Source organism: Leptospira wolbachii serovar Codice str. CDC (assembly GCF_000332515.2).
Taxonomy (GTDB): Bacteria; Spirochaetota; Leptospiria; order Leptospirales; family Leptospiraceae; genus Leptospira_A; species Leptospira_A wolbachii.
On sequence record NZ_AOGZ02000014.1, the window covers coordinates 287663 to 345333 of the forward strand.

Genomic DNA, 57671 nt, shown 5'->3' on the forward strand with positions numbered 1-57671 from the left:
GGCCCGAACAAAAAGAGAAGTCAAAACATAGATGGCTATACATATAAATAATGCCATTAATCCAATGGTAAGACCTGCATTCTGCAACTGAATGATTCCAGTCACTTGGGTTCCCAATAAATATCCAAGTGTTGTCATACTCATACTAAAAACTGCAAACATAGTAAAAAACACTCTGGGAAAAATTCCAATTTTCGGAATTTTTTCTAGAGCCAAAGGAAGATTTTTTAAATCAGGTAAAGATAATACAGGCGCTAACCTTAGTTCCGTCAGAAAAAAATGTGAAACACCTAATACCGGATAAATGATTATGGGCAACACAGCATAAGGGATGATCTCAACAAGAGTCGGGGTAAAGAAAAAAAACGTAACGAAGGCCGCAAACGGAATTCCGAGTGACCATTGCACTAAAAAATAGCCAAGATTGTTTCTAGGGAACTTTAGAAGTTTAATCTTGATTTCTTGTTTTTCTTCCAATGTTTTTGTAATATAATTTTCTGATTTCGTTTCCAAAATTAAATTCCGCAAACGGAAAAACCGAACCGTTGGAATGATGTAGGAAATTGTAAGCGAAATGCTAGCGCCAAGGACTACATAAACCGCCTTTTCGAAGTTATACTCTCCGCCAGATATAATAAACAAAACGGCGATTGGTACAGCAAGAATTGATGTCAACAATTCTAAGCCTAAAGTTAACTTCCAACAAATCGAATTTGTTTCCTTTTCTTCCATACTTTCATTTTCCTTTTCAAATCTAGTTCTTTTCTTTTTATATTTATCTATTTTTTTATATGACTATTTTGATGTTCTCGTAAAAACACCATCCCAACCAGAAGTTGGTGGATTCTTAAAAAGAGACTTACAACGATCGATGAGGAGTTTACTTGTCACATCTTCGTATCCATAAATCTCCGATACCTTCTCGAAAGAATCTATGGCTTTCTCCCAATTTCTATTTAGGTAAAATTGGAAACCTTCTTCATACATTCTTTCCGCATCTATTACTTGCACAGACAACTCTGAAACTAAACAAACCAAACTATAAATTTTAACAGGAGCTTCTTTACCTTTAACGCGAATCCAATCTAAAAATCGAAAGTGAAATTCCTTTTTACAAACAGATTCAATACTTTCTGAAACAAGGATAGAAACACCATAATCCTTAGCTGCAGCTTCCAATCGTGCTGCCAAGTTGACTGTGTCTCCCATCATTGTGTAGGATGCCAAACTATCTGTTCCCATAAAACCAACCTTAGCTGGTCCGCAGTTGAGTCCAATACGAAAGGCCATATTTCTGGCGGTTTCCGTATAATCCTTTTTTTCTATCCATTGGGCTCTAAGAACTTCCAACTCAGCAAGCATCTCTAAAGCCGTTTTGCAGGCAAGCCTAGGGTGCTCATGATTTTGAATGGGCGCACCAAAAATTCCCACAATAGCATCTCCAATATATTTATCCAAAGTGCCTGAATTGGATTTGAGAATTTTTGTCATTGCAGAAAGGTATTCGTTCAGTAACCGCGCAAGATCACTTGCACTAAGTTCTTCACTGATGGAAGAAAACCCAGCTACGTCGGAAAAGAAGGCTGTGATCTCCCACTCTCCCCCTTTTTTTAAGGATTCCATATCCTCGAGAGCTTCACTCACGACACCTGGATCAACTAGATTGCGTAAGATACTATTGAACTTTCTTTTTTCTTTTCCTTCTGTATAAGTAAGATAGGCAAATCCCAATAAATAAGAAATAGGGAAGGCTACCACGAATGAAGAACTTGCTAATACCACATCCATTCGATAGAGAGAATAAAACAGGCCAACGAACAGAGATATGGCGAGAATTGGATACAGATTTTTCAAAAGATGCCACTGGTTGATAAAGAGGACAAGGACTCCAATGACAAGAATCACTAAAGTAAAGCCTATTCCATAGATTTCGGGGAGTTCGCGTAACAAATGTCCTTCAATCAAATTCGAAGCAAACACTGCCTGCCCTATGACTCCAGGAAAAAGCCCATGCGGTGTAACCACATCATCATGAGTGGCTGCAGCAGAAGTTCCTATTAAAACAATTTTATTTTCGAAAATGGAAGGTGGTACTAGAAGTTTTTCCGGATCTTCTACTTCACTTGAATTCAACTGATTTAAAGATTCAATGATACCAGCTGCTGAATAACGAGGAATGTTTCGTAATTCTTTTTCTGTATAAAAATAGGCACGAACGAGACCATCTTTACCTAAGGGAACTTCCCTTTTTACTTCGTTATTTTGAATCCAAAATCTACTATCTTTCCATTCTGTTTGATATTCTCCACCCAAAACAAACGCTTGTACGGCGAGCGTAGGAAAATGTTTATTTTTCCAACGAATGAATGGTGCAAAACGACGAAGGATTCCGTCATTATCTGGAATGACATTGACTACATGGATCATGGGAGCAGTTTTCCCTACTTCGCCAATAGGAAAGGAAGCATTTTCATATCGAGGGAAAGGTATATCCGCAGGTAAAGGAACATTGAACTTTTGGCTCAGGTCTTCCTCATCCTTTCTTTCTATGACTATCCCTCCATCTCGAAAATTTGCCGCATGAGAGATTTCACCTAAGTTAATATTAGCAGCTACTAAAGCCTCATCATAATCAGATCTTTCCGTGAACAAAATATCAATAATAGTAATTTTCGGAGTTGTGATGAGTTTGGTATAACTGATGAGTGTGGGATAAATGTTTCGTTTCCAAGGCCACTGACCAAGCTCTGGATGATCTGCGTATTTTGCGATACTCTGTTCATCAATATCAATGATGACAATGTCTTTGGAAAAGGTATGATGGGAGGGAAGCAAATGGAAAAAAGAGTCGGATAATTTTCGATTTAGTGTTTGAGAAAAACCGAATATAGATAACAAACCTAAAAGTAGTCCAGGTACGAGAACCATTAGAAAAAAAGGGAAAAGTAATTTTCGTTGTTTCATGGTTTTAACTTGGCTTTGAATTCACTCCAACGTTCTTTTGCGTTGGATGAATTGTCAGACGAAATAGAAGTCTCAAAAAATACCAATTTAGCGATGCGAATGGTTGTATCTGGATGCGTTTTTTTGAATGAATCTGTATTTTCAGATTTGGACAATGTGTTTAAATAACTAGAAAGACCCACAGGGGAATATCCAACTTGGCTTGTTAAGGCGACAGCTGCTTCATCAGCTTCCAATTCTAATTTCATATCTCGCCCTGTTTCAAATAATTGTTTTTCCATTTCATCTAAAATGGTAGAGGTAGCTGCATTCACAACCTCTGTGCCAGGTGGTGCTAAAAGACTAGATAGAATATCTAAGAATTCATTTGATTGTTTGAATTCTCCATTGTGAAAGAGTACAATGTGTCCCATTTCATGTCCAATAATTCCGGCAAGTTCTGATTCCGATTGGATTTTCTTAAGACTTCCTGTGGTTAAAAATATATACCCTCCAGGACAAGCAAATGCGTTGATTTCTGGTGATTCGATGATACCGACACGAAAACTTAAATCTTTTCTAGAAGAGACAGATGCCATTCTCGAAGCGACTCCATTTAAATACCCCGTAAACTCGGAATCCTTAACTAAATTGTATTTTTTTAACAATCTGGCTGCGAGAGATCGGCCCAGTTTTACTTCTGCTTTAGTTTCTTTCAAAACCTCAAATTCAGATTTCTTAAATAAGAAATTCAGAATATTCGAACTTTCTTCTTTTTCAACAACCACATTTTGAATTACAGGTTGTGTATCATAAGGAACCGACTCAAGCCAACGAAGAGATTCGAAGTCATACAACTCACCTTCGCCACGAACTCGCATTTTTTGTGTTTCTGAAAGCCCCCTGGCGGCGGCTGTTTTTGTAAAATCGGAGGCTCTTTGTCTCGCCACTACTGCTTCCGACGAATTGGATGTAACACCTAGTTTGATTTGGTTTCCAGGCGGGAGAGGAGATACAAATAGTTTGGAGACCCAACCCATTTTTCCCTCTGCTCTTACCTGAACAAAGAGTCCCTGTTCACTGACAGGAGATAGTACTTCTCCTATTTGCAGGGGAAAACCATCGGCACTGAGTTTGGGTTGGGAAAGAAGTTTTGCCTTTGTGCTTTGTACGTATACATTGCCCTTGGCCACAACTGATTGTGCTAAAAAAAGAAACAAAAGGATGTGAGATAGTGCTCTCATTCAAGAAATTATGTTTTTTAGTACCTGCTTGGAAACTCTTTTTTTACTGAAAGACTTTAGAATTGACATTTCCTTTCACAATCATGAAATGAACGCTTGATGAATCATCTATTCCTAATTTTCTTTATCGTTTTTTTTACTTTAGTTGGTTGCAAAAAGGAAAAAGATGAAAGTAATTCCTTAGAAGCATTAATCACTCGCTTTCTTATACGAAGTTTATTAAATTCCAATATCAATTCAGAACTCCCTTCGAATCTCAGTGTCGCAGTACCTCGTTCCATTCGAAAGCCTGCTTCTGGCCTTGGTGCTTCTCTTCGGAAAGTTCCTAAATCCCTGAAAACCATTTCGGTATCCAAAGGAATTGCACAAGACACATTTGACTATGGATTTACAGGACAAGCTTTCCTTACGGAAGGAACATCTCTTGTATCCGAGATATTACGTGATTCCAAACGGGACTTAGTTCTCATTAGTGGCGCATACAATACAGCCAAAGCAAATCCTGGTGTTTGTATCCCTGGAGGGAAGTCCACAGTTCGAGTCACTCAATCCATGGAAGATGAGTTTCTAGAGGGAATGGAACGATTAGGTCTAAGTGAAGAGGAAGCAAGAGGGGAACTAATCAGTTTACAAAATGAAGGGATTCTTCCTGTCATCGGACAAGCTGTCCCCACACCAGCCATGGTATATCGAAAACTTTCCAATAATGAATATGATATCCAGATTGATTATTCTTTTGCAGATTCTATTGGAACTCCACAACCTTGTCCCTCTAACAATAAATTTCAAAAAAGTCTCAAATTCAAATCAGACAAAACAAAAATATTTAGTTCCATCACTCGTTCCTTGAAAGTTTTTGGAATTTCTTTGAGCGTGGATGCATCTATCACATACATCACTCAAGATGGCAAAAAAGACAAAGCCATCTTAAACATCAAACAAGTCACTTCCGGTTCAGGTAATGTTGATAAATCCACAACTAGGTTTACTTTTGAAGAATGTGATAATGATACCAATGCCAATACAAATAAATGTGTGACACTAAGTTATAGCAATGTGTATGATACAAGTTCTGGAGACAAAATCACAACCTCAGTCAAAGGAAAAACCAGCGATTTTGGTGGTTATGTAACTACCGAATACATAGACAACGCGAATGGAGAAGAATACTACTTAGAAGAAACCTATGATGAAAATGGAGAGACTGGTTATTTTGCAGTAGATTATTATGATATTGCCACTCCGGCAAATAATGAATATGAAGAATTAGGATATTATGATTCCGATCTTTATGGTCAGTTTTATGAAAGCGGAACCAACGCTTATCAATTTGAATGGGATGCATTTGTAGATTTCTCAAGTGCTATTCCAGGAGCTAGTGGTATCGGGTTTGATCCAGGTTTTACCGAATATGATGCTTTTGTGATTATGCCTGCCGGAGTGAGTCCCGTTAACTTCCCTGACGAATACATTGGCTGGGGAGAGTTTTTTGAAAATGACACGACACCTGGAGCTGATTATTATGTAGACTTTTATGGCACTGCTGACCAAATTCCCACTGCAGAAGTTTGGCGGTATACTATCGACGCCAATGGAAACGAACAATACACCTTAGTCGGAAACACAATCGTACAAATTTAAAAACTCAAATTGAAACCAAACATGCCAGAAAATAAACAAATTAGAAATTCATTTCTCCTTCTTATCTCATTCCTTTTTCCAAGTATTTCTTTTGCTTCGGAGCCATTCCATAACATCCAAGGATTTTATGGAGAAAGGGCAGCTGGTCTCGGTGGTGCCTTTACTGCGATTGCTGATGACCCGTCAGGCGCTTATTACAATCCGGCAGGACTTGGATTTACTTATAACGATAGAATTTCCATCTCTGCTAGCAACTTCAAAGATGTAAAACGTAGTTATATCAATATAGACACACCAGGTCAAATTTATAGCCAAACACACCAAGGGTTTGATCCCAACTTTATCGGTTTGTTAAAAAACTTTGATCGTTGGAAATTTGCCTTCTCCATCGTAAACACATACAATTACTCTTATAACCGAGTGGACCAAGTCAATTATCCTTTGATATCTCCCACGATCAACTCCACAAGAAATTACACAAAAGAAAGATACAACCAACTCCTAGTGGGACCGAGCGCCGCCTACCTACTCTCTGACAAACTATCAATCGGAGCCACTCTCTATTATATGAATGATACAAAGGAAGTATCAAGAACCCAGTTTCAACAGTTCTCTGACCTAAGTTATGTAATGCGCTCCTATGTAGACAACCGTAAAACCTCTGGGATCATGCCAGTAATCGGGATCCAATACCAACCTATCCAAAAAGTTTCCCTCGGAATGAGTTACAGGCGAATCTTTGTTATGGGTGGAAATAGGCTTTATAACGAAGTGTATGCGGACTCTACAAGAAGATCAGGAACTTCTGCCATTGACTTTATTGAAGGGACGGGTGATAGTGCATCTGCTATTGAAGCGGGAGTCCTAACACATAGGCCTAAATTAACCACCTCCATTCCTCAAACATCAGAGTTAAGGTTTGGCATTGCCTTCTTTCCGACTTCGAGATTTTTAGCATCTTTTGATATGATCCATACAACTGGATACAAATCGAAAAGGAACCAAGATGAATTCAGCTCCTTTGGACGAAAAGTCACATATACTATCAATGACACCGAAGTCAGAGAACTAACAAGAGCTTCAACAACCAATTTTGCTGCAGGAATGGAATATTACCTTGCCGACACATTCTCAGTGTTAGCCGGTATATACACAAACGAACCGAATACAAAACCAATTTCATGGACCGAATCAGCTGTAGATTTATATCTACAAAACACATACGGAAACCAAGTGCAGGCAAATTCAGGTGATACAAGTTTGATTTACAAAGTAGCAAGGTCTGGAACCAATCCAAGAAATGAATATTCGAGAAATAAAGGATTAAGTTTAGGTTTTTCTTGGGTCACATCCAAATCGTCTATTTCTGTTACTTATATTCGAGAAGTGGGATACGGAAACTCACGTATCGACCCAAACTCTTTGGCTCAATCCTTTGAATATAGTGCGCACTCTATTTATCTAATGGTCAGTTCCAGAAATTAATTTTTTATATTTTACTTGTCCATAAGAATCCATCTCCCATCTTTATAGAGATGGGATTGGAACTTACAGACCAAAGACTGATCAATACAATTTTGAATCAGTCTCTAAATGCCATTGCCATCTCCGATTTAGAGGGGAACCTACAATATGTAAATTCAGCCTTTGTCTCTTTGTGGGGTTATCATCATCCTGATGAAATTCTCGGCAAAAATGCTTTCGAATTCACAGAAGATAAAGAAAAAACAAAACTCATCTTATCCGAGGTTCTTTCCAAATCCGAATGGAAAGGAGAATTGTCTGCAAAAAGAAAAGATGGGTCTACATTCGATATCGCAGTTACTGCTTATAGCTCTAAAGATAAACAAGGAAATACCACCCACCTACTCGCTAATTTTTCAGATCAAACCAAAACCAAAGAACTGGAACAATATGCAAAAGACAGAGAGATTTATTTTTCGCAAATTTTAGATTCTATTACCGATTTAGTCTTTTGTAAGGATAAAAATTTCCGAGTTACCTATGTAAACAAAGCTTGTGCTGATTTTTACGGAGTCACCAAACAAAAATTAATCGGAATTCAAGACGTTACTTACAACGAAGAAGAATATACAAAGGCATATCATTCAGAAGACAGAAAGGTTTTTGAAACTGGGGACACCAGTTATGTAAGAAAAGAGCCAAACCTTGGTCCTGATGGCGTCACGAGGATCCTAGAAACTGTAAAAAATCCAATCCATGATACAAATGGGAACGTCAAAGAAATTGTAGGTGTATCTAGAGACATTACGGAAACTCAAATTTTAGAAGATCGTTTGCAGTTAATCACTGAAATGACATCGGATTATATTTATACAGCTAAGATAGTAAATGGTGAAATTATTGCTGAGTGGAGTTCCAAAGAATTAAATACAACCTCAGGGTATTCAATTGAGGAAATTGGAAAGTTAGGTGGTTGGTTCAACGTAATTCTCAAAGAAGACCTTACAAATCTGGCAGAACGAATGACAAAAATTTTGAAGGGTGAAACGGGAGTGGTTGAATACCGCATTCGGACAAAATCTGGAAAAATCAAATGGTTACGTGACTACACTCGCCCCATTTTGGATGAAACAGGAAATCTCATTTCGATCATCGGTGCGGCCAAGGACATCACTACCGAAAAAGAAACCGAATTAAAATACCTATTGAGTAGCCAAAGGTACCAAGCTGCAATGAATTCTGCTTTGGAAGCCATTTACTTTTTGGAAACATCAAAAAGTAAAGATGGAGAGATTATAGACTTTATCATTTCCGATGTGAACAAAAAAGCAGAAGAACAACTGGGAATGAAAAAAGAAGAACTATTAGGAAAGGGAATTTGCCAACTTTTTCCTATCAATCGGGAAAATGGTTTCTTCGAAGATTATAAAAAAGTCGTAGAATCAAAAATTCCCATCGAGCAGGAATTTCAAGTCCCTGGTAATTTTGTAGCACCAGGTTACTATTTCCACCAAGTCATACCCACTAACGATGGAATTGTGATCCAAACAAGAGACATCTCCGACAGAAAAAGAATGGAAGAGCTCTTACTTCGCACAAACCGCCTCGCAAAAGTGGGGAGTTTTGATTACGACTTAAGTCAAAAAAAAATCACACTTTCTCTCGTCGCTACAGAAATCTTAGTCCAAACTTCCAAAGATATCGATCATGTGGATTTGCGTTTTTTTGGTACGGAAGAATTCGGTCCCATCCTCAAACAAAAAGAAATCCATTCTATCGAAACAAAAGAAACTTTTGATTTAGAGTGTCTTGTCTGTGCTGGATCTGGACATGAGTTTTGGATTCGTATCATTGCCACTCCTAAATTTTCAGAAACCAGATGCGTTGGTTTTTATGGAGCCATCCAAAACATCCATGATGAAAAACTCGTCCAAGATTCATTACTTGATAAAGAAACCTTACTTCTCGCAAAAAATCGCGAACTGGAATCTCTTTTCCAGGTAACGAATAAACAAAATGAAAGACTAAAAGAATATACTTATATTACTTCCCACAACTTACGAGCACCTATTGCCAATCTAATTAGCTTAACAGCAATGTTAAAGGAAAACCCATCCAATACAGAATTACTCGGGCTTATTGAATCCTCTTCTTTCCAACTAGATCAAATCATTCGCAACCTTAACGAACTATTAAATATTGAGAAAGACACAAAAGAACTTCCCAAATCAAAAATTTCTATTAAAGAAAGTATCGATGCACAAATTTTACTCTTAAAAAACGGGTCCAATCGAGAGATAGAATTCACGAACAATCTACCAGAAGGAATGAATCTCTTAGGATTCCAAGCTTACTTTGATAGCATCATAAATAACATTCTTACCAATGCTATCAAATATTCAAACGCAGATAAAATCTGCAAAATTACCATAACCTATGAGGAAACCAAAGAATCCTTAAAGATTGCAATTCAAGACAATGGCCCGGGCATTGACATTGGTCGGCATGGGCATAAATTATTCAAAATGAACTTCCGATTACGCCAAGATATCGAAGGAAAAGGCATGGGATTATTCCTTGCCAAACACCAAATTGAATCCATGAAAGGATCAATTGAAGTTTCGAGCGAACTTGGGAAAGGTTCTATTTTCTTTTTAACCTTTCCCAAAGAATTATTTTGAACTAGGGTTTAAATTAAAAAATTCCTTAGCATCTTCATAACCATGCCGCAAAAGAATTTCTGCTTGTTCCTTTTTGAAATTGAGGATACTTACAAGACCTAACATTCGTTTGGGAGCAATGACTGAAATTTTTGCATTTTTAAACTGAGTTCTAAGACCGAGTAAAAAATTTTCAATAGGTGTAAGACCTTTCATTACTGCCTTTCTATATTCTAAACCTTGTTCCACACTTCTGTAGGAGCCAAGAAGGTATAATTCAAACAATCGTTCCAAGGCTTCGTCTTTTGTTTCTGGCACTTCCATCATCTGCACTCCCCCAACAGGCGAAAGTAGAACGACTACAATTTCTGAGGCTTCATGAGTGAGTGCTGGAAGGATTGGCGTGTTTGCCATCACTCCTCCATCCCAATAAGGTTCACCATCTATGATCTGCCAAGGAAAGATCATAGGGATGGCAGACGATGCTAAGAGATGTTCGATTCGAAGATTAGGATTTTCGAAAAACTTTAGCTCCGATGTTAAAATGTTCACTGCAGAAATAATGACTTTTGTTTTCGATTCATTGAGGGTTGTAAAATCTAAGTTCTCATGGATGAATTTTTTTAATGGATAGGTTTCAACAAGTGGATAGTATTTCCTTCGGAAAAGTCCCTTTAACATATTCCAGACCGAATAACGCATGATATTTTTTTGATTGAGCCTAAGCCATAATTCCGATAACCGGCTCGAATTCATTCCCGAACCAATGGCACAGGCATTGATCGCACCAACCGATGTTCCACAAATGATGTCCGGTTTCCAATGGATCTCTTCTAAATACCGCAAAACACCTGCTTGGTAGGCGCCTCTAGCTCCACCTCCAGATAAAACCAGTGCTCTTTTTTTTGCCATACTATCTCCCTCCCGAAAAAATATCCCGACCCGTCACATACCTTTCCTTCCACCACTTTTCATTTAAGGATTGGATCACAACTCCACGGCTAGTCGATGCATGGATAAAATTTCCATTCTCTAATATCATTCCCACATGTGTAATTTTACTTGTGTTTGGTGAGGCAGAGAAGAATACCAAATTTCCAATTTGTTGTTTATCACGAGTTACAGATTTACCAATTTGTGATTGGTCTCTGGCAGATCTTGGGATCATCCGTTCGCTCATTCCAATTTTTTGATCCGTCAGAATTGATTTGGTAAGGCCAGAACAATCCACTCCACGCCTAGAATAACCGCCATAAAGATAGGGAGTTCCTATCCACTGACGACCTACAGGATCCACTAACTTTCGTTTATCCTTTTCTCCATTACTTGTAGGAGCTGATATATTTTGTTCTTCTAAAAAAATCAAGTTAGGGTCCAATTTGGGTCTTTCTTTCGTAATCCAGTCTCCTTGTTCATTCCACACAATTTCGGTGCGTCTTTCGGATTTTTGAAAGTTCTCCTTGGATGTGGCAAGAGACAACAAAGGAATGGTATCGGATTTCACTGTTTCCCAATGTTTTTCGTCAATTTTTGCTTTTTCACTGGAAAACCAATCAGCGAAAAACTTAGTCCGTTTTTCTTCTGTTAGGTTTTGGATTTGTTTGGGTAAAATAGATTCTAAACGTTTGATTGTTACATTCGGATCCTCTTCTTTTTTTCTAGATAAAACAACCAACCGTCCAGCAACAAGAACAGAAGCACCACTCCATTGTTTGGTTTTTGCAATTCGTAAAATATCAGAAACCGTTTCGTCTGGTAATTTGGATAGAGCCATTTCCTTAAAGAACTTACCTAAATAGGGGATGTCCTTTTTGTTAGGTTTTGTCGTGATAAAATAAGGAATTAATTCTTCCGTTTCTTCCCATCTGAATCCATAATCTGAGAGGATCACAAATCTTTCGACCTCCTCTGCAAACTCAGGAGCCGGCATAGACTCAAAAGCAGCCCAAACACGAAGTGACTGCACAATCTCTTTGACCGAACTTTCATTGGCCCGATCCCCCAAACGTTTTCGAATTTCATTTCGGATAAGAAGTGTTTCTTGTTTATTATAAACAGAAGCAACTAACGAATCTAAGTTTTGCGCAGAAACAGAATTTTTGACAAACAATAAGAGAGAAAAAACTAAAAATGGCAGTGAAATTTTACGAAAGGCAAACATACTTTGTATGATAGCCAATTGTTTCTATTGTAAAGTAGGATTTATAAATTTCTCTCGGTTGCGAATGATTTTATCTATGGAAGAAACATAACCCAATTCAATCAGTCGTTCATAGGCAAACCAATCCAAAAGTCCAAAGTTATTGGTGGGAATTTGCAAAAATAAATCTGAGATCTTTTCTGTTTGTCGAATTCGGTCTCTACTAGAGGAAAGGATCGAACGAATGATAATGTCACCGATCGGAGGAAACTTTGGTCTGAGAATTTCATTAAAATTGATTAGGTTAGTAATCTGTGTCAAAGGATGGGTCATCACCCCTGGATTTGTTTTATCAAAGTATGCACCTAGTTCCTTATCCTGATCAGGATAAATGTCGCCAAATACATCTACAGAAATTACTTTTCCAACCCCTCGTTCCTTTAAGGTGATTCCAGGAACATTGTCTAAAACTCCCCCATCTACATAAACAACTCCTTCGTCAATTAAGGGAGGAACAATTCCCGGAATGGAGGTACTTGCCCGAATCGCTTTCCACAAATCTCCTCGATCATGAACATGTATTTCAGAATGAGAAAGGTCTGTAGAAATTGCATAAAAAGGAATCCATAAATCTTCGATTTGGATCGAACCAAAAAATTGACGAATGGCCTCTGTATATTTTTTTCCTGTAGTGAGAGACAAAACAGGAACTGTATATTCGTTTAATAAGTCTTTGGAGACCCAGAAGGCTTTTGCTTTTTCTTTGCTTCCGCTACTTGATTCCCCCATTGCAATGAGAGCCGCAAAGATAGAACCTGCACTCGTTCCAGAAACCATATCAATCGGAATTTGGTTTTCCTCTAAGGCAGAAAGAACACCGAGATGGGCAAAACCCTTTGCTCCACCACCACCGAGGGCAAGTCCAATCGACTTACCAAGCAACCCGCGACCCAATCTTTCCCAAGTATCTAACCTATCAAAATGGACATGGAAGTGGCGACTGAACTTTCTTTTCTGCAAATGCCGAATGGTTCCCGGAACCACCTGTTCTGCGTTAGGTTGAATAAGAACTAAAATTTGCGTTCTGTCCTTAAATTGTTTTTTATCCAAAAGGGATTCCAAATGGATAGAATTGGGCTCATCATTAGCATCTTTGATAAACAAAACAGAATCGGATTGGCGCAAAGCCCTTTCCGTCCAAGCAGTAACATCTTTCCCATCCTCTAATACATAAAAAACAAAATCAAACTCCGATTCCAATTGAGAAAAAAAACGAATGATCCAAGGTTCCCGATCTTTCTCATCCAACGACAGTAACTCGTTTGTTCTCTCAAGAAAGACCTTTTCATCAACGACACAAAAAGATCCATACCGAAGGAAGATAAGACCTATTTTATGAATGATTTCCTCCAGACTTTCTTTGGATAGAGAACTTAAAATGGAAAAAGTTTTGGAAACAGGAATAAAACCTTTACTATCCGTTTTCGCATGTGCCAAACGTTCGGCGATGATTTTTGTAATTTGTAAAAGGCTATCTGGGTATTTAAGGAGGATGGAGAGAGCCACATCCCTCGGAACACGAATGAGTTCGGAATCTCGAATGGCCTTTACTGTGGCAGAACGTTTTTCTCCTGTGAATAAACTTAGTTCTCCAATGATATCAAGTCTTTTGAATTCACCAACATCGCGGATTGTCCCATCAGGGGAACGTTTTTCATAACGAAGTTTACCTGCGGCAAGAATGTATAAATCACTTCCCTCTGAGTTTTCCTCAAATAGTATCTCGCCTCCAGGCAAAAATTCCCGGACGGTATTTTCTTTCATTTCGCGAAGCACAGTATGAGGTAAGTTTTTAAAAAGGTCTGCCAAAGTAAGATATTGTGTCAGAGCAGAATGTTTCGATTTTCGAATTTGTTTCACTTACTTGGTTTTATGAAATAGATGCAAAAACACAACCTCCTTTTCAGTTTCAAGATACAAAAGAGTTCTCGCCATCCAGATGGGATCCTAAACATTGGAAGCGGGAAGAAATAGGATGATTGCAAGTTTACGCGGGAAATTGATTCAATTGGAAATGGATCATCTGATCATAGATGTGGCTGGTGTTGGTTATGAAGTCCATATCCCCTTTCCTTTACATTTAGAATGTAAGGAGAAAATGAAAGAAGAGATTTTTTTACATATCTTTCATTCCATCACTGACAGAGGAGAACGTCTATTTGGATTTTCCACAAGAAAAGATAGAGAACTTTTCCAACTCATTAAATCTTTACATGGAATTGGAGAACTCACTGCACTGAAAATCTTATCATTTTTTCACGCAGATGATTTGTACAAAATTGCAAAAGAAGATGATAGAAAGACTTTGGAAAAAATTCCTAAAGTCAAAGGCAAAACTTCCGAAAAAATCCTTTTTGAAATCAAACAAAACTTAAAAAAACTAGAAATGTTTCTAAACGACGAATCCACAAAAACAGATTCGGAAGATAGAGAAACGGATCTGGCAACCCTTGCCCTTATTCAACTAGGTTTTGATGAGAAGTCTGCCACCAAACAAGTAGCAGATGCAAAAAAACTAAATCCTGGTTATACGGCTTCAGAAATAGTAAAACAAGTGATTACAGGAACTCGGTAGGAAACTCAAAACATGCGGAGGAGATACCACTTCCCCTCCCATTTAACAAAACTTGGATTGATCAAATACCTTTCTAGTTTGGGATTTTCTGCAAACCGAAATCGAACCTCCACCTCTTCGCTAGAACCCACATAAAAATCCGCTGCCACTTCTTTTGCCGAGAGGAAGACGTCTCGAACGGTGAGATTGCCTACACTCCCTTTCTTTTGGTCCAACTTTTTGGAATCAAAGTAATAAACTTGGAAGTATCCCTTGGGATCAGCGAGGTCTTTCTCCACTTCTGAGTAAGTCCAATACCCTTTGGCATCCACATACAGACCTTTTTCCGGATGAATGAGACTAGGAAGGTGCGCAAAGGAACCGGCACAAAGATCCCCGAGTAAAACTTTGATTACACTCAAAAGATAAGTCTGATCAAATTTGGAAAGATCTGTTCCATAAACAGTTCCTTGTGATAAAGGGATGGGACATCCGATTTCTTTGGCAGTTACGCCAGAAGAATCGGCCTCTGCAGATTGTTTTTTCTGTTTGGTGAATTGGCAACTAAGACTAAAACTGAAACAGATAATTAAAATACAAAAGAACTTCCGAGGAATGAACATCACATCGTTTTGTTGAGAAGGTCCTCAAACAAATCTCCGCTGTACATTTCGAGTGCTCCGTTACTTGCAGCGATGATTTTTTTCCCACCTTCGGTTACGTCAAAATTACCAATCACATAACCTCTAGTCGCACCTAACTCTTCCATTTGGTTTGTCATCTCCCGAAGGAATACATCGGATACTTTGGCATCCTTCCATTTGCGAACACGGAATAGTGCCCTTTTATTGACATCTTCTTTAGAAGATGCAAGTAAATTCACACCATCCCCTTCTGGATTGGAAATCTCCTTGGTGACACGATACCCCATACTCATCACCATACGAGTGGCTTGATTTTTAAAATTAGTTCCAGGAAGGCTGATAAACTTCTCAAATTTATCCAACCCCAACATATCTAATTTGGAAGTTAGTTTTTTTCCGCCATCATCCACCATACCTTTGATATTAAAGGGTTTGGAAGAACGCATCCCACTCAGTTCAAAGTATCTAGAGTTTGGAAATAAATTGACAGAAAGTAAATTGAGTTCGCGGGAAAGATCATATTCATGTGTTAAAGATTCAACGGTTCCTGTTCCCCGTTCTAATCTATATTTTAAATTGGCAAGGGCCACCACATCGGGATCATCTAACCGTTCTACTTCGGCCTCAATTAAATATTCGGAAGCATCGTCCAAACGACCCATGTAAATGGTAATCATTGCAAAGTGAATGCTGCTTTCTATGATTTCACTATGCCAAGCATTGAGCCTTGCCATCTCCATACATAGTCGCCCATACTTCAATGCTTCTGGAAAATTTTGCATCAAGATAGCTTCTGTCATTAAAAATTGAAACAAGGTGAACCGAACAAATTCGTCTTCGATCTGTTCGCTGATAGCCACTGCAATTTTAACAGCATCTTTGTGTTTGTTTTCACGCGACAAAGAGAGTGCGTATAAAAAACCAGAGACAGGTGACTTTTCTAGTTTGTAGGCCTTTTCGAAGTAATCTTTTTCCTTTCCGCCTCCTGTCACTCCAGAGATCACACCTCGGGCGATGAAGTAGGAAGAGAGATTTATTTTCTCTTCTGGGATACGCGAAAAGAAATGGTCAGCAATTTTAAATTCTTTTTGTCCTAGAGCCATAAATCCCAACCGAAGGCATGCAATGGGATTGGATCTATCGGCTTGGAGGGTATCTAAATAATGGAAAAACGCTTCTTCAAAAAAATCTTTGTTATAATAGATATCCGCAACACGGTTAGAAACCGTTACGGAATCGATTTCTTTTGTATACCGGTTGTTCTTTTTAATGATTTCTAGGTGTTTGGCTTCGTTTAAGGGGTCATTCTCCATGGCATAGATTTTTGCCATAACGTAGTGCCCATAAGGGTTTTGGTGGTCTTCTTCTAGTTTTTCACGAACAAGGGCCCTTGCATCCAAAAAGTTCCCCAAAGTGGCGAGGCTTAGTGCCTTAGCATAACTATCCCGTCTCTGCCCGACAATGAAGGTCAAGAGAAACCCGAGCATAATGACTGCTGCTCCCACAAAGATAAAAAATGCCAAATTCGATTACTTCCTATTTTCCTATTTTGGTTGGTAAAAAAGAGTCTTACGTCAATTCTGTCCTGGAAGTGATACAACTCACCTACATTTCGTTTGCTCTTCGCCTTCTCTTCCGGGATCGACTCTATTCGGTGGCCTATGGCCTCGTCGGAGCCCTGGTTTTTACATTCTTCTTACTCGCCATAAGGATCCACTTCCATTTGTACTCAGGAGTGTCCCTTACTAGTATCGTTTCCTTTGACCAATCTCCGCAGATTCTTTTTTATTCTACAAGTTTTGCACTCATGACTCTCTTTTTCTTCCATTGCCTCCACGGACTCGGAGACATCGGGGTCATGATGGCCATCGGGGGAAACCGATTGGGTTGTATTTGGCTACATTCCTTGTCCTTATTTTTCCTATTTCTACCCAGTTTCCTTTTGGCAATCATGATCAATATAGGATACCTAAATCCACCTACAGATTTCGGTATCGGTAATGAATTAAAATCCATTTTTACTTGTTTGGTTCTCTTTATTGCCCTTGGTCTATTGGTATCCGTCCCCACAATTGGAATCAGTTCCTACATCGATCCTTACAAATCGATCCGGAGACAAAAGTAATGTTACTACGTGTCCACAACCTAACCAAACGATTTGGCAAAGACGAGGCAGTGAGTTCCGTAAGCTTCGATGTAAACCAAGGGGATTACGTTGCCATCATTGGCCCATCGGGATCGGGCAAAACCACCTTACTCTCCATGCTCACAGGTATGCTCTCTCCCACAGAAGGTGACATTCTCTATGACCAAATCAAACTTTCGCAAATTTCCAAACAAGAACTGGCAGAAATTCGTGCAAGGGACTTAGGGCTCGTATTCCAGTTTTCTGAACTTGTCGGAAATCTTACCATCAAAGAAAACATTCTTTTACCGGCTCTTTTTACTCGTAAGTTTTCCAATTCTGACTACATTCGTAAATGCGATTATTTGATCGAACATCTAAAGTTAGGTGATATCCAAAATGCAATTCCCCGAACTTTGTCTGGGGGACAAATCCAAAAAGCAGCGATTGCCCGGTCACTGATCAACGATCCAGCTATCTTATTCGCAGATGAGCCATCGGGAGATTTGGATCCTGAAAATAGTTATCTTGTCCAACTCCTCCTTGCAGAATATAACAAAAGAAACCATTCGATTATTCTTGTCACACATGATATGAAACTTGCCTTTGATGCACAAACCGTTTACGAAATGAAAAACGGAAAGTTCGCCCAGGTAATTAAGGGAGAATGAGTTTGCGAAATGCCATCGGAGTGGATGTCGGAGGGGGAAGCATTCGTGCAAGCCTATTCGATGAAAGTGGAAACGAAATTAAGTCCCAAGTTTCCCCCACACCGGATCACTTAGAGAACGACCATTTCCTGAAAATTTTAAAAGATACAATTCGTCCCCTCGTCAAAGATGGGATAGGAATTGGTGTGGGTTCCCCTGGCCCATTGGATAACGAACGTGGGGTGATGATCTCGAGTGCCAATATGTTAGGACTAAAAAACCTTCCCATCAAAGAATCACTCAAACAAGAATTCTCCCTTCCCGTTTGGTATGAAAACGATGCCAACTGTGCTGCATTAGGTGAAGCTTACTTTGGAGCTTATAAAAATACCGAATCACAACTCATACTCACCTTGGGAACGGGTGTCGGTGGAGGATTTGTGAACAAAGGTATTTTGTATTCTGGATACCTCGGTAATGGAATTGAAATTGGCCATACCACTTCTGTGATTGGTGGGGCCCTTTGTGGCTGTGGGGTTCGAGGTTGTGTGGAAAGTTACTTTTCCACGCGGGGTTTACTCAGTCGGTATAAAGAGAAGTCGAACCAAACTTTGGAAAATGCTGAAGAATTTTTTCAATTGGTTCGAAACAACGATCCTCTTGCCAAAGAAATCTTAGATTTTGGAACCTTGGCACTGGCCCACGCAGTCAGAAATGCCGTCCACTTACTAAACCCAGAAGCAGTTGTTTTTGTTGGGGGAATCACAAAATCTTATGACCTGTTCGGAAAAATATTAGAATCCGAAATCAGATCTTCCATCTTTCCTGTATTAAATGACAGATTAAAAATTGGTGCGGGGGCGAGTTTGTCTGGTGCCTTAGGCGCTGCATCTCTTGTGTTTTCGAAGGAGAAAGTATAGTATGGAAAATTGTCTTTTCTGTAAAATTGCAAGTGGAGAAATCCAAAGCAAAAAGGAATTTGAATCAGAAAACATATTAGTGTTTCATGATATCACTCCGCAGGCCCCTTTTCATGTCCTCATCATTCCCAAAGTCCATATATCCAGTATGAATCAAATTGGAGATTTGGACCCAAAGATACTCACTGAGATATTTCAAACCATTCCTAAAATTGCAGAACAAAATGGAATTTCAGAAAAAGGTTATCGATTAGTAAACAATTGTGGAAGTTTCGGCGGACAAACTGTAAACCACATCCACTTTCACTTGCTAGGTGGTCGTCACCTAAAATGGCCACCGGGTTAAAAAGGACAGAATGAGAAAATTATTATTTGGAATCTTAGTTTCAGGCATTGCGGTTTATTTTCTTTCAAAAAACTTTGACCTGACCGAATTCGAACGTTTAGAAGGAAAAATCAATTGGTGGATTTTCCCATTGTTATTCCTTTCGAATCTATGGGCATTTATACCCTTCTCGATTCGCTGGTATTATCTATTAGAGAAAAAGATTAGTTTTGCCCAGGCCTTTACCACAGCCATCATCGGTGTCGGACTCAATATGGTTCTTCCAGCAAGAGGTGGTGACTTAGTGCGCCTCATCATGAACAAAAGAGATACAGAGCTTCCTCTCACTCACTTATTCAGTCGTCTCTTTTTGGAAAAGGTGATGGATCTTGGTTCTGTCGTTGTGATTGGCGCTGCTGCTCTCTTTTATATGGGACTTGGACAGTCCAAAAACTTAAGCCTCCTTCTCATCTCTGCTCTTGTGATTGTCGGGATGATTGTTGGACTTATTCTAGTTCGGTATTTTTTAGATCCCCTACGTAAAATAGCTAAAACAATATTTGGTATCATCGGCAAACATGGGTTATACGAAGAAAAATTAGACCACCATTTAGTGGAATTTTCCTCCTTTTTAAAAGGCGACAAATTACTAAAGCCTGTTCTTTATTCCATTCCTACTTGGGTTTTAGGTTATGCAGTCTCCTATTATTTGGCAGGCCTACTCATCGACATGCCTCTTAAATTTCCAGAGGCACTTCTCTTTATGTTCCTTGGTGGAATGGGTGTAGCAATTCCTTCGGCACCATCCGGAATTGGTGTTTTCCATGCAGCCATCATCTCTGGATTTATCATCCTTGGACGGGATCCAGGCGAAGGTCTAGTGTATGCAACAGTGGTCCACCTTACACAATTTATTATCACCACAAGTTTAGCTCTTGTGGCATATCTCTACTGGCGATTAACTCACGAGAAAAAAAACAAAATCCAAAGTTTTTAATTCCCTTTTTGGAAACCATCTCTCTCTAAATAGAGATGGTTTTCCGAAGTGATTTTTTAAAGTTTATCATACAGGGATTTCTTTCCATTCTCCTCTTTTCAAGTTGTTCAAACTTGTCTTTCCAGAGAGACAAACAAAATTCTTTAGAGGAAAATCCACTTTTTCCCTTCCGATAAAAGTGGAAACTTCTTACATTCAATATGCACAATCAATCGGATATTTCACCGATCGATTGCAGTCGTTTCGTTAATTAACTTAAAGCTTTAATCACATCATCGGGAGCCTGCACGAGTTCGACAAGGACCCCCTCGCTGCAAAGAGGAAACTCTTCGTTTCCTTTAGGGTGAATAAAACAAACGTTATACCCCGCAGCCCCTTTTCGAATTCCACCAGGAGTAAACCTAACACCTTGTTTGGTTAAATACTCAACACATTCTTCCAATTTATCAATCCAAAGACCTATATGATTGAGTTTGGGATCATGAACTTTGGGACTTTTATTTGGGTCAATGGGTTGCATAAGATCAATCTCTACTTTGAAAGGTCCGTTACCCATGGACAGAATGTCCTCGTCCACGTTCTCCTTTTCACTTCTATAATCAGAAACTTTTGTGAGGCCCATTACATCTACCCAAAACTTGGATAACTTTTCTTTCGACTCACCACCGATGGCGACTTGTTGGATACCTAAAACTTTAAAAGGACGATTTCCAGACATTTACATACCTCTTTCTAACAAACCATAATTTCTACCTCACCACATTCTAGCAGAGACCGTCTCACGAAAATTATTTTTCTCGTTGGTTTCCGATTTCTCGCCCAGTCTCCATTGGAGCAGAACCAGAATTGTATTTGATTTGGCGACCGCCTTCTATACTGTTAGGTAAATAAAATAGTAGGTATTGAATGAAAAAACTTCTAACATTGGTTCTCTTAAGTATTTTAGGCGTAGCGAATTGCTCTAGCCTAGCAGTCGTCGATCCGACAAAAGAAATCGCTCCGCAAATTCCCAAAGAAAAAGCCATTTACTTTATCAAAGCTAATTTTAATGCAGGAAGCGAAAAGATCTACAACGTAACCTTAGAAAATTTTGACTTGATCAATAGTGAAATCAGCGGTCATACACTGGATTTAGGTAAAGGAAACAAAGACAACCCGAGCCTTCTTACCGGTTGTTTTCTTTTTACTGGCAATAAAACAGTGTATTCTTTCTATAAGGCAGCAATTCGAACTGGAGGTGGAAAAACTACCAGTGTCAAACTGATTGATAAAAAAAGTTGGACTCTATCAAATGAAGGATCTAGCGTTCCTATTTTTGCAGGAACTCTCAGTTATTTAGATGGGAAATTAGATATTTCTGATGTTGGATTCAAAGAGTGTACAACAGAACTCTCAGCCAAATACCCAACGATTGATTTTTCCAAAGCAGAAGAAATCCTAAAGAGAAAACCAAAAGCAGAAGCTAAAAAGAAATAGTTTTTTCTTTATAAAACAATAGGTTTTGGATTTAAGAAATTACTGAATCCAAAACCTAAACAGTTTAGCCAATCAAACACTTACAAAAGATTGGCTTCTTAAAGCCCAAGTCATCTATTTCTAACTGCGGAGCATTCCCACAATCCCTACCCGGCGTAATTCCAAAAAAAGTTTGTATTCAACAATTGAATGGCGATGAACTTTCGTAATCGTTAACGGCGCAAAAAAAAATATTCGTTATGATGCCAAAATAATCGCATTCTGTGTTCTAAAAAACACCAACACCTGCCAGAATAAGAAATTTAGAAGTGGAAAATCATCGCAGAAAATAGCTAAGTTGGCCTTAGAAGGCTTTCAAAAGCAAACCGCTAACATCCGATGAAATAATAAAGAAAAACACTTTTGAACGTAATCCATAAAAAAAAATCAAAAATAACGTTGGGAACGTTCAAAAAAGAAAAACCTTCGTATCCAAAAATATTGACCAACTGGTTGATTGTAGCCAAGACTACAATCACTGGTGCACAGAAAGCTAAAACTAAAGGATATCAACAGGTTTACAATTGAAAATTAGAAGTTTCGCATTTATCTTTATTATTGTATTATCAACTTCGTCTATTATCCTAAATCTTTTTTTTGGGTGGCACTATTTGTATAAAGAAAAGCATAATACTGCAAAGTTTACAAAAACGAATAGTTTAGTTACACAAGTAACGGCTAAATTCGAAAAAGCCTATAAAATACCAGAGGAAAAAATCCACTCTGTTTATGTAAAACCGCATCCTCCTGCCTTCTTAGAAGGTCGCGAGTTACATTATAAAGATTATTATGTTCAGGAAAAAGATGGCCAGAAAAAAGTTACATTTTTAGAAATCCACGCAAACAAATGGATTCATACAACAGTAAGTAGTGAGGCAATTGTTTGGAAATGAAATTATTTTCTCGTCATCTTGCACTTTCACTAATTTTGTTTTATTTTTCAACTTTAGAGGCTAATGACGCATACAAAAAAGGTGTGATACTTGTTCAGGGTAAAGAAGCGGTATTAGGTGAATATACAAAAACCGAAAACGGAGTTTTTGTCAGAAACGATTCCGTTGGTCGAATGATTACGAATGAACAACTACAGGGGATAGTCTCTGAAGAATACTATTTTATAATTCAAAAAGGTTCACGATCAAAGGCTGCCTGGGAATCACTCATCTACTTTGATGCTGGAGCAAGCTACCAATGGCACTCAAGCAAAGAGAAAACAGAACAAGAGGATTTCTATATCCGCATCATCAAGTTAAGTTTGGTTCTTACAACCGGAATTTTCTTTTGGGATGCACAACAGGCAAATAACGCAGTTAAAAATTCATACATCGGATTAAGTAATAATGTAGAAAAGAAATTTGATTCTAGCTATAGAAATTATCAAATAGCTGGGCTACTTACTTTGTTCACTTTTTCATATTCAACAATAAATGCACATCTTCGCTTTGGACGCAATGAGCAAAACGAAGATTTAGATATTCCGGCAAGAAACTTAACAAGATTTAGTTCTTTCTATCAATATAGAGATACGCCAAACATGATCGCCAAAAATAATATTGAGTTCTCTTTTATTAAAACTTTTTAAGGAAAAATTCATGCTAAAAAAAATTCAAACTTTGAAACCATTAGTAGCACTGATTTACATCGCTTTCTTTTATAACTGTATCGATAAAGGAAGCGCTAATTTTTTGCCTGTTTTTTTGGGTGGCACAAAACCATATATATACGAAGATTTAGGACTTCCTGCTTCTCCTGAGGAGCCTGGACAAGCATCGCTACCAATTATATCTGCTGAAGAGTCGGAAGCTATTGAAGCTTTGTTAAAGGAACTTTCAGAATTTGAAATATTAACAGATGTGGGAATGAAAAAACAATCTGTTGAAGGTTGGAAGACAATTCAATTCGCAAAACCATCGGATAAAGAAATTGATGATAAAATTTATAGAGAGTCTATAGGACAAAATGTTCCGGATAAGGTTGCTGGGACGAAAGAGGAATTAATTGCAAAGGAGTCCCAGGAGGCAGATCAGTTTTTTGGAAGAATTGAATCAGATTTTCCATTGTATAGCATAGATGATTTGATAAATGTTAGAAAGCGACTAACTCTATCATTAATAATGATTCGTCTGGAAATAGACTTCGGTGATAGAAACTCAGGTATACCTATCGATCTCCTAACTATAATCAGAACAAAAACTGTAGCACTCAGGCAAAAAGTTTCGGAAGAGCTTTTGAAAAGAGGTGTAACTAAACTATGAAAAGGAAATTTCTGTTGGTAATCGTATTTATTTTGTTAATCCTCACTTCTTGTCAAAAAGAAGAAGATTATTGGAAAACTTCGCCTGAATTCAAACTTTTTGTCCTACGTGAAATTCTGTGGCAACAAGGCAACTGTCTCTCACCAAATTCAATACTAGAAAAAGGAGTAAGTTATAGTATTACTCTTAAAGCAGGAGAGAGGTTCTGGTTTGATTTTAAGGAGAGACGCAGTGCAGATTCATTCAAATTTAGGAATTATACATTGAATGTTTTTAAGCTATCGAATGACAAAATAGGCAGTCGGTCAGTAAGTTGTCGTTCATCCGTTAAATCAGACACATCCCTTTACATGGGCGAAGAATTATCTTCAACACAACTGCAATTCAAATATACTGAAAATGGTAATCAACAGAGAGGTTATTTTCTGGAGGGTATATCAGAGAATTCTACTTATTCTATTATTCACTCAATAACGGAAGAACTCCAATGATAGAATTTTCTAGATATAATGCCTTTTTATTTTTGGCCTTCGTATTTGTATGTAGCTCCTCTTTAATTGCTCAGGGTCTCGATCCTGATTGCAATCGGACTAATTTCGACCCCGAGAGGACTCTGGTTACATTTTATGGAGACTCTCTAGGTGATTACATAGACCAAGAAGGTTATGGTTATTTCGGCTGGGAAACGTATCTAACGATACAGAACCCTCAAATTAATTGGAAAATTCAGAACTTAGCCGCTGGAGGTTGGACAACTAGAGATGTATATAATCTAATTAGTCACTGTTCCAGGAACGAAATTAACCGAAATGCGTATAAAACAGCAGACAATGTCGCCATAGAAATCGGAGGTAATGATTATAGAGATAACCTAGCTCTACTAATGTGGATGCCCTGGAAGCTTGGAGCCGTAGATCAAAGAGTTACCTACAATACGCGCGTTTTAGTACGAATGCTCCGAAATCCTCTCCGACGAAAAAATGTGCTATTGATGGGAAACTTTCCTGCAATTGCAAAAAGTCCAACTCTTGGAAATTACACTGATTACTTTGTATATTTTAAATACTGGCCAACAGGTCAGCTAATGAATGCTGCTGAAGTAATTAAAAATGAAAAGATAAAAGAACAATGGAATGAAGCTGTGAAGGATTTAATGCAAACTCTTGTTTATAATTTCGATCAAGCATTCAAGTTAATCCGAGATGCCTTGATTTTTGATGGTACGGTTCAAAGCATGTCTGATATGAAGAGTTACTTTGATGGGAATATTTCGCCAACTGGCCAGGATGAGTGGTATTGGCGTTGGTTACAAGACAGTTTGAAAAACCCAATATCGCATGTAATAAGTATAGGTTTACTAATTCACCAACCAAGTCTCGAAGCAATGGTTAACGAAGAAAATGCATATAACAATATCTATACATATACGGAAGAAAATAAAACGCCCGTTACGATTTCCTATACAGCAGGAGGTGTTCGATTTCTTCCTCTTTATACATACTTTTTGAGACAGACAGATGCTTTCTATGGGCATCCATACGTTGCGAATCCTAATTTATATTCCGATTTAGTTCATCTCAATCACGTTGGCTACTATCTCTGGTCTTATCATGTGGAAAAGAAGTTTTCAGAAATGGGGTGGACTAGTCTTCCGGAACCAACAGATTATAATGGGCAAGCCTGCAGACATTGGAATTGTGGGCGGACTGAGAAACCACCATTAGGATCAGTAATCCAAGACCCCACTCCTGCCGACGTTGTTGTCCAGCCAGAACCAATTGACTGGGCACTATTATTCTGTTTTTTAACTGGAAAATGCTGGTAAGAATAAATGAATTAACGATCTTGAGCTACTTCCTATTAATACTCAGTCTTTGTTGTAGCTCTGGATGCATTGAGATGAAGACTCCGAATCCTTCTTCATTAATTTTGGCACTACCCGCGCAAAAAAATATATATACGGGTCAAATTTTTAATGGATGTTTAGTGACAGCACAAAGAAATACTGATAGATTCTCTATCTGTTTTGCAATCGCTTCAGAAAAATGCAAATTAGATTTCTTTCAAAATCTCAAAACCGAAGTAATACTTCAGAAAAGAAAAGATGACTTAACATTTATCAATATTAATCTACCAAATTGTTCTGTTGGTACTGGATCACTTTTTGCAAAATATAATGCAATGTTTGCACCAGCATCATCAGTTCTGAAAGATTACATGGATATAAATGGTCCGATTCATGAAGGTGATATTCTTCTTACAAGTCTTCCTTCTTGTGGGGATTCGGGTTTTTTGGAAGCTAAATATTTAAGTGATGAATTTTTGCGTTTATTGAATTCCAATGAGCTTGGTTCAACTAATTCTGTAGAGGTAGAATTAGCAATGATAGAATCAACCACAAGTTCTTGTATTGATGATTTAAGTTTTCAAAGTAGTTTTCTACCAATCTTGACTGGAATTAGAGAAAAAAGATTTGCGCGAGGGATTCCATGTTCATTTCAAAATGATCTCAATTATGAATTATGCCCAAACCTTTAATATTAATATGTCTTTCATTTAGTTTCTGTTCCCAAGAGAATCCCATATCCAAAAATCTAGTTTTCCAAACTTACTTATCAAAATTGTATGTAGACACTAGTTACACAGGTTGCAATAAACATTCCTTATCGGAAAATATAGAATTTTCAGACCCAATAGGCGATGTCAAAATAGGATTTCTAAAACCTCCCCCTTCAAATTTAAGTTTTCAGGAATTAGCTGGTGGGAAAATTTCTATCTCAAAATACAAACTAACGCTCTCGTTAGATCTACAATCATTATCAGACACAGTGATTATAAATAATGTACCCCAAAACAATGAAGATTCTGAATTTTTTTTAGGTTATCAATTCTATGGGACAAGTGATTTAACAGTTGGAATAAATCACTTGTCAAACGGGGATAAAAAATCCGTATTTTGGAATCATTTCCAAGTGACCGTTTATGAAAATTTTGCTGCGATTGCATCCTGTGGTAATTCAATCCAAAACCAGAATACTCTAACATTTAATTGCGACAAAACGTTAATTCCTGCTCTTCAGTCGTTAAATGAAAAATCAGAATTCAATGCAGAAGTAACTGATAGATCAAGCGGAGAAATTTACAAGGATTGTTATTGATCCTTTTTGTAATCGCAAGATAAATACAATTATGCTGCCAAGAATTCGATTTCATTGAAATAAAATAGACAAAAAAGGAAAATTTGGAAAGACACGTCTTCAAGTGGTGGAGGTAGATCTTCTCGATCTGGGACTGCCCTAACGCAACGGAATCCCTTATATATTCCTTGCTTATACCCTTGTGCGCCATACAATGAACCTCGTATGGACGAGAAACAAAAACTAAAATTTATCAAAGATAATTTTTGGAAAAAAATCAAAGAAACAGGAAAGAAAATTCCTTTCTTAAAAGATGTAATCGCTATGTATTACTGCTTACTCGACGAAAACACATCTCTATCTGCCAAAGCCTCTATCGTTTTGGCATTGCTCTATTTTATCTCGCCAGTCGATGCCATCCCCGATATTATTTTGGCACTCGGATATACCGATGATGCGGGTGTAATTGCTACAACCCTACTCATCATCAAATCCCAATTAAAACCAGAACACTATGCTAAAGCAAACGAATCCTTATCGAACGAAAAGGATTCATAACAAAATACATAAGGATCATCTTCCAATCCAAAGATAGCAAGATGATCCATCTTTCTAAGATTCTATTGCCTTACGTTTCTAACTCCTTCTTAAAAGTTTAGAAAAAGAAATCTTTGAAAAGATATGTTTAAAATCCTCTTTGATTCTATACAACACAGGAACAAAGACCAAGGTCACACCGGTGGCAAAGAACAATCCCCAACCAAAAGCAAGCGAGAGTGGTTGCACAAATGGATCCAGAGTGGGTATCCCGTAGGCACTCGGCACAAGTCCAATCACAGTACTGATCGTTGTTAAAAAGATCGGTCGCAAACGAATGGCACCACCATTGATGATGGCGTCTTCAATCGACATTCCTTGCATTCGTAATTCCTCAATAAAGGTAATGAGGATAAGAGTGTTGGCCACAATGGAACCACTGAGTGCCACAATCGCAAGTGTACTCATAAAACTGAGTGGCATTCCATGTGTCATGAGCGCAAACAACACACCCACAATTCCAAAAGGAATCGATCCAATGATCACAGTAGTTGTTCCTACCGAGTTAAAAAACACGATAAAAATTCCAAAAATTACCGCAACCGCAAGTAACATCGAGATTCCTAAATCCCGAAATGACTTTCCAGCATCTTCCTGTTCACCACCAAAGATCACCGAATAGGCGTTTGCTGCATATTTATCCACATTCACAAGGTTCTTAAGTTGTCGGTTTACAAAAAGAGATGTTGTTTTATCAGTATCAACGGAAGCTTCGAGTCGCACCACACGTTGCAGGTCTTGACGGTTGATCATGGAATAATCCCGATCCTTTTCAAAATAGGCAACTTGGTTTAGAGGTATGAGTCTTCTATTTTTATTTTCCACTTTTACTAAATTCAAACTAGATACAGAATGTCTTTCTGCTTCTGGGAAACGAACGAGGATATTAATTTTATCTTCACCCTTACTGATAGTCGATGCGACTTCCCCATTAAAGGCAGTCCGAACCGATCGGGCAATGTCCCGGGCACTTACATCGGTTCTCCCTGCAATTTCATCTTTAACAAAGAATCTGTATTCTTCTTTACCAAGCTCCAAATCAATACGAATGTCAGAAACTCCATCCATTTTTTTCAATTCTTTGATGTAGAGATCAGCAATCTCTTGAATGACATCAAAATCAGCACCGCGGATCTCTAAACTCACCGGTTTTCCCACTGGTGGCCCTTTGATCCGAGCATTCACATCATAGATCATCTCTTTTGGAAAATTTCCTGAAACTTTATTTTCCTGAATATATTCCCGAATTTTTTTCACAAGAACTCTTGCATCTTCCCATTCTTTCCGATCTGCTGCTGTCACTAGCTTCATTGTTAGGTGAGAACGATGTACCTCTTGCCCTGGTTTTGGATCGGTAATAGGATTTTCATGAATTCCAATCCGGCTACGTAAATGGACAAAGTCCTTTCCCGCCATTTTGGTCACAGCAGGTTCCATTTTCTCAATAATTTCAAGGTTTTTCTGGAGTGTAGTTCCAATCGGCATCCAAACTTTAATTTCAATATCTTCTTCACTTCCTGAAGGAAACATTACGAAAGGTAAAAACCTTCCCGCGAGAAATAAGGTAAAGAAAAAGATAAATGTAAAAATCGAAAGAACAAAAATCCTGTGTTTCAAAGCAAACGTCATCGTTCGTTTGTAACCAGAAATTACATACCCAAAGGCTCCTTCTTTCTCTTCTATGGTTTCATTTTTTTTAATTTTACCTTGGTATGTTTTTGGTAAAAACTTATTTAGCCAGTTTGGTAAAAAAACAAGGGCAAACAAAAGGGAACTAGCAAGCGTTACAAGAACCACAGCAGGGATTCCCAAAATGAATTTACCAATCACCCCACTCATAAACAAAAGTGGGAAAAAAGCAGCGGATATCACTAGAAACGATACAAGTAGTGGGACTAAAACATCTTTGAAGGTCTGCAAAATAGCATCTCGCCTCTCCATCCCTTCTTGCATCAAACGATAAGTATTTTCAGCAACAACAATGGAGTTATCCACCATCATACCAAGAACCATCACCATTCCAAAAATGGTAATGGTATTGATGGTAAACCCAAACTGTTTTAGAAAGATAAAGGAAATGAGAAAGATAAAAATGATGGCAACACTAATCATAATACTTAATCTCATACCCAAAATAAAGATAAGAGAAAGTAATACTAAAACGAGCCCCGTTTCAAAATTCAAAATTAAGTCACCGAGTTGGCGACGAACATCCCTACTTTTATCATCATAAATTTTTGTTTCGACTTCTGGAAAGTTTCCTTCCATAGAAGACACTAAAGTTTTTACGGTATCTGCTGTGGTTATGATATCAGCTTGGTCCGTTTTCCAGACTCGTAAAATGATACTATTTTTTCCATTTAACTTTTCGTAGGTTTTTTCTTCTTCAAAACCATCAACTACCTTTGCTACGTCTTTCAAAACTGTCGCAAAACCCAATTCATTTCCTAAAATTGGAACAAAAAGCATATCCTTTGCTTCTTCAAAGTCACCCCTTGTACGCAATAGGTATTCAGTTCCGTTAACTTTTAATCGTCCAGAAGGAATGTTGATGTTCCGAGAGCCGAGGGCATTTAGCACTGTATTCAGACCAACTTCTTTTGCATTTAAGGCATGTGGATTAACTTCCACGAGAAACTCTCGGTTTCTATAGCCAATTTTTTCAATTTCAGCAATTTCCTTAATTTGGAAAAAGCGATCTTCAAATGCTTTTGCAGTGTCACGTAACTTCCGATAGTCGCCAATCGAATCTTTGGAATCCTCTTTTAAAGAAAGAGCAAGACTGATTACTTCTTGTTTTTCAGTGGTAATCTCCCTTACTTTCGGTTTTTGTGCATTATCAGGAAGCCGAACGGAATCAACGGCATCTTTAATATCATCCAAAACCTTCTTTGTATTTTTGGTTCCTTCAACAATAAAGACCATGATCACACTTACGTTCTCTAAGTTATAACTCCGGATTTTATCAATCTTTGCTACCGCCCGCAATTTTTTTTCAATGGGGATGGCAACCAATCGTTCAATCTCTTCGGGTGTGGCTCCCGGAAGTGGTGCTTCGATGACTATCTTATCGAGTGCCACATTCGGGAATGCCTCCCTATGCATGGAAAGTAAACGTGAAAGTCCAATCAAAACGAAAAGGACTAAAATGAATTGAATGATAAGAGTTTTATCGGTAATGAATTTTGCAATGTTCTGCATTCGCTACTTCCCAAAAAGTGAATCTAAAGACAAAAAAGTTGACTAACTGGTCAGTTTTTAATCTGAGAGGAGAAAAACAACAGATTTTGATTCGGGATCGAGAATTTCTATCTAAAGAAATATTAGCTAAGTAGGCAAATTCCGTATATCTGCTGTAACTTGTGTCAATTCATAGTCGGTCTATGTCGATTGGACAAATAAACCGAGAGGCTGGCGATTAAACCTTCCCGAACAAGAGAAGTTAGCTTCCCGCATTAGTGTGTGGAGGTTATTTTTTGGTCCTTAATGCTATTAGGTATCTAACCATTTCAGAAGTGCCTGCTTTAAATTCTCTTTTTGGACTGGTTTACTAATGTAATCATTCATTCCAATTCCAAGGCATTTCTCTTTTTCTCCAGCGATGATTCCAGCGGTCACTGCAATGATTGGCAAGTTTTTGCCGTTGGGAAGTTTTCTAATTTCTTTTGTTGCATCATATCCGTTCATCACGGGCATTTGTATGTCCATAAGGATGAGGGCTAGTGGTTCTTCTAAAAAGACTTGAATTGCCTCTTCGCCATTTTGAGCTTCTAAGATTTTAACTTCCGGCAGAATCCGTTTGATAAAATTCTTCATCAGACCAAGATTCACAGGATTGTCTTCGACTACCAAAATTTTTGAAGTTCCATCGATTGAAGATTGGAAATTTCTTCCTTTCTTCATATCGTTCGTATCCGATTCCACTAGTTTAAGCTGTGGATCAAAATCAGGAACTCTCAGTTGGATATCAAAATAGAATTCGCTCCCTTCGTTTAATTCACTTTTTAATTGCAAATCAGATTTCATTAAAGCAAGCAACTGTTTACAGATTGCCAATCCCAGGCCAGTTCCACCAAACCTACGTGTGGTGGAAAAGTCTTCCTGAGTAAAAGAATCAAATATTTTTTCTTGGCTATCTTTAGCGATTCCAATCCCAGTGTCCTTTATAGAAATTCTGAGATTTACAGGATTTGTTTCTGATATATCTAATCTTTTTACATTACATTCCACATAACCAGTTTCAGTGAATTTGATAGCATTCCCCAATAAGTTTAAAATCACTTGCCTTAAACGATTCGAATCAAACATAAGAAGCGGAGGAATGTTTTCATCTATATGAAATTGAATATCGAGTCCCTTGATGATGGCTTGGATATTCATGATTTTGATTGCTTCAAGAACCAATTTTTTTAGATTGTATGCTTCTTCTGCGAGCTGCAACTTCCCTGCTTCTGCCTTTGAAAAATCCAAGATATCATTTACAATATTAAGCAAAGCATGGGCAGATTGTTTTACAATTTGCGCATATTCGTTGTAAGATGAGTCCTCTAAAGTTTCCGCAAGTAAATCAGAGTAACCGATGATGCCATTGAGAGGGGTTCGAATTTCGTGGCTCATATTCGCTAAAAATTCCGACTTAGCACTGTAAGCTTTTTCCGCAAATTCCTTGGCAAGTTTTAATTCTAACTTTGTTTCATAGGCTTCGGTAATGTCACGAGTAAACATTAAAATTCCGCCAATACCACCACCAAGTTGGCTCCATGGACGAATTTCCCATTGAAGCACCTGGTCTTTCTCCCAACCTGGTGGCCTCCAAACATCTTCGTCTTTTTTTAAGACTTCCCCGCGTAACCCACGTGAGTGGATATCTTTCCATTGTTGGCTAATATTGGGAAAAATTTCATAATGACTTTTTCCTATGATCTCTTCCTTGGTCAAAGGGATTCTATAGTCTTCGATCCATCGTTGGCTCAGAGCTACATACCGCATTTCTTGATCTAACATAGCAACAGCGGCCGGAGCATGTTCCACAAAAGACCATAAAATTGCTGTTTGGGCGGCGAGTGCCATCTCCCATTTTTTACGTTCATTGATATCTTGGATGATTCCGTAAATTTTTACAATTTTCCCATTCTCATATTCGGCACGACCAATCGTTCGAATCCAAGTTTGGTTAGCTTTAGCTGTAACCATTTCTAATTCCAAATCGTATTCTTTCCCCTCAGCTAAAAGCAAAGATACTGCGTCAGAGATCTTTCGTTTACTTTCTTCCGATTGAAAGAATTGAATTCCACCTTCCACACTGGGGATGTAATCATCCTCAACTTCATGAATCGTTTTTGTTACATTTGTCCAACTAGCTTTATTTGTTCTTAAATCCAAATCCCAACCACCAATTTTAGCGAGACCTGCCACTTGGTCGAGTAACCGAGAGACATTTTGTAACTCCATCTCTGCTTGTAAAGACTCGGAGATATCTAAGATTTGAGAAAGATAATAAATAGGATTTCCTGAATGGTCTCGAATGATTGACTTGTTTAACACAGCCCAAATCAAATGTTTGTCTTTGGTAATATAACGTTTTTTTATTTGAAAACTTTGAATCGATCCTCTATTGAGTTTTTCTAAAAAAGAGAGTTCTAATTCTAAATCCTCTGGATGTGTGATATCAGAAATAGATTTTGTTTTCAACTCGCTCGCAGAATACCCAAGCCACTGACAAAAGATAGAATTGACTTCGATCACTTCTCCATGCGGGTTTTCAATTTCCATTCCAATACTCGAATTACGAAAGGAGGAAGAAAACAAATCTCGAGACAATTCAGTCGATTGTAAAATATGAGGATTGGCATTGTTTGGACCTTCGATGGTTGTATCCAAAACAAGAAGGATATAATTTTTACCCGATTCAGTAAACTCCTTGGGATACATGCGGAATGGAAAACCCGCACTATTGTTGGGATCAAAACAAATGCGACCAATGATAGATTCTTTCGTTCCAAGAGCTGTATCCAAACGAATGCCTGAATTTGTGAGTATACATTCCGCAGGAAAAGATTGGTCTTCCGTCATTCCCATAGATTTGGAGGCAACGGGACTGGGGTATACAATTCCAATCGATAGATCCCATACTAAAAATCCATGTAACCCGTATTCCAATACGATTTCACATAACTCTCGTTTGTCTGCAATAAATGTAACCGGATTCATTCTAACTTTTGTTTTATATTAAGTCTACTTGGCAAACCGCACAGAAAAAAGGCCTCTTAAACTCCCCACTCGATACCCACGTGCCAAATCCCCCGGGTATTCCTTTTGCAAAACCATCAAAGTATCTTTTTTGATGTCTAAATTTGGTTCCCCATGGCACTGAAGACAAAGTCCCGCTGTGGGGATGGGGATATACACTGTCACAAAGTCCTTTTTAACTACCGTCTTTGTTGGATACTCACCTTCCTTCGATTGGTTGGCACCGATTTCCAAAAAAATTCTTCTTTCCTCATCCGAAACAACATTCAACGGATTCCTTGGTTTGTCTGAAATTCGACGAAGAAGAACGTCATTTTTCATTCCCAATGCGTTGGTAAACGGCCCTGCATTTTGTTTACAGAACGGAATGGCCTGCACGGTTCCTCCCGCGGCAATGGATGTAGTCAATTTTTCAGTGAGATTTGCCTTGGCTTCTTTCGTAATGCCCTTTGCAATCGCTTCATAGTCTATCTTTTGGCAACCCAAGCTGCTCAAAAGTAAAAGCATAAAAATCAGATAACTCATATCTTTGCAGTAGATTTTTCCCATCATTAGTCCCCTAGGTGAATCTTAGTCCTTTTTTAATCTTATGCAACCGGTAAATGCTAATGGAAGAAGGCGATCCTCGTCTTCCTGAAACTGAATCAAAACAAACCATTCAGCTTAGGTGACAAGTGCAAAAAAAAGATCCGATCAATATTTGAAAAATCAACTCAATTCTAGATTAGAGCCGTTTGACAGCACGTACCAATCCGCAAATCTTGACCTTGGTTCCCTCTATGAAACAAACAAAGATTGCAATCATTGGTGCTGGTGGTCTTACCGGAAAAGAACTCACAAAACTCATCGCTCATCATCCGGGTTTTGAATTGGTACATGTTACTTCTAACCAAGTGGACGGCAAACACATCCGCGAAGTTTTCCCCGATCTCAGCCACTTACCAGATTTGAAGTTTCAAAAACACGATGCACCAGTGCCAAAAGAGGCTGGAGTTGTCCTTGCCACTCCGAATGAAGTCTCACTGGAAAAAGCTCCTCAATTCTTGAAGGAAGGTCGTAAGGTCATTGACCTATCGGGAACATTTAGACTGCACAACCAAACCAAATTTGAAAAGGCCTATCAATTTTCCCATACAGAATTTGGGATGATGGACCAAGTGGTATTTGGTTTACCAGAACTCTTTCGAGAAAAATTAAAAAATGCAAACTTTGTTTCGAATCCTGGTTGTTATGCGACCTCTGCCATTCTACCCATTGCCCTTCTTGGAGATTTAAGAAAGGAAATCCAAGGCCCAGTCATTGTCGATGCCAAATCAGGAGTCAGTGGCGCCGGTGGAAGAACAGAGGAAATCAAATTTGCTTATACGAATGTATATGAAAATTTCAGAGCCTATAAAATCCTCACCCACCAACATGAACCGGAAATGGAAGAGTATGGTTTTGTAGGAACAGAAGAGAAAGAAATTCATTTTACTCCCCACCTACTTCCGATCTATAGAGGAATCCTTGCCACAATTTATATTTCCTTTCCCAAAGGCATTCATACCAAACAAGTAGAAGAAAAATTTCAAGCTGCAGCGGCAAAAGAACCATTTGTCCGATTGTATCAAAGCCCCGAAGAAGTAGAGATCAGAAAGGTACAGAACACAAACTTTTTAGATCTAGGATTTCGCATCAAAGGAAATACCCTCGTTATCGTATCTGCATTAGACAACCTCGTCAAAGGAGCCGCAGGACAAGCCTTACAGAATTTGAATTTGATGTATGGATATCCTGAAACGGAAGGTCTTGTTACCCTTTAATCCTAACCAAATACTCGTTACCGGAGCCTTCGAGGGTGAAGTCGGAATCCTTCGTGATTCGAGAGTTTTTCCTCATCTTCGAGTGATGGGAATTGGGAACTTAGAAGCAGCTGTCAATTTATCCGATTATCTTTTTCGAAACAAAGAGATTAGGCGTATTGTTTTTTTTGGATCTTGCGGGGCCTACGAATGGAGTGGAATTCCCATAAAGTCTGTTGTGTCACCAAATCTCGTTTTTACGAAAGAACTGACACACGCATTAAAACTATCCAAACAAATCCCAGAGTCTCCTGACTCTTACGAATTGATCCCAGACAAAAACTTTCGCCCTGTTCGCTGTAATGCTCCGACGACAATCACACTCACGGAGCTAAAAACCCCGCCAGAGGACTCTTGGGTTAGTTTAGAAGTGGAAAATTTGGAACTATTTGGCATTGCGAAAGTGGCGGCTAAGTTTTCTATTTCTCTAACGGCCTATCTAGCAGTAACCAATCTTGTTGGCCCCAACGGATCAGCAGACTGGGCCAATCATTGGAAAGAGCTTTCCCATTCCTTACAGAACCAATTTTTACAGAAATGAATCGGCTCGTCACTTAGTAATGGTTTCATAGGGAATCTGTCTATATTGAAGATAGATATGCACACGTTTGCTATAGGGGGAACGCGAATTAGAATACAATTGGTACATTCAAATTTCTCCAAAGTTTGAGGGATTAAATTCAAGTATTTTTTTCATCAATAAGGAAACCAAAGGATCCCTTCTCGTTTTAACTTTTCGATGGCAAACCGGTCAGTCATTCCTGCGATATAATCACAAATGATCCGCATTCGTCCCTCTTCTTCCTCCCGATTTCTGTAAGACTCAGGAATCGATTCCGGATGAGACTCAAAATGTTTGAAGAGTAAAAATATAGTTTCTTTGCCCCTCTCACTCATCCTAGATACTTCTGGATGACGATAGAGTTTTCCAAACAAATAGGATTTGAGCTCTTTGAATTCGATCTGAAACCCTTCGGAAAATTGTACAAGTTTCTTTTGGTTCTGAAATGCAAATGACACATCCTCTCTTGAATGAATAGAATATTCTTGTAAACGACTGTCTATGCTATCAATCAAATCAGAAACCATAAGGTTGAGAAGAATCCTTCCGGCAGAGCGAGAAATGGAATCTTTGTCCGATGGATTTGTTTTTGGAAGCGAATCTTCAATTCGTTTCCACACTTTCAGTTCCTTTACATCGCTAAGTGTCAGAAGTCCACTTTCCAACCCATCTTCCAAATCATGGGCACTGTAAGTAATTTCATCAGAACTATCCACTACCATTGCTTCCAAAGAAGGGCCGGTGTCCCGCCGAACATCCGATAGGTCGGAAGTTTCATAGTCCCCTCCATGTTTCATAATCCCGAGTAAAGTTTCACCGCAAAGATTAAGACCTGGAAAATCAGGGTATCTACGTTCCAACTTTTGAACCACACGTAACGATTGTTTGTTGTGTTCAAAACCACCTTTGCCTCGCATCAGTTCCGAAAGTGCCTCTTGGCCCGCATGTCCGAAGGGAGAATGACCCAAATCATGGGCGAGAGCTATGGTTTCACTTAAATCTTCGTTGAGTCCAAGAACCTTGGAGATGGTTTTCGAAATTCCTGCGACTTCTAAGGTATGCGTGAGTCGATTGCGAAAATGATCCCCTTCCGAATACACAAAAACTTGGGTTTTGTATTCCAAACGTTTGAAGGCATGGGAATGAATGATACGATCCCTATCTCTTTGAAAGGGAAGACGATATGGATGTTCCGGTTCAGGATACTCCCTTTCGCCTGGATTTCTACTACCTACAGCATAGGGAGCAAGGATTTTTTCTTCTTCCTCTAGGAGTTCGTTTCTCCCTTTCTTCATAAATCTCTTTCCTTTTTGAACGAAACCATAAAATCAGTATAAATCCCTCATGGACTTTCTACAAACTCTAGTTTCCATTTTTATGCAATACGGTTATTTTGCCGTTTTTGGAATTCTGATCCTTTGTGGATTTGGTCTTCCGGTTCCAGAAGACATTTCCCTTACTGCTGGTGGTGTCATCTCAGGCCTTGGTTATGCCAATGTTCACATCATGTTCCTTGTGGGAATGGCTGGTGTCCTCCTCGGAGACTGTTTTGTATTTTGGCTTGGAAGTTACTATGGGGAAAAAGCACTCACCCTTCCCGTCTTAAGGACAGTCCTCCATCCAGAACGTTTTGACAAAGTTCGCGAACAATTTAAAAAATACGGACGTTGGGTGGTTTTCTTTGGGCGGTTTATGCCAGGACTACGGATGCCCATTTTCTTTACCGCTGGCACTTCCAAACAAATCAGTTTCATTCGTTTTTTATTCACAGATGGATTTGCGGCTCTTATCTCCGTTCCCATTTGGGTGTATTTGGGTTATTACGGGGCCCATAATTTTGACGAACTTATGGGTTGGGTCCGGAATGGCCAAACAATCATCCTCGGACTTGTGGGCCTAGCGATTGCCGTGGTTGTCTTCTACTGGTGGCGGAGGAAACACCGAGAAGCTCGAGGGCAAAAATGAACATCGTTTCTTTTCTATTCCGCTGTCCCTGCGCGGTTCTGTTTCCTTTTCTTGTGATTGGTTGCACCAACTATTCGACAACCGCCTCCGTCCAGGCACCTCCGACACTTATCTCCGTTGTCAATAATGGGAATTCTAATTTTACCATCAAGGTTAGGGCCCAAAACCCCGAGTTTATTTTCCAAGGTTACCGCCTCTACTCAGGAATCTCAGAAAAAGAGGTGCAAAACCCTACAGATCTTAACTTAGGGAGCGATTGTATCCTTGGACCCTCCACTCTAGTCCAACCCACTGAGTACACATTTGAAATCGATCCTTCCACTAAGGCTAACGCCACCGGGATCACTTGCCGAATTTTTGCGACACTCACGCCTGGAACCTACATTGCCATGCGCACACTTGGTCTTGCCATCAACCTACAAAATAGCAGCAGTTCGTTTAAGGTGTCGACCTCTTCGAATGCTCTTATTGTCCCTTAAAATAAAACTTTCTTGCATTTAAGTCAAATGCGTGTATTTTTTTCCGGAATCATGGGAATTCTTTGTGCATTTTTTAGAATTCATCTAAAATTTTGCCCCAAAGTCGGAACTTGAGGATACAAATAGAAAGGGATTCAGGTCCCAAAAATCTTTTGGAGGATGATACAAAATGTACCAAACGAAACATTGGTCAAAAATCGCAATGGCAGCTCTCGTGCTCGTTTCCGTGGTTGCCTGTGGAAAATCAAGACAAGTGAAAATCTCTGACTCAAATGTAGAGAGAGCCACAACCCCAGCAAAACTTCCAGCTGACTTAGAAAAATTATGGAAGAACCGACAAAACGAACAAGACCTAAGACAAGCACTTGTTGGTTTAGAAAAGTTTGCATTAGAGAATCCTCAATATGCAGATGTGAAAGTTTTACTCTGTCGCGGAAATTATCTTTTAAGTGACGGACATCTTTGGTTAAAACTGACTGGTGATGCTGAAACGGACGAAAAAGTAAAAGAAGAGTCCATCCAATTTTATGATGCAGCCGTTACTTGGTGTGAAGCTGCTCTTGCAATGAATGCAAAATTCAGAGACAAAGTTGTTAAAGATAAACTAGAGATTGAAAAAGCTTTGGATGTTCTTGGACCACAAGACATTGATGCTCTCTATTGGAGATATGCAGCTCTTGCAAAATGGTCTCGTATGGTAGGATTTACCACTCTACTTTCCAACCGTTCTAAATTCTCAGCCATGATCAACCGTGCTAAAGAAATTGAAAAAGCTATGGGTAAAGAATATTTCTACTCTGCAACACTTAGGTATGACGCAGCAAGTAATGCTCTTTCTCCGACTGGAGACAAAAAATTAGCGGACAAACTGTTCGAAGAAGCCATTGCAAAACACCCTAACTACTTTGCTGTACGTGTGTTATATGCAGAAAGTCGCCTCAAAGGAAATGAAGACAAATTCAAAAAACAATTAGAATTTGTTTTAAAAAACAAAGCGGCATCTCTACCTGAAATCGAAGCAGATCAAATCGTAGAACAACGCAAAGCAAAGAAATTACTCGACGAACTATAGTCATTTTACTAGGAGAACTAGATGTTTTTAAGACAATTAAAGTATTTAGTTTGTGTAAGTATTACCCTCACGATCAGTGGGGGTTTATTTGCTCAAACAACCGTTAAGTTGGCAACTGTAGCACCTGAAGGATCTCCATGGGCGAACGAACTTGCCAAAATCAAAAAGAAAATTGAATCGGAATCACAAGGCCAAATTAAGTTCAAAATTTATCCCGGTGGACAAATGGGTGGAGAAAACGAAATCCTCCAACAAGTCATCCGTGGAAAACTGCAAGGTGCTGGCCTCACAGCAGGTGCCCTTGCCAATACAGTCAAAGAATTAAACGTATTAGAGATTCCTTATCTATTTAATTCCTATGCACAAGCAGACTGTGTTTTAGATGACCACTTACAAGAAGACTTTCGTAAACTTTTTGAAGCAAAAGGCCTAATCTTTGTTACTTGGGCAGAAAACGGATATCGTTCCATCGGAACAAAATCAGCTCCGGTAAAAACTCCTGACGACCTAAAAGGTGTCAAAATCAGAATCCAAGAATCTCCAGTGCACATTGCCTATTGGAAACAATTGGGTGTGAGTGGAATTCCAATCGCTATCCCAGAAGTTCTTCCGTCCTTACAAACAGGTGTAGTAGAAGGTTTTGATAACACTCCTCTCTTCACTTTAGCAGCGGAATGGCAAACAGCGATTAAATACTTTACCTTAACTCGCCATATCTACCAACCAGCAGCCATCCTTTATTCAAAAAAGTTTTGGGACACTCTAAACGACGAACAAAAGAAAACTCTTATGGGCGAAGGAAACAAATTGGCTCCAGGTGCTAGACAAGCAGTTCGTTCCATCGAAAAAAACATGATCGCTACTTTAAAAAAAGCAGATGTAGTCGTGTATGAACCATCGAATGCTGATTTGGCTGGTTTTAAAGCTGCGGCAAATGCTGTTTCAGGACAAGTCATTGGTAAAATTGGTGGTCAATCGAAACAAATTTTCGATAAAATCCAAAAAGCCAAAGCGGCTTGCGGCGGATAAGTTAAGGAAGGATATAGATACATGAAATTCGTCGAACGAATTCTAAACACTTTGAGTTTCGGCGAGAAATGGGCGGGAGGGATTTGTTTCCTTCTGCTCACTCTTCTCATGATTGCGGACGTTTCCAAACGAGAAGTAATCGATAAAGTTTTCAGTTGGATTATGGATGTAACAGAAGCCTATCCGAATACCAGTTTTGCTGGTTTTGTCGGTGATTGGAGTGTATACATTGCAGAATCCATCCACGGAGGAACCTCCGGATTTTTAGAGTGGCTCGGCCTTGGTGGAATCATTTGGGCACAAAAACTTTCCCTCTATTTTATGTTATGGGGAGGACTATTTGGTTCAGCCCTTGCAAGTGCCAAAGGCTCTCATCTCCGTCCAGAAATTGCAGACAAAGTATTACCAAAAGCATTGTTGCCTTACATCAAAATTGTAGAGCAGTGGGTAATTTCTGTTTTCTTTTTATTCCTAGCTTACCTCTCTGTCATTTATGTTCTAGAAAGTATCAGTTTAGATGAAGTGAATCCCGTAACGGAACTTCACTTATGGAAAGTACAAATCATTTTTCCTTACATCTTTCTCTCTATGGGTTTTAGACATTTGTGTTATGGAATTTTTCCAGCCCTCATTCCTTCCGATATCAATGAAGCAACAGAAGCATTGGAACTTGCGGAAGCGGAACTTTTTGAACCAAACTCACGGGGGAATCGCTAATGGGTTCTTGGGGAATACTCCTACTCTTACTCGCTTTAATTTTACTCAGACAACCTTTGATTGTGCTTATGGGTGCGATCACTGTGTATTGTTATTACTTTTTACCAGACCCACCTCTTGAGTCCTTCCATGAACTCAACAGCATCATCGGGGATTTATTCTTTGCAGGTGATAAGGAAATCCTACTGGCGATTCCTCTATTCATCATTGCCGGGAATCTAATGACCCATGGAAGTATTGCTAGGCGACTCATTCGGATTGCCCAAGCGATGACTGCACCCATCCCAGCAGGCCTTGCGATTGCAGGGGTATTTTCCTGCGGAATTTTTGCTGCCATCTCTGGATCCTCTCCTGTGACTCTGATTGCCATCGGTGGACTGATGTATCCTTCCTTAACTAAGGCCGGTTACCCCACTCAGTTCTCCATGGGACTTCTTGCTTCCGGTGGAACTCTTGGGATCATCATCCCACCGAGTATTCCCATGATCGTCTATGCGATTATGGTAGGTGTTTCTGTTACCGATCTTTTCATTGCAGGGATTGGTCCTGGAATTCTCCTTATGACCCTTCTCATGATCTACTCTGTGTTACGCGCAGGGAAAGTAGGTCGAGGAAAATGGGACTGGCAAGAAATTCGCATCGCATGGAAAGAAGGTGTTCTTGCCCTTCTTATGCCAGTGGTCATCCTCGGTGGAATTTACTCTGGATTTTTTACAGCAACGGAATCGGCAGCCATCGCAGTTTTTTATGCCATCCTTGTAGAAGTGTTCATCCATAAAGAACTCAGTTTTCCTAAGATCCCTAAGATCATGGCGGAAAGTGCCGAGATGCTCGGGATTCTATTTCTCATTCTTATCCTTGCGGTAAGTTTGAACAAGTTCATGATCGAAAACGAAATTCCTCAGAATTTAGTAGCGACTATGTCTGGTCTCATTTCAAGCCCAGTCACCTTTCTCATTGGTGTAAACATATTGTTACTGATCGTGGGAATGTTCATGGATATCATGAGTGCGATTCTTGTTCTTGCACCTCTCCTGGCACCAATGGCTGTGAACTATGGAATCAACCCAGTTCACTTCGGAATCATTATGATTGTGAATTTGGAAATTGGATATTTAACTCCACCAGTAGGTGTAAACTTATTTGTGGCTTCTGGTATCTTCAAACAACCGTTAGGTAAAGTCATCCAATCGGTAGCACCGATTGTAGGGCTCTTTCTGATTGGCCTTGTTCTCATCAGTTGGATTCCAGACATTTCGCTCGGTCTTTTAGGTGGAGAAGCGGCAGCACCAACACCGTAATCGAAACTTAATGAATCGATGATTCTTTTTGCTGGAATGGCTCGGACTTCCAATCAGTTCGCATGGCAAAAAGAATCAGAATCAGGAATAAAAAAAGCCGGGGATTTTCTCCGGTTTTTTTTTAACTCCACCAAACTTTAAGGCGTTCCAAAGAATCTTTGGCATCTTTTGCCCAAAGACTTGTAGAATGCTTTTTTAAAATCTCTGTATAGACAGAAAGAACGGGTTCTAAGTCCTTTCTCAGTTGAACCAATTCCTTATTTAAGTTTTCCGAAAGTTCAATGGGATGGAGATCTCGTTTTTCATAATAACGCAAAATGGCTTTGGTTTCCTTTTCCTTGGCCTGCTTGTATTCATGAAATATTGGATCTTTAGAAGGTTTGACCGAAGGACTGTTTGTATCTGCATCTCCATACCGACCTCCACTTCCTTCGGCCACAACTTCCTCTTCGGGATGGATGAGAAGATAGTCTTTTAAGGATTCGTAATGTTTATTTAGTTCTAAAAACATAACATCACTTGTAAATTCGCCGGAATCAGGATGGTATTTTTTTGCTAGTTTGTGATAGGATTCCTTGAGTTCGGATTCCGTAAATCCGGGAGAGAGGCCTAAAAAATGGAGGGAATCATTTAACAGTAATTTTTTGTCCATGAGAGACCGGAGGACTGCATCAAATGTGATTTCAATCTACGTTTGATACTGAATTCCCAGTATTCTTTTTTACTCTCATTCATTTCGAAAACAAGCAATTCTTGCACTTTCTCTTGTAGATTTCTAGCCTCATCCAATCTTTCAAAAACAGTTTCCGAAATGGCAATCTCATCTTCTGAGTACACTTCCATTTCCTGTCTTTCCCAAAGTTCCCGGTCGACTTCTTCCAACTTCCTTACATAAGTCTCATTTTTAAACTCCAACTTCACTGCTGTATCCGCATCTCTGTAAGAAAGTAATTCTTCTTCTCTTTTCAAATTGGAGATAAGAGAATCTAAGTATTGGATTTTTTTCTGTAAAAGTTGTTTGGTAGTTTGTTTGGATGAAGTCATAGATTTGTAAGTATTCAATTATCCAGTAATCGAAATTCCTGTAGGCCGTGTGCCGGGAGCTGTATTTGGGTTGGGAGTGTCTTTTTTTTCTAACTCTTCCCAGGAGATTTTTAACTCGATGAGGATTTTGATACACTCTTCGATGATCACTTTGTCCTTGAGCATATTCGCTTCTAACAAACGTTTCTTCAAATAAACATATAAGGACAAGAGGTTATTTGCCACTTCTTTCCCCTCTTCCATATTGAGAGAAAGTAGAAGTTCGGTAATGATGTCTTGGGTTTTGATGATATTGTTGTTCACAACATCATACTTTCTGGGAGTCATATTGTCTTTTGCCACACCAAGGAATCGGATGGCTCCGTCGAAGAGCATCACAATCAATTTGATTTGGCTAACGGTAGATATCTCATTGGCTTTGTATTCATTGTAAGCAGAGGCACCGGTTTTTCTCGCAAGCGACATTTTTTTCTCCTGAGTATTCCCATCGACCAAAAAGGATACTTGCTTAATGACCCAAGTGAATATTCTTAGAATATCAGATGGGAAAAATAAAACGTGTCGTTTTTTTGGCCTCAGGAAGAGGATCCAATTTTACCGCTTCCGTCGAGTACATTCGAAAAAAAAAGCTAAAGCTCGACCTGGTTGCCCTTGTAACAGACAACCCAGAGGCCAAAGCTCTAGGGATCGCCAAATCCTTTGGAATTCCTACAAAAGTCATTCCTTACGCCACCTATGCTCAAAAAACCGACTACCATAAGGATTTACTCGGCGAGGTGGAAAACCTGAATCCCGACCTCATTGTGGCTTGCGGGTACATGCGGATCCTAAAATCTGAATTTGTCCGTCGGTTTCGAAATAAGATCATCAATGTCCACCCCAGTCTTCTCCCGGCCTTTCCCGGTCTCGATTCCCAAAAGCAGGCCCTAGATTACGGAGTGAAAGTGGCAGGTTGTACGGTTCATTTTGTGGAGGAAGGTGTGGACACAGGTCCCATCATATTGCAAAAAGCGATTGCCATTGCCCCCGAGTGGACTGAAAAAGAACTATCCCTTGCAATCCTTACGGAAGAACATAAAATCCTTCCTCTCGCTATACAACTGTTTTGTGAAGATAAATTAAAAATCAAAGAACGAAAGGTAGAAATCCTAAAATGATCGAAATCAAAAGAGCACTCGTATCCGTATCCGACAAAGCCGGAATTACGGAAATCTGTTCCTTCTTAGCGAAAAACGGTGTGGAAATTCTTTCCACCGGTGGAACCTATGATGCCCTCTCCAAAGCAGGAATCCCTGTCAAAAAAGTAGATGAGTTTACTGGTTTTCCAGAAATCCTCCACGGCCGAGTGAAAACTCTCCATCCAAAAATCCATGGCGGACTTCTGGGTGATACCACAAACCCCGACCATGTGAAACAAATGGAGAGCAATGGAATTGTTCCCATCACGCTTGTGATTGTGAATTTGTATCCGTTTGTCAAAACAGTAATGAAACCAGATGTCACACTGGAAGATGCCATTGAAAACATTGATATCGGTGGACCATCTATGCTCCGTTCGGCGGCAAAAAATCATAAAAACGTAGTGGTCCTCACAGATCCAAAAGACTATGAATCTTTCCAATCAGAGTTTACAGCGAACAAAGGAAAAATTTCTCGGGAAACTGCATTTCAATATGCCGCCAAAGTATTTTCCGAAACTGCCTCTTACGATTCAGCGATCTCCACATTTTTTAATAAAAAACTCGATATCAAATACCCTGATAAAATCACTTTAGCATTTAACAAAAAACAAAAACTTCGTTACGGCGAAAACCCACACCAAGACGCCGCGTTCTACGAACCGCTATTTATCAAATCACAGTTTGAAGCCTTACAAGGAAAAGAACTCTCTTTCAATAATATGTTGGATTTTGATGCGGCCTTCCATGTAGCAAGTCTACTTCCAAAAAATGCAGTTTCCATCGTAAAACATTTAAATCCTTGTGGGATAGCTTTTGGCGAAACGGTTTTAGAATCTTTTGAACTTGCAAGAAAAACAGATCCTATTTCTGCTTTTGGTGGAATCATCGGAATCCATGGCCGTGTGGAAAAAGAATCTGCCGAAGAAATGACAAAAAACTTTGTGGAAGGAGTCATTGCCGAAAGTTTTTCAGACGAAGCATTGGAGATTTTCGCAAAAAAACCTAACGTTCGTTTGATCCCCATAGCCAAATTTGATGAAGCACTAGACGAACTTGATTTACGTTCCCTGCATCATGGCCTACTCATTCAAAATCGCGACTATGATTTGATTACCAGAGACAAATTAAAAATTGTTTCCAAAAAACAACCAACGGCAGATGACTTAGAAGGTTTGATGTTTGCTTGGAACTGTGTGAAGTTTATCAAATCCAATGCCATTGTCTATACCGACCAAAACTCTACACTTGGAATTGGGGCCGGACAAATGTCTCGCGTGGACTCGGTCGAACTCGGCGCCACGAAAGCCCAAAAAGTAGGCCTCTCTGTTGTGGGTTCTTATGTGGGCAGTGATGCCTTCTTTCCTTTCCGTGATGGGATCGATGCCATTGCCAAAGTAGGTGCGAAAGCAATCATCCAACCAGGTGGATCCATCCGAGACGAAGAAGTAATCCAAGCAGCTGACGAACATGGGCTTATCATGGTCTTTACTAGAATGAGGCATTTCCGTCACTAATGGAATTTTTTCTTTTCCTCCTATTTCTCACATTCTTTTGTTTGGTGACGGCTGTAATAGTTTATTACGTTAAGATACTTTTCTTTTCTGCCAAAACCAATTACAGAAGGGAAGAACTAACAGACATTCGTGGGGATGTATTCCGCATTTGCCTGGATGTTTTGGAATCGGGAGGAAACTTGGTCTATGGAGTCGTATCCTTTTTAGGAGCCGCCCTCTTTGTTTGGCTTTGGTCGCTTCTTGGATCCTTACTCGGAGAGAAGGGACCTGGAGCCTTCGAACATATCTTCCATATACCGATTTTCTTTTTGGCCGTTTTCTTTTCCTTCCCCTTCCTGAAAGAAGCCTACAAAGGAGAACGAACCCTTAAGCTGGTCAAACCCGTTCTCTCCGGTCTTGCTCTTGGAAATTTATCAGCGGGGGCTGTCCACTATGGTCTCGACCGAGACCTCTTCTTTTTGTTTTACCTCCTCCTCCTCCTCTTACAAATTCCTATTCTAGTCTTTCTCTGGAACCGAGAACCAATCTTCGGTATGAGTTTTGAGGAAAGTCCATCCGCTTTCTATGAATCAGAAGACGATTGGGGTTCTCCCACCTCATCAGCGGATCCAGCAACAAATAACGATTGGGAAGCAGAGGAAGATGGACCCTTTACCAACGAGGCAGATGACTTCGGGCTCGGAGACGACCCATTCCCGGACGAATTTAAGTAAGAAACCGGTTCTCTTTTTTCCTCCTTCGGCCGATAGAAATGATATGAAGAAATACCTATTTTTCCTTCTTTTTTGCCTACCAGGATTCCTTTCTGCTCAAACTGAAATTCCCAATAGTTTGGATGGATTTGCAGAAGCTTCTTGGGGGATGACCTTTGAATCCATCCGCGAAAAATTTTTGTCTATGGCAACCAATCCGGAATCAAAGGAAAAAATCGAACTCTTAAATGAAAAGAAAGAAGAAAGTCTTCTTATCAAACGGAATGGAATCTTCTACCTGTATCGTTTTTATAAAACACCGGAACTATTGAAAGAAGTTCGCCCGAAACGAGAGGGCGCAGCAGAAGCCGACCCTAGTATCGATGGGCAGACAGAATTCCGTGAAAATGGAATTCTATTTTCTGTGGGTGTCACATTCAATTTGGTTCCTACAGAAAAAATTAAAGAAAAAATGGAAAAGAAATATGGCAAACCCAGAAAGGAATCCATTGGGGATGATAAGGTTTCTGGAGCTGCCATTTGGGAACTTGTGGAAAGAAGAGAGAACCCTCCCCGCGGTGGATTTGCTGTAGTTTGGAGAGAAGGTTACAAAAAAGCACCTTACACACGTAGGATTGATTACTTTTCTGCCAATCTCAAAGAGGTCATCGCCAAGGATTATGTAGATTTCTTCAGCGTTCAAGAAACAAAAACCTTGCGGGATTTAATCCCGTAGTTACCCTGTCTCGTGAGGCTTGGCAAACCAATGCCAAGCATACGAGGCAAAATGAATTTATTTTTAGACACAGCCAACATAGACGAAATTAAAAAAGTCCATGAACTTGGTCTCCTAGATGGGATCACCACGAACCCATCCATCATCGCAAAATCCGGCCGTAAGTTCACGGAAGTCATCAAAGAAATTTGTAGTTTTGTAAAAGGTCCTGTGAGTGCCGAAGTTCTTGCAACAGACGCACCAACTATGATCAAAGAAGGTTTAGAGCTTTCTAAAATTGCAGAAAACGTAGTCGTAAAGGTTCCACTCATCCCAGAAGGAATCAAAGCTGTGAAAGCATTCTCCGAACAAGGAATCCAAACCAACGTAACCCTTTGTTTCACCGCTAACCAAGCCCTACTTGCAGCCAAAGCTGGTGCCAGTTATATCTCTCCATTTGTGGGTCGTTTGGATGATATTGGATATGATGGATTGGAACTCATTTCTGAGATCCGAGATATTTATGACAACTACGGAATCGAAACACAAATCCTTGCAGCATCGGTTCGCCACCCCATCCACTTCAAAGAAGTAGCTCTTCGTGGTGCTGACTGTGTCACATTACCTTATTCTGTGTTTGAAATGCTTTTCAAACACCCACTCACTGATAGTGGCCTTGCAAAGTTTGTAGAAGATTCAAAAAAACTAAACTGGTAAAAATCTAAAACCACACCACCGGATACTTTCGGTGGTGGACCAAATTATTCACAACAAGAGCATTTACAAGTAGAATCAAAACTCCGATTAGAACCGGAAATAAGATAAAATCCACTCCTACCCCTCCAAGCACACCAATCATAGCCGTCGCACCACCTGGTGGATGTAAGGTGTGAGTCCAATACATTACAAAAATCGAAAGTCCCACAGAAAATCCAATGGTGAAAAAATTGGTTCCGAGTGTAGCAACAAGAATCACCGCTATGGTCGCGGAAATCAAATGTCCCCCAATTAAATTTCTGGGTTGGGAAAGAGGCGCATCTGGCACGGCAAATAAAAGCACTGCCGTTGCCCCGAACGAACCAATGAGAAGCGAATGTCCGGACAAATTTGTAATGGCAAGAATGGACCAGATCGATACAGTACTGCTAATCAAACTCCATATCGCAAACCGCAAGGAACGTTCTTTGCGTTTTACGGTAAGAGGTGCTTTGATTTTATTTGGTAAACTTTTAAATCTACTTTTCAGCGTAGTTCACCCAAATCTCTTTCATCTGGTCGATAAAACAAAATGCAGATTGGTGAGAAGCATCGTTAAATAAATCGCAAGTTCCATCTTTGTTCCAATTCAATGGATAAGCACCATAGGAAGTACTGAGTGATTCCATCGGATCCCACCAAACTTCCTTTATATGAAATTTCTCATAATACTTATAATAATCACCATATACCTTAGGCCAAAGAACAAGGGTTTTGATATGATTCTTCTTTGTTAACTCCAAAAATGCTTCCACATAAGGTTTCTGTGATTCACCCAGTGAATAAGTGCTCATATACAAACTTCCGATACGCAGGGTATCTTTTTTGATTTTTTCTATGGGGTTGGACTGCACCCCATAGATCAAATACTCTCCCTTTGTATAATTGATGAGTTGGAACTCTTGGTTATACTTAGATTTGTATTCTCTTAGTTTTCCTTGTTTGACCCTTGAGCTAAAGAGGGAAAGGTTTAACTCCACACTGCGAATGACAAAGAGTTTATCCAAAAAGAATTTCCATTTTTCTTTTAGAGGAATGTCTTTCCAAACTATGTCCAAACAATCCTTGTCACATCCCATTCGTAAAAACGGCGACAAGATAAATCCTTTATTGTCATCGAAGGCTTCTGGACTGAGTGATAGAATCACAAACTCAGGTTTGACCCCCGAATCCAAAATTCTTTTTAATTGGATATAGGAATTCATTGGAATTCCTTGAGGGCTACTGAAATTGTATAGAGTCCAATCTTTACGGTAAGGATCAGGGATTCCTAATTCAGAAAAAGGATAAGAACGCGAATCCCCAAAAACAAGTGTCAGTTTCTTTTCATCAATTTCCTTGTCACTTAATAGTCGCTTGGCGAGCACTGTTCGTTGGAAATAAAAAACAGAATTGCCTGCTTGTAGGAACTCCCCATGAAAGACTGGCAAAAGGAAAATTTTATCTACCAAAAAGACAAATAAAAAAAGAAACACTGGATACAATAAAAACGGTTTTGATTTCAAAAACACAAATCCCCTAACCTCACCATTTTAAGACCGGATTGGATTCTTCAACCAAATTAAGAAGCCGGTTTTCCGAGAACCTGCTCTTCAGTCACCACTTTGTATTTTCCTTCTTCCAAAACAAAGTCTCTCAAATCCAACTTTCCAATCCGAATCCGATAAAGATCAAGCACTACCATTTCCTTTGCCTTACACATTCTGCGGATTTGGCGTTTTTTCCCTTCTTTTAAAATAATACTGAGATAACTTGTAAAACCTGGAGGAGTTTTTTCTGGAACTACACCTGCTGGTTTTACGGCAAGAGCACGGAGAGTTTCTCCCCCCTCCCGTACACCTAACATAAATTCATCGGCAATGGGTTTCCATGCAACAGGTTGTTTTAAACTGATGATATACTCTTTATCAATTTTGTTTCGCGGGTGTGTGACCTTTTGGATAAAGTCCCCATCTATAGACAAAAGCAAAAGTCCCCGGGAATCTAAGTCCAAGCGCCCAGCATAATTGTATTTTTGAAAGGCTTCCGGTAGAAGTGAGAAGATGGTATTCTCATGGAACTTGTCTTCGTGCGAAGTTAAATAACCGGGAGGTTTGTTGAAGGCGATAATTTTCGGCCGTTTCAAAGACTCCTCTTCCATTTGTACCGATTTTCCATCAAAACTGATGGAATCGGTATCTTCGACTTGAAAGGAAAGATCTGTTATGGTACTTCCGTTGACTTTGATTCGGCCTGCGAGGACCAATTCTTCAACTTTCCGACGGGAACCGAGACCTAATTTGGCTAGAAATGCGTTGATCCTCATGATTTTCCATTTTACAAAGTGGCCTCATTTCAAAAAGTCTAAAGAAGGTATGAATCCGTTAAAAAAGAAACCTCGCTCTAAAAATATCAGCCCCAGGATCCACCTTCCCGAGTGGATGAAAGTGCGAGTGAGTTTTCCGACAGAGGGGGATGCCCTAAGTCTGGTTCGGGAAGAGGTGGAATCGAAAAAACTTCATACTGTTTGTGAGTCTGCTAGCTGCCCTAACCTCAACCATTGTTGGAATCGGCGCACAGCAACCTATATGCTTTCTGGAGACATTTGTACAAGACGATGCCAGTACTGTGACGTGGCTTTCGGAAAACCGAACGCTTTGGATTTAGATGAACCAGAACGAGTGGCAAGGTCTGTGGCGGAACTTGAACTTCGGCATGTGGTTCTTACCGCTGTCAATCGGGATGATTTAAAAGATGGGGGAGCTGCCCACTTTGCTGAAACCATTACTAAAATCAAATCTTACCGTCCAGAATGTTCGATAGAAGTGCTCATCCCAGATTTTAAAGCCAAAGAAGATTCTTTACAGATCCTCTACGCCTCAAAACCCAATATCATCAACCATAACATTGAAACCGTGGAACGATTGTTTCCCACAATCACTCCTCAGAAGAACTACAAACGTTCGCTTACAGTTCTTTCGCATATTGCAAAACATGGTTTCCTAACGAAAAGTGGGCTTATCCTCGGACTTGGAGAGAAGGAAGAGGATGTAAAACAATGTTTAGAGGACCTGTTCGCAAACGGAGTTCGGATGCTGACCATTGGCCAATACTTACAGCCTGGACCCACCCATTATCCGGTTCAGGAATTTATCAAACCAGAAACTTTCCAATATTGGAAAGAGTATGCTTACAAAACGGGATTCAAAACCGTAGCCTCGGGACCCTTGGTTCGCTCCTCTTACCATGCTGATGAATATTTTTCAGACGAAGCAACCGATTAGTCCGAAAGATAAAGTATGGACCAAGAACAATTGGAGGCATTCCAAGAGGAACTTGCCAAAACATTCTTTTTCTCAATTCTGAAGGATTTGAGTGAAATTGGAGAAACCCTCTCTGATTTCGAAGTTAAAGTCCTCATCCAAAAGGCTTTGTCTCATTCTCCAAACCTGCAGGTGGAATGGGGAGATATGGATCGATTTGGAAATAGCACCTTACTCGTGAAATATGAATCTAATTTACTTCTCATCGAAGCAAGTCCACTTATTAGTGCCATACGAATTCTCTGGAATGAATACAAATCCAAAGAAAATTAAGCACACTTTCTACTTATAAAATCACTTACTAGCAATCTGAAATTTGCTCATTGTATTTGGTTGATTTCCTCTGAATCTTTCTTTAAAAAAACAAATGTACATAAAAAAAGCCCGAAAGATTTCTCTTCCAGGCTTCTTTTCTACTTAAGGGTTGGTTTATTTAGAATTTAGATTTCTGTTGAAGGTCGTAAATGACTTCTTCTACATTGTCCATATCAATTCTCTTAACACCATTTTCAGTGTGAACAATCAACTGTCCGTTTTCTTGGTTGATGATCGCTCCAATTACTGTTTTACCATCGACTAATACGATTTTTTCAATTCTTTCGTAGTAGTTTACGATGTCTTTTTTAGATTTGAATTCTTTTGGTTGGTTAGCCAAAGAGTCTTCGAATTTTTTCTTCTCTTCTTCTTGGCGTTTCGCAACGTCTTGTTCAATCACTTGTCTCTTAGCATCAATTTCTTGTTTTTTCAACTCATCTAACTTTTCAGTTTGAGCTGATTCGCTAAGTTTTACAATTTCTTGTGCAGTTTGTTTGTCCACTGTCACGATAGTTTTGATTTCTTGCTCTTCGTTTTTAGTAAGTTTAGCACTTTCAACAACGAGTTTTTCTTTCTCAGAAGTTTTGAAGGCTTTTGTCAAATCCAAAGATTTGATGTCAGAAGAAGACTTCGCAAGGTCAGCAGATTTTGCTGATTGAGTGGATGCTTGGTCTTTCTCTAAGATAACTTCTGCTTTTGCAAGAGACTCTTGGAGTTTTTTCAAGTCAGCATTTCCAGAAATTTCTTCTGAAGAAAGTTTTTCTAAAGCAGGAACGCGTGGAGCAAATGCAACCGCACCTTCAACTACTTTCACTTTCGCAGGTTTTCCTTCTGCAGCTTCTACGATAAAAGACGTTCCTCGCACACCCGCAATCGCAGTTGGTGTTACGACAGTAAAGTTGTCTTCTTTCTTAGCTTTGTTGACTTTCGCAAATACTTTTCCTGAAACTAGAGCAATTTGAGTGTCTGTAGTTCCTGAATTGTCTTGAGAGAGTTTTGCAAAGTCAATAGCGGACTTAGGAGAGATACGAATGCTCGATCCATCCGCAAATTGGATGTCTACTTTTCCATTGTCGCCTGTGACTACATTATCCCCGGATTTCAGAAGGGCACCAAGATGCGCTTTTTCTTCTGTTTGGTCTGCGTGTTGGATTTTTGAATCTCCTACCGCAAATACGACTACCGCAGATAAATCTGCTGCTTTTTTAGGTGCTTCGGACACTTCTGCGTCTGGTTTCTTACAAACTGTAAGACCAGTAAAAAGAAGCGCTAGGCCCATTATGGTTAGTTTCGATGCTTTCATATCGTCCTGTCCCTTAGTGAAATTCAACTTTCGTTACTCTAATCAACAAACTGGGTGATATAAAATTCCCAGCTTTTTTGTATTTTTTTCTAGAATGAAAAAAAATTCATTAGTTCGGAAAAAAAATAATTTAGTGACTGGATTTGTAAACGAATATTCAGTATTTTTCCTCGAAACCATCGTTTTTCAAAGGAAAAGTAGGGTTTTTTCGGGAAAATCGCTTTGTCTAAGATGGAGGAAGAAAAAAACTCCCATTATGGCTGAAACCTCTACACTGAACCAAAGACCTGCCTCCTCCATCCAACTTTTGGAAGAAATGGAGAGATTGTATAAAGACCTACCCATGGAAGCCATCGTCAAACAAGACATTCTAAGGCAGGGCATTCATTTTTTACCTGAGTCCTTCTTAGTTAAAGATCCCTATAAATCCAAAGACTATTTTATCTTTTCCTTTGACCATATCCCTCTCGCTGATCTAAAAGACGGGGCAGATACCAAAGCTCCTGAGGAAATCAAAATCTCAGGGGGTCACTTCGGCCTTTTGAAAACAGTGATCTCCACAAGAAACAACCCTAACTCTCCGTACAAAATGAAATCAAAGGAGGGGATCCCTACTTTGTTTTTAGAAGAAATTGAGATTGGTAGTGCCGAGTATCCACCCATTCCATCTTGGTACAGACACAAAACCAAGTCAGGAAAATTACCTGGAGAAGTCGCACCAGTCATCGAATGGGGTTATCTTTTGTATCTCACTGTCTTTCGTAACTGCCAGTACTTTGGCAAAGACGAAGAATGTGCTTATTGCGATATCAATCATAATTACCGCCAACAAAAAGGTGCCGGTAGACCTTATACGGGAGTGAAGGACGTGGAAGACATCCTGGAAGTTCTGTCTTGGGTGGATGCGGAAGACCAAATCGCAAAAGTATACACCCTCACGGGCGGATCCGTTCTTACAAATTTAAAGAAAAAATCCGAAGTGGATTTTTACCTCCAATACCCAGAAGCCATTGAAGCTAAGTTTCCCAAACGTTGGATGGGAAAACTAGTAGCCCAAGCCTTTGAAAAAGAAGACTGCCAAAAGTTCAAAGATGCGGGAATCCAAATCTACCATCCTAACTATGAAGTTTGGGATAAGGCTCTGTTTGAAAAAATTTGTCCTGGAAAATCCAGTTGGATTGGTTACGAAAATTGGATTCGCCGAGTCGTAGATTCTGCAGAAGTATTTGGTCCAGAAAATGTCATCCCGAACTTTGTGGGTGGAGTGGAATTATCTGAACCTTGGGGATTTAAAACCGTAGCAGAAGCCATAACTTCCACAAAACAAGGTTTAGATTTCTTTATGTCCAAAGGGATAGTTCCTAGGTTTACCGCTTGGTGCCCAGAACCTTATACCACCCTTGGCCAACAAGCAGGGCCCCCTCTTGTGTATTTTTGTGAGCTTCTACGTGCTTGGAAAGAAACCTTTGAACAGTACAAGTTGCCCACTCCTCCAGGATATGGGGAACCAGGTCCAGGAAAGGCAGTATTTTCTGTTTCTGCTTTTATGGATGTGATAGGATATTCTGGACGAAATTAGTCCTTTCCTGTACAAAGAAAAAACTAAAATCCGTTTATGCGAAAACAAATCCTACTAACGGGAGTTTTTTCTCTCCTGCTTTTCACGTTTACTTGTCTGAACCCTGAACAGGAAGAACCAAATCGGTTCCGCCAAGGGGTTTTGGACATCAGTGACCTTACGTTCAATGAGAACACCATAGTGGACTTACATGGGGAATGGGAATTGTACTTTGGGGATTTCCATTACCCACCCTTTCATGGGGAAAAAAGACTCACGGGATATTTAGCCATCCCCAATTCTTGGCAAGATGAAGAATTTGGTGGGGAAGAACTGCCAAGGACAGGACATGTCACCTTACGAGCGTTCATTCATATCAGCAAACAAACCATAGGTCAAGAATTAAGAGTTTATATTCCGGATATTGCTTCTTCTTATCGATTTTTTGCTAATGGAGTTCTCATTGGTGGGCAGGGAAAACCGGGAATCAATCAATTTGATGATACACCCAGAATCAAATCCAAATACTATACTCTCATCCCTGATAAGGAAGTGATAGAACTTGTATTTCATATCGCAAACTATGATAATAACTTTGGTGGATTTTGGGCCATTCCGAGTTTAGGAAATAAAAATGCTTTGGACAGAGAGAAGATGCTTTCCATTGCCCGAGAACTTTTTCTATTAGGAGCCCTTGTTCTTATTGGTTTGTATCATTGTGGATTGTATTTTTACAAACGAAAAGAATCGTCGATCTTCTACTTTGCCATCTTTTGTTTTTTGCTTGGGATTCGTTTGGCCTTTACAGGTGAAAGATACATCTTAGAACTATTTCCTAATTTTCATTGGCCGACTGCATTTCGCATTGAGTTTGCTTCCTATTATTTTGCTGTTCCCACATTTTTATTATTTATCTATTCTCTTTTTCCAGAAGAATCCAATCGCAAGTATGTTCGTTATGTACTGATTGCCAGTTCAGTCTTTGCATTTACACTTTTTTTACCAATTTCCGTCTTTACCATTTTGTTGTATGGGTTTCAAGCTTTATCCTTTTTTACAATTGGGTATGTCATTCATATCAATCTAAAGGCAGTTTTCAACAAACGACCGAATTCCAAATTATTTTTTTTAGGTCTTTTGATTTTAGCATTTTCTGTTGCGTTTGATATTTTGCGACACAGCGTAAATAATAGAGGAATTGGTCTTACTCCTTATGCCCTACTCTGTTTTATTTTTATCCAGTCGCTTATCCTCTCCAGTCGGATTGCCAATGCTTTTTTAAGAGCTGAAGAATTAGCGGAAAGTTTAAAGATTAGTAATGAATCTCTATTGGCAGTGACAGAAAATTTGGAACAAATTGTTTCAGAAAGAACCTACCAATTGAATTCCTCTTTAAATCGAATCAAAAAGGACCTCCTCCTTGCCAAAAAAATCCAACAAAAGATCCTTCCAGAAGATGGAATCAAATTCGAACATTTAAAAATCCATTTGTACTTCCAGCCGCAAGACGAAGTAGGCGGAGATTTTTATGATATCTTTGAATTGGATAATGGAACGGTTCGTTTTTTTGTCGCAGATGCCACAGGGCATGGAATCCAAGCGGCACTTTACACAATGGCAATCAAATCAGAATATGAAGCCATCAAACGTTTCATTACCAAAACGGATGATTTGATGAACCATCTCAACCAAAAGATTCAGAACAAATTCTCTGGATTAAAAATTGTTTTTTCTGGATTTTTATTAGATATAGATACCAAAACAAAAACTATCTATTACTCGTCAGCGGGTCACCCAAACCAAATTTTCCAATCAGGTGACAAACAAACCGTTTTAGATCGTACGGGAAATATCATTGGACTAAAAAAGGACCAACCCTATACACAAAAACAATTCCAAATGGCAATGGGAGATAGAATTCTTCTTTTTACCGACGGAATGTTGGAACAGAAAAATGAGGCAAGAGAAGAGTTTGGAATGGAAAGAATCCAAAAGATTCTCACTGATTACCAAGAAAAGGAATCGGAGAGAGTGCTTGCCGAGCTGGTCATCCAACTGTTTCTCTTTCAAAGGAAAGAAGAACAAGAGGATGACCAAACGATGGTTCTTATCGAATGGGAGAAAACTTCTTAAAAGTTTCGAACCAATCTTTATTTTTTTAGAAAAAGATTATCCACACCATTCTTTTCAAATTCGGCATCATAC

57 protein-coding genes (2 of these 57 running past the window's edge) are annotated in these 57671 nt (G+C 39.3%); 35 read left to right on the top strand and 22 right to left on the bottom strand.

Features of this window, described 5'->3' with window-relative positions; translation table 11 throughout:
• From LEP1GSC195_RS06920 to LEP1GSC195_RS06930, 3 genes are all read right to left on the bottom strand, one after another.
• Positions 1-732, bottom strand: partial view of a methyl-accepting chemotaxis protein gene (locus LEP1GSC195_RS06920; RefSeq protein WP_015681443.1) — the beginning only. It extends 1071 nt beyond the left edge of the window; only the first 732 of its 1803 coding nucleotides appear in the window; it begins with the start codon at positions 730-732; its stop codon lies off the left edge, out of view.
• 63 nt (positions 733-795) lie between these two features.
• Complete coding sequence (locus tag LEP1GSC195_RS06925; protein ID WP_015680831.1) at positions 796-2964, bottom strand: adenylate/guanylate cyclase domain-containing protein; 2169 nt, start codon at positions 2962-2964, stop codon at positions 796-798.
• Positions 2961-4187 carry a M48 family metalloprotease gene (locus tag LEP1GSC195_RS06930; protein ID WP_015682789.1) on the bottom strand — a complete coding sequence of 409 codons (1227 nt, stop codon included), beginning with the start codon at positions 4185-4187 and terminating at the stop codon, positions 2961-2963. The genes LEP1GSC195_RS06925 and LEP1GSC195_RS06930 overlap by 4 nt, the downstream gene beginning before the upstream one ends.
• 99 nt (positions 4188-4286) lie before the next feature.
• Between LEP1GSC195_RS06930 and LEP1GSC195_RS06935 the strand changes: the two genes are divergently transcribed.
• From LEP1GSC195_RS06935 to LEP1GSC195_RS06945, 3 genes are read left to right on the top strand one after another with little or no spacing between them, the layout of a single operon-like run.
• Positions 4287-5828, top strand: a complete 1542-nt coding sequence (locus LEP1GSC195_RS06935; RefSeq protein ID WP_015682440.1) for a hypothetical protein — start codon at positions 4287-4289, stop codon at positions 5826-5828.
• A 21-nt stretch (positions 5829-5849) separates the two neighbouring features.
• On the top strand, positions 5850-7313 hold the full coding sequence (locus LEP1GSC195_RS06940) for an OmpP1/FadL family transporter (RefSeq protein ID WP_015681583.1): 1464 nt from the start codon (positions 5850-5852) through the stop codon (positions 7311-7313).
• A 50-nt stretch (positions 7314-7363) separates the two neighbouring features.
• Positions 7364-9973 (top strand): PAS domain-containing sensor histidine kinase, encoded by a 2610-nt coding sequence (locus LEP1GSC195_RS06945; protein WP_015680739.1) that lies wholly within the window; start codon positions 7364-7366, stop codon positions 9971-9973.
• Here LEP1GSC195_RS06945 and LEP1GSC195_RS06950 read toward each other — a convergent pair.
• From LEP1GSC195_RS06950 to LEP1GSC195_RS06960, 3 genes are read right to left on the bottom strand one after another with little or no spacing between them, the layout of a single operon-like run.
• A complete protein-coding gene (locus LEP1GSC195_RS06950; protein ID WP_015681090.1) occupies positions 9965-10864 on the bottom strand; it encodes a patatin-like phospholipase family protein in 900 nt (299 codons plus the stop codon). The two genes, LEP1GSC195_RS06945 and LEP1GSC195_RS06950, sit on opposite strands and share 9 nt — an antisense overlap.
• Before the next feature lies 1 nt (position 10865).
• A complete protein-coding gene (locus LEP1GSC195_RS06955; RefSeq protein ID WP_015682081.1) occupies positions 10866-12113 on the bottom strand; it encodes a C40 family peptidase in 1248 nt (415 codons plus the stop codon).
• Between the two features lie 24 nt (positions 12114-12137).
• Positions 12138-14012: a patatin-like phospholipase family protein gene (locus tag LEP1GSC195_RS06960; protein WP_040506521.1), complete on the bottom strand. Its 1875-nt coding sequence runs from the start codon at positions 14010-14012 to the stop codon at positions 12138-12140.
• Positions 14013-14127: 115 nt separating this feature from the next.
• Here LEP1GSC195_RS06960 and ruvA point away from each other — a divergent pair, with 115 nt between their 5' ends.
• Positions 14128-14727 (top strand): Holliday junction branch migration protein RuvA, encoded by a 600-nt coding sequence (gene ruvA / locus LEP1GSC195_RS06965; protein ID WP_015681748.1) that lies wholly within the window; start codon positions 14128-14130, stop codon positions 14725-14727.
• Positions 14728-14732: 5 nt separating this feature from the next.
• On the opposite strand, the gene LEP1GSC195_RS06970 is transcribed toward ruvA, so the two are convergent.
• Entirely contained in the window at positions 14733-15329 is a 597-nt protein-coding gene (locus tag LEP1GSC195_RS06970) for a hypothetical protein (RefSeq protein WP_015682231.1), read from the bottom strand.
• A complete protein-coding gene (locus LEP1GSC195_RS06975) occupies positions 15329-16873 on the bottom strand; it encodes a tetratricopeptide repeat protein (RefSeq protein ID WP_015680773.1) in 1545 nt (514 codons plus the stop codon). The genes LEP1GSC195_RS06970 and LEP1GSC195_RS06975 overlap by 1 nt, the downstream gene beginning before the upstream one ends.
• On the opposite strand from LEP1GSC195_RS06975, the gene LEP1GSC195_RS06980 reads away from it, so the two are divergent.
• Genes LEP1GSC195_RS06980 through LEP1GSC195_RS07000 form a run of 5 tightly spaced genes read left to right on the top strand, consistent with a single transcriptional unit; the run spans position 16867 to position 20367 of the window.
• A complete protein-coding gene (locus LEP1GSC195_RS06980) occupies positions 16867-17475 on the top strand; it encodes a hypothetical protein (RefSeq protein ID WP_015681277.1) in 609 nt (202 codons plus the stop codon). The genes LEP1GSC195_RS06975 and LEP1GSC195_RS06980 overlap by 7 nt on opposite strands.
• Positions 17475-18146, top strand: coding sequence for an ABC transporter ATP-binding protein (locus tag LEP1GSC195_RS06985; RefSeq protein WP_015682494.1), 672 nt, complete (start codon positions 17475-17477; stop codon positions 18144-18146). Before LEP1GSC195_RS06980 ends, LEP1GSC195_RS06985 begins: the two co-directional genes overlap by 1 nt.
• A gap of 2 nt (positions 18147-18148) precedes the next feature.
• Entirely contained in the window at positions 18149-19045 is an 897-nt protein-coding gene (locus LEP1GSC195_RS06990; protein ID WP_015680806.1) for an ROK family protein, read from the top strand.
• Between the two features lies 1 nt (position 19046).
• Positions 19047-19391, top strand: coding sequence for a histidine triad nucleotide-binding protein (locus tag LEP1GSC195_RS06995; protein WP_015681476.1), 345 nt, complete (start codon positions 19047-19049; stop codon positions 19389-19391).
• A 10-nt stretch (positions 19392-19401) separates the two neighbouring features.
• Positions 19402-20367: a lysylphosphatidylglycerol synthase transmembrane domain-containing protein gene (locus tag LEP1GSC195_RS07000; protein ID WP_015682143.1), complete on the top strand. Its 966-nt coding sequence runs from the start codon at positions 19402-19404 to the stop codon at positions 20365-20367.
• Positions 20368-20617: 250 nt separating this feature from the next.
• On the opposite strand, the gene LEP1GSC195_RS07005 is transcribed toward LEP1GSC195_RS07000, so the two are convergent.
• Positions 20618-21085, bottom strand: coding sequence for a VOC family protein (locus LEP1GSC195_RS07005; protein WP_015682662.1), 468 nt, complete (start codon positions 21083-21085; stop codon positions 20618-20620).
• A gap of 188 nt (positions 21086-21273) precedes the next feature.
• Here LEP1GSC195_RS07005 and LEP1GSC195_RS07010 point away from each other — a divergent pair, with 188 nt between their 5' ends.
• The 9 genes from LEP1GSC195_RS07010 to LEP1GSC195_RS07050 all read left to right on the top strand — a co-directional run bounded on the left by LEP1GSC195_RS07010 (position 21274) and on the right by LEP1GSC195_RS07050 (position 27832).
• The gene (locus LEP1GSC195_RS07010) at positions 21274-21843 is read left to right on the top strand and encodes a hypothetical protein (protein WP_015680817.1); all 570 of its coding nucleotides are present in this window, start codon (positions 21274-21276) and stop codon (positions 21841-21843) included.
• Positions 21844-22493: 650 nt separating this feature from the next.
• Positions 22494-22775, top strand: coding sequence for a hypothetical protein (locus tag LEP1GSC195_RS07015; RefSeq protein ID WP_015681845.1), 282 nt, complete (start codon positions 22494-22496; stop codon positions 22773-22775).
• Positions 22772-23464: a hypothetical protein gene (locus LEP1GSC195_RS07020; RefSeq protein ID WP_015682360.1), complete on the top strand. Its 693-nt coding sequence runs from the start codon at positions 22772-22774 to the stop codon at positions 23462-23464. The genes LEP1GSC195_RS07015 and LEP1GSC195_RS07020 overlap by 4 nt, the downstream gene beginning before the upstream one ends.
• Before the next feature lie 10 nt (positions 23465-23474).
• Positions 23475-24137 (top strand): hypothetical protein, encoded by a 663-nt coding sequence (locus tag LEP1GSC195_RS07025; RefSeq protein WP_015680567.1) that lies wholly within the window; start codon positions 23475-23477, stop codon positions 24135-24137.
• Positions 24134-24628 (top strand): hypothetical protein, encoded by a 495-nt coding sequence (locus LEP1GSC195_RS07030; protein ID WP_040506525.1) that lies wholly within the window; start codon positions 24134-24136, stop codon positions 24626-24628. The genes LEP1GSC195_RS07025 and LEP1GSC195_RS07030 overlap by 4 nt, the downstream gene beginning before the upstream one ends.
• A complete protein-coding gene (locus LEP1GSC195_RS07035; RefSeq protein WP_015682155.1) occupies positions 24625-25962 on the top strand; it encodes an LIC10707 family hydrolase in 1338 nt (445 codons plus the stop codon). Before LEP1GSC195_RS07030 ends, LEP1GSC195_RS07035 begins: the two co-directional genes overlap by 4 nt.
• 74 nt (positions 25963-26036) lie before the next feature.
• Positions 26037-26675, top strand: coding sequence for a hypothetical protein (locus LEP1GSC195_RS07040; protein ID WP_051122359.1), 639 nt, complete (start codon positions 26037-26039; stop codon positions 26673-26675).
• Positions 26676-26758: 83 nt separating this feature from the next.
• A complete protein-coding gene (locus LEP1GSC195_RS07045) occupies positions 26759-27295 on the top strand; it encodes a hypothetical protein (protein WP_156827642.1) in 537 nt (178 codons plus the stop codon).
• 204 nt (positions 27296-27499) lie between these two features.
• Positions 27500-27832 (top strand): YkvA family protein, encoded by a 333-nt coding sequence (locus LEP1GSC195_RS07050; protein WP_015682007.1) that lies wholly within the window; start codon positions 27500-27502, stop codon positions 27830-27832.
• 78 nt (positions 27833-27910) lie between these two features.
• Here the strand turns inward: LEP1GSC195_RS07050 and LEP1GSC195_RS07055 are convergent, their stop codons facing one another.
• From LEP1GSC195_RS07055 to LEP1GSC195_RS07065, 3 genes are all read right to left on the bottom strand, one after another.
• Positions 27911-31072, bottom strand: coding sequence for an efflux RND transporter permease subunit (locus LEP1GSC195_RS07055; protein WP_015680889.1), 3162 nt, complete (start codon positions 31070-31072; stop codon positions 27911-27913).
• Positions 31073-31363: 291 nt separating this feature from the next.
• Entirely contained in the window at positions 31364-34081 is a 2718-nt protein-coding gene (locus LEP1GSC195_RS07060; protein ID WP_015680849.1) for a PAS domain S-box protein, read from the bottom strand.
• Positions 34082-34105: 24 nt separating this feature from the next.
• Positions 34106-34669 (bottom strand): Tll0287-like domain-containing protein, encoded by a 564-nt coding sequence (locus tag LEP1GSC195_RS07065; protein WP_015682736.1) that lies wholly within the window; start codon positions 34667-34669, stop codon positions 34106-34108.
• 230 nt (positions 34670-34899) lie between these two features.
• Between LEP1GSC195_RS07065 and argC the strand changes: the two genes are divergently transcribed.
• Positions 34900-35922 (top strand): N-acetyl-gamma-glutamyl-phosphate reductase, encoded by a 1023-nt coding sequence (gene argC, locus LEP1GSC195_RS07070; protein WP_015682193.1) that lies wholly within the window; start codon positions 34900-34902, stop codon positions 35920-35922.
• The gene (locus LEP1GSC195_RS07075) at positions 35909-36502 is read left to right on the top strand and encodes a nucleoside phosphorylase-I family protein (RefSeq protein ID WP_015681113.1); all 594 of its coding nucleotides are present in this window, start codon (positions 35909-35911) and stop codon (positions 36500-36502) included. The genes argC and LEP1GSC195_RS07075 overlap by 14 nt, the downstream gene beginning before the upstream one ends.
• A 9-nt stretch (positions 36503-36511) precedes the next feature.
• Here the strand turns inward: LEP1GSC195_RS07075 and LEP1GSC195_RS19695 are convergent, their stop codons facing one another.
• Both LEP1GSC195_RS19695 and LEP1GSC195_RS07080 read right to left on the bottom strand, forming a co-directional pair.
• Entirely contained in the window at positions 36512-36610 is a 99-nt protein-coding gene (locus tag LEP1GSC195_RS19695; protein ID WP_232227729.1) for a glutathione S-transferase N-terminal domain-containing protein, read from the bottom strand.
• Positions 36611-36657: 47 nt separating this feature from the next.
• A complete protein-coding gene (locus LEP1GSC195_RS07080) occupies positions 36658-37818 on the bottom strand; it encodes a deoxyguanosinetriphosphate triphosphohydrolase (RefSeq protein WP_015680619.1) in 1161 nt (386 codons plus the stop codon).
• Positions 37819-37867: 49 nt separating this feature from the next.
• Between LEP1GSC195_RS07080 and LEP1GSC195_RS07085 the strand changes: the two genes are divergently transcribed.
• The 6 genes from LEP1GSC195_RS07085 to LEP1GSC195_RS07110 all read left to right on the top strand — a co-directional run bounded on the left by LEP1GSC195_RS07085 (position 37868) and on the right by LEP1GSC195_RS07110 (position 43086).
• A complete protein-coding gene (locus tag LEP1GSC195_RS07085; protein WP_015680836.1) occupies positions 37868-38488 on the top strand; it encodes a DedA family protein in 621 nt (206 codons plus the stop codon).
• Positions 38485-38967, top strand: a complete 483-nt coding sequence (locus LEP1GSC195_RS07090; protein ID WP_040506528.1) for an LIC11661 family lipoprotein — start codon at positions 38485-38487, stop codon at positions 38965-38967. The genes LEP1GSC195_RS07085 and LEP1GSC195_RS07090 overlap by 4 nt, the downstream gene beginning before the upstream one ends.
• A 169-nt stretch (positions 38968-39136) precedes the next feature.
• Entirely contained in the window at positions 39137-40039 is a 903-nt protein-coding gene (locus LEP1GSC195_RS07095; RefSeq protein ID WP_015681493.1) for a TRAP transporter TatT component family protein, read from the top strand.
• A gap of 21 nt (positions 40040-40060) precedes the next feature.
• Positions 40061-41068, top strand: coding sequence for a TRAP transporter substrate-binding protein DctP (dctP, locus tag LEP1GSC195_RS07100; RefSeq protein WP_015682325.1), 1008 nt, complete (start codon positions 40061-40063; stop codon positions 41066-41068).
• A 21-nt stretch (positions 41069-41089) separates the two neighbouring features.
• Positions 41090-41785 (top strand): TRAP transporter small permease, encoded by a 696-nt coding sequence (locus LEP1GSC195_RS07105; protein WP_015680526.1) that lies wholly within the window; start codon positions 41090-41092, stop codon positions 41783-41785.
• Complete coding sequence (locus LEP1GSC195_RS07110; RefSeq protein ID WP_015680762.1) at positions 41785-43086, top strand: TRAP transporter large permease; 1302 nt, start codon at positions 41785-41787, stop codon at positions 43084-43086. The genes LEP1GSC195_RS07105 and LEP1GSC195_RS07110 overlap by 1 nt, the downstream gene beginning before the upstream one ends.
• Before the next feature lie 121 nt (positions 43087-43207).
• Here LEP1GSC195_RS07110 and LEP1GSC195_RS07115 read toward each other — a convergent pair whose 3' ends face one another.
• Genes LEP1GSC195_RS07115 through fliS form a run of 3 tightly spaced genes read right to left on the bottom strand, consistent with a single transcriptional unit; the run spans position 43208 to position 44595 of the window.
• The gene (locus LEP1GSC195_RS07115) at positions 43208-43738 is read right to left on the bottom strand and encodes a J domain-containing protein (protein ID WP_015681295.1); all 531 of its coding nucleotides are present in this window, start codon (positions 43736-43738) and stop codon (positions 43208-43210) included.
• Positions 43717-44130: a thioredoxin domain-containing protein gene (locus LEP1GSC195_RS07120; RefSeq protein ID WP_015682536.1), complete on the bottom strand. Its 414-nt coding sequence runs from the start codon at positions 44128-44130 to the stop codon at positions 43717-43719. Before LEP1GSC195_RS07120 ends, LEP1GSC195_RS07115 begins: the two co-directional genes overlap by 22 nt.
• A gap of 18 nt (positions 44131-44148) precedes the next feature.
• Positions 44149-44595: a flagellar export chaperone FliS gene (fliS, locus tag LEP1GSC195_RS07125; RefSeq protein ID WP_015681737.1), complete on the bottom strand. Its 447-nt coding sequence runs from the start codon at positions 44593-44595 to the stop codon at positions 44149-44151.
• Positions 44596-44672: 77 nt separating this feature from the next.
• Between fliS and purN the strand changes: the two genes are divergently transcribed.
• From purN to fsa, 5 genes are read left to right on the top strand one after another with little or no spacing between them, the layout of a single operon-like run.
• The gene (purN, locus tag LEP1GSC195_RS07130; protein ID WP_015682513.1) at positions 44673-45287 is read left to right on the top strand and encodes a phosphoribosylglycinamide formyltransferase; all 615 of its coding nucleotides are present in this window, start codon (positions 44673-44675) and stop codon (positions 45285-45287) included.
• Complete coding sequence (purH, locus tag LEP1GSC195_RS07135) at positions 45284-46825, top strand: bifunctional phosphoribosylaminoimidazolecarboxamide formyltransferase/IMP cyclohydrolase (protein WP_015680522.1); 1542 nt, start codon at positions 45284-45286, stop codon at positions 46823-46825. The genes purN and purH overlap by 4 nt, the downstream gene beginning before the upstream one ends.
• Positions 46825-47538 carry a hypothetical protein gene (locus LEP1GSC195_RS07140; protein ID WP_015681447.1) on the top strand — a complete coding sequence of 238 codons (714 nt, stop codon included), beginning with the start codon at positions 46825-46827 and terminating at the stop codon, positions 47536-47538. The genes purH and LEP1GSC195_RS07140 overlap by 1 nt, the downstream gene beginning before the upstream one ends.
• 43 nt (positions 47539-47581) lie before the next feature.
• Complete coding sequence (locus LEP1GSC195_RS07145) at positions 47582-48253, top strand: hypothetical protein (RefSeq protein ID WP_015681281.1); 672 nt, start codon at positions 47582-47584, stop codon at positions 48251-48253.
• Between the two features lie 51 nt (positions 48254-48304).
• Positions 48305-48949, top strand: a complete 645-nt coding sequence (gene fsa, locus LEP1GSC195_RS07150; RefSeq protein WP_040506530.1) for a fructose-6-phosphate aldolase — start codon at positions 48305-48307, stop codon at positions 48947-48949.
• Positions 48950-48953: 4 nt separating this feature from the next.
• Here fsa and LEP1GSC195_RS07155 read toward each other — a convergent pair whose 3' ends face one another.
• The 3 genes from LEP1GSC195_RS07155 to LEP1GSC195_RS07165 form a co-directional block, all read right to left on the bottom strand.
• On the bottom strand, positions 48954-49406 hold the full coding sequence (locus tag LEP1GSC195_RS07155; RefSeq protein ID WP_015682275.1) for an HPP family protein: 453 nt from the start codon (positions 49404-49406) through the stop codon (positions 48954-48956).
• A gap of 61 nt (positions 49407-49467) precedes the next feature.
• The gene (locus LEP1GSC195_RS07160) at positions 49468-50493 is read right to left on the bottom strand and encodes a DUF1574 domain-containing protein (RefSeq protein ID WP_040506993.1); all 1026 of its coding nucleotides are present in this window, start codon (positions 50491-50493) and stop codon (positions 49468-49470) included.
• 56 nt (positions 50494-50549) lie between these two features.
• Positions 50550-51293, bottom strand: a complete 744-nt coding sequence (locus LEP1GSC195_RS07165) for a pseudouridine synthase (RefSeq protein ID WP_015682137.1) — start codon at positions 51291-51293, stop codon at positions 50550-50552.
• 49 nt (positions 51294-51342) lie between these two features.
• Between LEP1GSC195_RS07165 and lipA the strand changes: the two genes are divergently transcribed.
• The gene (gene lipA / locus LEP1GSC195_RS07170) at positions 51343-52251 is read left to right on the top strand and encodes a lipoyl synthase (RefSeq protein ID WP_040506995.1); all 909 of its coding nucleotides are present in this window, start codon (positions 51343-51345) and stop codon (positions 52249-52251) included.
• Positions 52252-52266: 15 nt separating this feature from the next.
• Positions 52267-52563 carry a hypothetical protein gene (locus LEP1GSC195_RS07175; protein ID WP_015680793.1) on the top strand — a complete coding sequence of 99 codons (297 nt, stop codon included), beginning with the start codon at positions 52267-52269 and terminating at the stop codon, positions 52561-52563.
• A gap of 160 nt (positions 52564-52723) precedes the next feature.
• Here the strand turns inward: LEP1GSC195_RS07175 and LEP1GSC195_RS07180 are convergent, their stop codons facing one another.
• Entirely contained in the window at positions 52724-53908 is a 1185-nt protein-coding gene (locus LEP1GSC195_RS07180; protein ID WP_040506532.1) for a lipoprotein LipL45, read from the bottom strand.
• Positions 53909-54164: 256 nt separating this feature from the next.
• Between LEP1GSC195_RS07180 and LEP1GSC195_RS07185 the strand changes: the two genes are divergently transcribed.
• The gene (locus LEP1GSC195_RS07185; protein ID WP_040506997.1) at positions 54165-55487 is read left to right on the top strand and encodes a radical SAM protein; all 1323 of its coding nucleotides are present in this window, start codon (positions 54165-54167) and stop codon (positions 55485-55487) included.
• 36 nt (positions 55488-55523) lie between these two features.
• Positions 55524-57599, top strand: coding sequence for a PP2C family protein-serine/threonine phosphatase (locus tag LEP1GSC195_RS07190; protein ID WP_015681192.1), 2076 nt, complete (start codon positions 55524-55526; stop codon positions 57597-57599).
• A 17-nt stretch (positions 57600-57616) separates the two neighbouring features.
• Here LEP1GSC195_RS07190 and LEP1GSC195_RS07195 read toward each other — a convergent pair whose 3' ends face one another.
• Positions 57617-57671 carry the end of a hypothetical protein gene (locus tag LEP1GSC195_RS07195; RefSeq protein ID WP_015680549.1) on the bottom strand. The gene runs 374 nt beyond the window's last position, so the window shows 55 of its 429 coding nt (coding positions 375-429); its start codon lies beyond the right edge, outside the window — the gene reads right to left on this strand; the stop codon is at positions 57617-57619.

Bases quoted from the DNA above. Each gene is read 5' to 3' on its own strand.
- LEP1GSC195_RS06925 (WP_015680831.1), bottom strand. From the start codon at position 2,964: ATGAAACAACGAAAATTACTTTTCCCTTTTTTTCTAATGGTTCTCGTA.
- LEP1GSC195_RS06930 (WP_015682789.1), bottom strand. From the start codon at position 4,187: ATGAGAGCACTATCTCACATCCTTTTGTTTCTTTTTTTAGCACAATCA.
- LEP1GSC195_RS06935 (WP_015682440.1), top strand. From the start codon at position 4,287: ATGAATCATCTATTCCTAATTTTCTTTATCGTTTTTTTTACTTTAGTT.
- LEP1GSC195_RS06940 (WP_015681583.1), top strand. From the start codon at position 5,850: ATGCCAGAAAATAAACAAATTAGAAATTCATTTCTCCTTCTTATCTCA.
- LEP1GSC195_RS06945 (WP_015680739.1), top strand. From the start codon at position 7,364: ATGGGATTGGAACTTACAGACCAAAGACTGATCAATACAATTTTGAAT.
- LEP1GSC195_RS06950 (WP_015681090.1), bottom strand. From the start codon at position 10,864: ATGGCAAAAAAAAGAGCACTGGTTTTATCTGGAGGTGGAGCTAGAGGC.
- LEP1GSC195_RS06955 (WP_015682081.1), bottom strand. From the start codon at position 12,113: ATGTTTGCCTTTCGTAAAATTTCACTGCCATTTTTAGTTTTTTCTCTC.
- ruvA (WP_015681748.1), top strand. From the start codon at position 14,128: ATGATTGCAAGTTTACGCGGGAAATTGATTCAATTGGAAATGGATCAT.
- LEP1GSC195_RS06970 (WP_015682231.1), bottom strand. From the start codon at position 15,329: ATGTTCATTCCTCGGAAGTTCTTTTGTATTTTAATTATCTGTTTCAGT.
- LEP1GSC195_RS06980 (WP_015681277.1), top strand. From the start codon at position 16,867: ATGCCAAATTCGATTACTTCCTATTTTCCTATTTTGGTTGGTAAAAAA.
- LEP1GSC195_RS06985 (WP_015682494.1), top strand. From the start codon at position 17,475: ATGTTACTACGTGTCCACAACCTAACCAAACGATTTGGCAAAGACGAG.
- LEP1GSC195_RS06995 (WP_015681476.1), top strand. From the start codon at position 19,047: ATGGAAAATTGTCTTTTCTGTAAAATTGCAAGTGGAGAAATCCAAAGC.
- LEP1GSC195_RS07000 (WP_015682143.1), top strand. From the start codon at position 19,402: ATGAGAAAATTATTATTTGGAATCTTAGTTTCAGGCATTGCGGTTTAT.
- LEP1GSC195_RS07005 (WP_015682662.1), bottom strand. From the start codon at position 21,085: ATGTCTGGAAATCGTCCTTTTAAAGTTTTAGGTATCCAACAAGTCGCC.
- LEP1GSC195_RS07010 (WP_015680817.1), top strand. From the start codon at position 21,274: ATGAAAAAACTTCTAACATTGGTTCTCTTAAGTATTTTAGGCGTAGCG.
- LEP1GSC195_RS07020 (WP_015682360.1), top strand. From the start codon at position 22,772: ATGAAATTATTTTCTCGTCATCTTGCACTTTCACTAATTTTGTTTTAT.
- LEP1GSC195_RS07025 (WP_015680567.1), top strand. From the start codon at position 23,475: ATGCTAAAAAAAATTCAAACTTTGAAACCATTAGTAGCACTGATTTAC.
- LEP1GSC195_RS07030 (WP_040506525.1), top strand. From the start codon at position 24,134: ATGAAAAGGAAATTTCTGTTGGTAATCGTATTTATTTTGTTAATCCTC.
- LEP1GSC195_RS07035 (WP_015682155.1), top strand. From the start codon at position 24,625: ATGATAGAATTTTCTAGATATAATGCCTTTTTATTTTTGGCCTTCGTA.
- LEP1GSC195_RS07040 (WP_051122359.1), top strand. From the start codon at position 26,037: ATGAAGACTCCGAATCCTTCTTCATTAATTTTGGCACTACCCGCGCAA.
- LEP1GSC195_RS07050 (WP_015682007.1), top strand. From the start codon at position 27,500: ATGGACGAGAAACAAAAACTAAAATTTATCAAAGATAATTTTTGGAAA.
- LEP1GSC195_RS07055 (WP_015680889.1), bottom strand. From the start codon at position 31,072: ATGCAGAACATTGCAAAATTCATTACCGATAAAACTCTTATCATTCAA.
- LEP1GSC195_RS07060 (WP_015680849.1), bottom strand. From the start codon at position 34,081: ATGAATCCGGTTACATTTATTGCAGACAAACGAGAGTTATGTGAAATC.
- LEP1GSC195_RS07065 (WP_015682736.1), bottom strand. From the start codon at position 34,669: ATGGGAAAAATCTACTGCAAAGATATGAGTTATCTGATTTTTATGCTT.
- argC (WP_015682193.1), top strand. From the start codon at position 34,900: ATGAAACAAACAAAGATTGCAATCATTGGTGCTGGTGGTCTTACCGGA.
- LEP1GSC195_RS19695 (WP_232227729.1), bottom strand. From the start codon at position 36,610: ATGTACCAATTGTATTCTAATTCGCGTTCCCCCTATAGCAAACGTGTG.
- LEP1GSC195_RS07080 (WP_015680619.1), bottom strand. From the start codon at position 37,818: ATGAAGAAAGGGAGAAACGAACTCCTAGAGGAAGAAGAAAAAATCCTT.
- LEP1GSC195_RS07085 (WP_015680836.1), top strand. From the start codon at position 37,868: ATGGACTTTCTACAAACTCTAGTTTCCATTTTTATGCAATACGGTTAT.
- LEP1GSC195_RS07090 (WP_040506528.1), top strand. From the start codon at position 38,485: ATGAACATCGTTTCTTTTCTATTCCGCTGTCCCTGCGCGGTTCTGTTT.
- LEP1GSC195_RS07095 (WP_015681493.1), top strand. From the start codon at position 39,137: ATGTACCAAACGAAACATTGGTCAAAAATCGCAATGGCAGCTCTCGTG.
- dctP (WP_015682325.1), top strand. From the start codon at position 40,061: ATGTTTTTAAGACAATTAAAGTATTTAGTTTGTGTAAGTATTACCCTC.
- LEP1GSC195_RS07105 (WP_015680526.1), top strand. From the start codon at position 41,090: ATGAAATTCGTCGAACGAATTCTAAACACTTTGAGTTTCGGCGAGAAA.
- LEP1GSC195_RS07110 (WP_015680762.1), top strand. From the start codon at position 41,785: ATGGGTTCTTGGGGAATACTCCTACTCTTACTCGCTTTAATTTTACTC.
- LEP1GSC195_RS07115 (WP_015681295.1), bottom strand. From the start codon at position 43,738: ATGGACAAAAAATTACTGTTAAATGATTCCCTCCATTTTTTAGGCCTC.
- LEP1GSC195_RS07120 (WP_015682536.1), bottom strand. From the start codon at position 44,130: ATGACTTCATCCAAACAAACTACCAAACAACTTTTACAGAAAAAAATC.
- fliS (WP_015681737.1), bottom strand. From the start codon at position 44,595: ATGTCGCTTGCGAGAAAAACCGGTGCCTCTGCTTACAATGAATACAAA.
- purN (WP_015682513.1), top strand. From the start codon at position 44,673: ATGGGAAAAATAAAACGTGTCGTTTTTTTGGCCTCAGGAAGAGGATCC.
- purH (WP_015680522.1), top strand. From the start codon at position 45,284: ATGATCGAAATCAAAAGAGCACTCGTATCCGTATCCGACAAAGCCGGA.
- LEP1GSC195_RS07140 (WP_015681447.1), top strand. From the start codon at position 46,825: ATGGAATTTTTTCTTTTCCTCCTATTTCTCACATTCTTTTGTTTGGTG.
- LEP1GSC195_RS07145 (WP_015681281.1), top strand. From the start codon at position 47,582: ATGAAGAAATACCTATTTTTCCTTCTTTTTTGCCTACCAGGATTCCTT.
- fsa (WP_040506530.1), top strand. From the start codon at position 48,305: ATGAATTTATTTTTAGACACAGCCAACATAGACGAAATTAAAAAAGTC.
- LEP1GSC195_RS07165 (WP_015682137.1), bottom strand. From the start codon at position 51,293: ATGAGGATCAACGCATTTCTAGCCAAATTAGGTCTCGGTTCCCGTCGG.
- lipA (WP_040506995.1), top strand. From the start codon at position 51,343: ATGAATCCGTTAAAAAAGAAACCTCGCTCTAAAAATATCAGCCCCAGG.
- LEP1GSC195_RS07175 (WP_015680793.1), top strand. From the start codon at position 52,267: ATGGACCAAGAACAATTGGAGGCATTCCAAGAGGAACTTGCCAAAACA.
- LEP1GSC195_RS07180 (WP_040506532.1), bottom strand. From the start codon at position 53,908: ATGAAAGCATCGAAACTAACCATAATGGGCCTAGCGCTTCTTTTTACT.
- LEP1GSC195_RS07185 (WP_040506997.1), top strand. From the start codon at position 54,165: ATGGCTGAAACCTCTACACTGAACCAAAGACCTGCCTCCTCCATCCAA.
- LEP1GSC195_RS07190 (WP_015681192.1), top strand. From the start codon at position 55,524: ATGCGAAAACAAATCCTACTAACGGGAGTTTTTTCTCTCCTGCTTTTC.